We start from the raw sequence: 57,671 nt of genomic DNA, 5'->3' as shown, positions 1-57,671 counted from the left end.
CACGATCGGCCGGTCCAGCACGGCGTAGTCGAACATCACGGACGAGTAGTCGGTGACCAGCACGTCCGCCGCCAGCAGCACGTCCGCCGTCCCCGGCTCGTCGGTCGCGTCCACCACGACCCGGCGCCGGGCCAGCTCCGCCAGGCCCATGCCCCGCGCGGGACCGGTCGCCAGCGACGGGTGCAGCCGGACCACGAGCGTGTGGCCCTCGCCGAGGTCGGCCGCGAACCGGGCCAGGTCGATCCGCTCCACGTGCCCGCCCCGGCGGTAGTCCCGGCGGGTCGGCGCGTACAGCACGACCGTGTGGTCCGCCGGGATGCCGTGCCGCTCCCGGAAGTCACCGGCCGCGCCGTTCACCAGCACGTCGTTGCGCGGGCTGCCGGTGCGCACGGACGTGAAGTGACAGGGGTAGGCCCGCTCCCACACCAGCTCCGAGTGCCGGTTGGCGACCAGGCTGTAGTCCCAGCGGTCGGCCCGGCGCAGCATCTGCGGCACGTCGAAGCCGAGCCGGGCGCCCGGCTTGTCGAGCAGGTCGGCGCCCACGTACTTCAGCGGGGTGCCCTGGTGTGTGTGGATGTGCACACTGCCGGGGCGCTTGGCCAGGGAGCCGGGCCAGTTGACGTCGTTGACGAAGAACTTCGCGCGCGCGGTCACCTCCAGGTACCGCCGCGAGCCGACGATCACGTGCTCGGTACCGGGCGGCAGCCGCGCGACCGTCTCCGCGTCCCGCACCACCCAGACCCCGCGCAGCTGCGGGGCGATCTCCCGGGCCGCCGCGTGGACGGCCGCCGGGTCGCCGAGCAGGCCCCGGTGCGAGGACGCCGAGTAGACCACGAGGTGCTCGTCCAGCGGACGGTGCGCGTGCACGGCCGCCCAGCCGGCCCGCGCCCGGCCGCCGGCCGCGTGGCGCACCCGCTCCGCCCGCCGGGCCGCCTCCCGCCCGGCCCGCGCCGCCTGCCGCTTCAGCCGGTACCCGGTCCACGACCCCTCCAGCACGGCGACCTCGCCGTCCACCGGGGCGCCCGCGGGCCGGTGCCGGCGGAACATCTCCGCCGTGCGCCGGAAGAACTCGGCCTTGTCGGCGGGCGGCAGGCGGTCCGGCTTGGCGAGGATGTCCAGGCAGTGCTCGCCCATCTTGCGGTGCAGGTACGGCCGCCACTGCGCCAGCTCTGGCCGCTCGGCCACGAACGCGAAGACCCGCTCGTACTGGTCGTGGATGTCGAAGTGCTTGCGGCTCGTGGTGGACAGGATGTTGCCCTGCCGGCGCTGCCGGTAGTTCAGGCAGATGCGGTCCAGGGCGGCGATCCGGCGGGCGCTCAGCATGACCGGGAACGTCCAGGGCGTGTCCTCGTAGTAGCCCGGCGGGAACGCGAAGCCGTTCTCCGCGACGAACTCCCGCCGGTACACCTTGTTCCAGACCACCATCAGCAGGTCCAGGATCCGCGGGTACTCCGCGACGGTGAAGACGGCGGGCGCCTCGGCCAGGACGGGCGCGAGGACGTTGCGCCGGGTGCCGCCCCACCAGTAGGTGCGCGCGTAGTCGAAGACGAGCACGTCCGGGTCCTCGGCCTCGGCGAGCCGGTCGGCGACCGCCCGCAGCGCGCCCGGGGTGAGGGTGTCGTCGCTGTCCAGGAAGAACAGGTAGTCGCCCGTGGCGTGCGGGAGGCCCGCGTTGCGGGCCCGTCCGAGGCCCACGTTCTCCGGCAGGTGCAGCACCCTCACCCGCGGGTCGCGTGCGGCGTACTCGGCGAGGATCGCGCCGCAGCCGTCCGGGGAGCGGTCGTCCACGGCGATCAGCTCGAAGTCGCCGAAGGACTGCCCGAGCACCGAGTCCAGGCACTCGCGCAGAAAACCCTGCACCTTGAAGCAGGGGACGATCAGACTGAAGCGGGGCACGGCGGGGTCAGCTCCTCACGAGGGTCGCGGCGGCGGGGGCGGGGACGCGTTCCGCGAGCGGGATCACCGGCGAAGCAGCCTCCGGCGGCTCGCCGAGCAGCACCCGCCGGACCACCCGCTCGGCGGCCCGCCCGTCGTCGAACTGGCAGAACCGCTCCCGGAACGCGGCTCTGAGCGCCCGGGCCTGTGGTCCGGCGTACGAGCCGTCGCGGAAGACGGCGGCCAGTTCCTCCGGGGTGCGGGCGACCGGTCCGGGCGGCGCGGCCAACAGGTCGAAGTAGACGCCTCGCGTCTCCCGGTACACGTCCCAGTCGTCGGCGTACACCACGATCGGCCGGTCCAGGTTGGCGTAGTCGAACATGATGGACGAGTAGTCGGTCACCAGCGCGTCCGCGGCCAGGCACACGTCCTCGGAGGAGCGGTGCGCGGTGACGTCGATGATCCGGTCCGAGGTCCGGGAGCGGCCCAGGTCGTAGAAGTAGTGGGCGCGCAGCAGCACGACGACGTCCTCGCCGGCCGCCTCGCAGAACGCCTCCAGGTCCAGGCCGGGCTCGAAGCCGGTGTGGTGGTCGCGGTGGGTCGGCGCGTACAGCACGGCCGTGCTGCCCTCCGGGACGCCGAGTTCGCGGCGGATCCGGGCCACATCGCCCGCGGTCGCCGTGTAGTAGACGTCGTTGCGCGGATAGCCGTACTCCAGGTGCTCGTAGGAGCCGGGGAAGGCGCGCTCCCACATCTGGGTGGAGTGCCGGTTGGACGACAGGTTGAAGTCCCAGCGGTCGACCCGCCCGAGCAGCTTGGTGAAGCTGCCGGACTGCGCGGCCACCACCGGGTACGTCGCCTGGTCCACGCCCATCGTCTTCAGCGGCGTGCCGTGCTGGGTCTGCAGGTGCACACTGCCCGGCCGCTTGACCACGCCCTCGGCGAAGTTCGCGTTGTTGACCAGGTACTTCGCGCGGGCCAGCACCTCCCAGTAGCGCCGGGAGCCGATCACCGCGTACTCGACGTCCTCCGGTACGGCGTGTTCCTGGCCGGCCTCGACCAGGAACACCGAGCGGATGTGCGGGGCGAGTTCGCGGGCCTTGGCGTGGATCGCGGCCGGGTTGCAGGCGTACCCGCGGCCCCAGTAGGCGCAGTACACCGCGAGGCCGGGGTCGAGCGGGCGGCGCAGGTCGCGCAGGTAGCGCAGCCGGGTGCGCAGCGGTCGCGGGCGCGGCAGCCGGCCGACGGCGCCGTCGGCGGCCCGGTTGGCGCCGCGCAGGGCACGGAACGCGGTGTACGCGCCCGCCGCGAGCAGCCGGTGCTGCCCCCCCAGGCTGCCGCCCGGCACCCGGTGCCCGGCCGGCCGGTGCCGCCGGTAGAGCCGGGCCGCGCGGCGGAAGAACGCCCGGTGCCCGGCGGGCAGCCGCTCCGGCCGGGACGCCGTCTTCAGCACCACGGAGAACAGCTGGTCGAACAGTGGCCCGGTCCGCTCGGCCGGCAGCCCGCTGCCGGCCGCCCGCACCAGCACCTGCTCCACCTGGTCCAGCAGGGTGTGCTGGTGCGGTCCGGGCAGGTTGAGCCGGCTGCCCTGCCGGCGCAGCCGGTGCCGTACGACGCTTCGGCGCAGCACCGCGATCCGCCCCGCGGCGACGGTCACCAGCCCGCCCCAGCCCAGGTCGGTGAAGTGGCCCTCGGGGAAGACGAGTCCGTGCTCGGTGAGGAAGGCGCGGCGGTAGACGGCGCTCCACGCCGGCAGCTGCACCCCGGTCAGCGCGGGCCGCTCGGCGGGGGCGAAGGCGCCCTTCGGGGCCCCCGCGAGCAGCGGCGCGGCCGGGTACGCCGGCTCGCCCTCCCACCAGGGGACCCGCTCGTGGCCGGTGTACAGCACGTCCACACCGGCGGTCTCGGTGAGCCGGGCGTCCAGCGCGGCCAGCGCGCCCGGCAGCAGCAGGTCGTCGCCGTCCAGGAACAGCAGGTAGGTGCCGGTCGCCGCCCGCATCCCGGTGTTGCGCGCCCCGCTCAGCCCGGCGGACGGCGGCGAGTGGACGGGGGTCACCCGGGAGTCCCGCCCGGCGTACCCGGCGGCGACCTCGGCGGCCGGGGCGTCGGGGGCGTCGCAGACCGGGATCAGCTGGAGGTCGCCGAAGGACTGGCCGAGGACCGAGTCCAGCGCCTGGGACAGCCGGCCGGCGACCCCGTGGGACGGGACGATGATGCTGAAGCGGGGCATTCTGTTCTTTCTGTCGTCTTGCGGACGCGGCCGGGCCGTCCCGCCGGGCGCCAGGTGGACGGCCGGCTCGGGGTGGGCCGCGTCGAGCCGAGGGGCATGGGAACTCCCGGAAGGACCAACGGTGTTCAGCGGCTCTCGGTGACGGGAAGGGGACCGGAAGGTTGCGGCACGGTGGCCAGCGGCGACCGTGCGCAGGCCGCCGGCGCCGGGTTCCGGTCCGCGAGCGGCACCACCGGCGGCAGCTCCGTCTCGCCCCGCACCACCCGGCGTACGACCCGCTCGGCGGCCCGCCCGTCGTCCCACGGGCAGAACCGCTCCCGGAACGCCGCCCGCAGCTGCGCCGAGCGCGAGCCGCACCAGTGGCCGGTGGCGAAGATGTCGATCAGCTCGTCCTCGCTGCGCGCCACCGCGCCCGGCGGGAAGGCCCGCAGGTCGAGGTACAGACCGCGGACCGCCTCGTACGCCGCCCAGTCCTCGGTGTGCACCACGATCGGCCGGTCCAGGCCCGCGTAGTCGAACACCACCGGCGCGTGGTCGGTGAGCAGCGCGTCGGAGGCCAGACACAGCTCCGCCGGGTCCGGGTGGCCGGAGACGTCGATGATCCGGGTGCCCCGCACGGGGATGCCGGTGCGGGCCAGGACCACGAAGCGCGGCCCCAGCCGGCGCACGATCCGCTCCAGGTCGAGCAGCGGCTCCTGGGTGCGCCGGTGGTCGCGGTGCGCGGGCGCGTACAGGATCGCGACCGCGCCCTCCGGGACGCCCAGTGCGGCGCGCAGCCGGGCCACGTCCGCCGCGGTGGCCCGCTGCAGGACGTCGTTGCGGGGCAGCCCGTACTCCAGCGTGGTGTAGCCGCCCGGGTGGACGCGCTCCCAGGTCAGGGTGGCGTGCCGGTTGCCGGACAGGACGTAGTCCCACTGGTCGACGCCCCGCAGCAGCTCCGCGGGGTCCAGGTCCCGGGCCGCCGCCGGGCGTTCCAGCAGGTCGAGGCCCGCGTACCCGAGCGGGGTGCCCTGCCGGGTCTGCACGAAGACCTGCCCGGGCCGCTTGCGCAGCCGCCCCTCGAAGCCGGCGTCGCTGACCAGGTAGCGGGAGCGGGCCAGCGCCGTCCAGTAGGCGGCCGTGCCGGGCCGCAGCCGGCGCGGGCCCGCCGGTACGGCGTGCTCCTGGCCGGGCCGGGCGACCCACGCCGTGCTCACCCGCGGCACGTGCGTACGGAACGCCTCAGCCAGCGCGGCCGGGTCCCCGCGGCCCTCCCGGGCGGCGAACACCGCCCGGTCGGAGCGCAGCGGCAGCCGCAGCTGGCACCGGTAGTGCAGCCGCAGGGCGGCCGTGCGTGCGGCGCGGACCAGTTTCACCGCGCACCTCAGCGTCCCGCGGCGGACGGCCGCGGCCAGCCGGAGCGCCCGGAACGTGCGGTGCAGCCCGAAGCGGACCAGGGCGTGCCGCGGCCGCAGGCGCGCCCCCGGCACCCGGTAGCGGCGGTAGTGGGCGCGGGCCCGGCGCAGGAACGCGCCGTGGCTGCCGCGCGGCAGCCGGCCCGGCTTGGTGAACACCGTCATGTAGTGGTCGACCATCCGCCGGAACAACTCGGGGCGCCAGCGCTCCAGTTCGGGCCGCTCCGCGACGTACGCGAACACCCGGTCGTACTGCTCGAACAGGTCGAAGTGCTTGTCACTGGTGGTGCCGAGGATGCTGCCCTGCCGGCGCTGCCGGTAGTGCACGCACACCCGGTCCAGGGTGGCGAGCGACTGCGCGCTCAGCAGCACCGGGAAGGTCCAGGGGGTGTCCTCGTAGTAGCCCGGCGGGAAGCGGAAGCCGTGCTGCTCGACGAAGTCCCGCCGGCAGGCCTTGTTCCAGGCCACCATCAGCACCCGCAGCAGCCCCGGCCGGTCCTCCAGCCGGAACGGCGCCGGGCCCTGCTCGGTGAGCTGGGCGGCGAGCTGGTTGCGCACCTCGCGGCCGTCCCAGTAGGTGCGGGCGTAGTCGAAGACCAGCACGTCCGGGTCCCCGGTCTCCTTGAGCCGGTCGGCGACCGCCCGCAGCGCGTCCGGGGTGAGGGTGTCGTCGCTGTCCAGGAAGACCAGGTAGTCACCGGTCGCCTCGGCCATGCCCGCGTTGCGGGCCCGGCCCAGCCCCTGGTTCGCGGCCAGGTGGACGGGCTTCACCCGCGCGTCCCGGGCCGCGTACTCGTCGATGATCGTGCCGCAGGCGTCGGGCGAGCAGTCGTCCACGGCGATCAGTTCCAGATCGGGATACGACTGGGAGAGCACCGAGTCCAGGCACTCGGGGAGATACGCCTGGACCTTGTACGCGGGGACAATGACACTGAACCTGGGCAAGGGGCATCCATGGGTCGGTCGGCGCGGGCGTTCTGCCCGGCAACGGCCCGGGGAGCCACTTGGTTACGGCCCGTACGGCATTCGGGGGACGCCGGACGGACGACGAGGGGCGGGCCGCCGACGGCCCGCCCCTCGCAAACCGCCCTGCGGCGCGGCTACTTGACCGCTCCGGCCATCACCCCGGACACGAACTGCCGCTGGAACGCGAAGAACACGGCCAGCGGGATCACCATGGAGATGAACGCGCCGGGCGCCAGCACGTCGATGTTGTTGCCGAACTGCCGTACCTGCGTCTGCAGCGCGACCGTGATCGGCTGGGTGCCCGACTTGGTGAACACCAGCGCCACCAGCATGTCGTTCCACACCCACAGGAACTGGAAGATGCCGAGGCTCGCGATCGCCGGCCCGCCCAGCGGCATCACCACCCGGGCGAACAGCCGCAGTTCACCGGCGCCGTCGAGCCGGGCCGCCTCCAGCAGCTCGCGCGGGATCTCCGCGAAGAAGTTCCGCAGCAGGAACACCGCGAACGGCAGGCCGAAGCCGGTGTGGAACAGGATCACCCCGAGAATCGTCCCGAACAGCCCGATCCTGCCGAACAGTTCGGCGATCGGGATCAGCGCGACCTGCACGGGCACCACCAGCAGGCTCACCACGCCCAGGAACCACCAGTCCCGGCCCGGGAACTCCATCCACGCGAACGCGTACCCGGCCAGCGACCCGATCACCACGACCAGCACGGTCGCCGGGACCGTGATCAGCACCGTGTTCACCAGGGAGTTGGTGATGTCGGAGTTCTCCAGCAGCCGCTGGTAGCTGTCCACGGTCAGCTGGGACGGCTTGGTGAACACCGTCCACCAGCCGCTCGCACTCATGTCCTGCGGTGTGCGCAGGGAGGAGAGGAGCAGGCCGATGGTCGGCACCAGCCAGAACAGGCCCACCAGGATCAGGACCACCCGGACGAGCCCGCCGCCCAGCCGCTCCACGATCCGGGAGCCGACCGACCGCCTCGCCCGCACCGCCCCAACCGGTTCGGCCTTGCCGATGCTTCCGGCGGTCGCCGTCATCGCCGTACCTCCCGCCGCAGCCGACGCACGTTGAACAGCATCACCGGGATCACCAGCAGCAGCAGGAACACCGAGATCGCGCTCGCGATGCCGGGCTGGTCCTCCGCGAAGCCCTTGCGGTACAGCTCCAGCGCGAGCACGTTCGCGTCGTCCTGGGAGGACCCCGGCGCGATGATGAACACCAGGTCGAAGACCTTCAGCACATTGATCATCAGGGTGACGGCCACGACCGCCAGCACCGGCGCCAGCAGCGGCACCGTGACCTTGCGGAACACCTGCCACTCGGTGGCGCCGTCCACCCGCGCCGCCTCCAGCAGCTCCCGGGGCACGCCCGCGAGCCCGGCCGCGATCAGCACCATCGCGAAGCCCGCCCACATCCACACGTACGACCCGATGATCGACGGCGTCACGAGCGCCGGACCGAGCCAGTCCACCCCGTTGTACGGCTCCCTGAAGTTGCCCGCGGGCAGCCGGAGCAGCGCCCCGTCGGCCGCTGCGGGCAGGGTGAAGGTGCCGTCGCCGGACGCCTTCGTGGACGCGACCACCTTGCCGTCCTTCACCGCCTCGATCCGCATCCCGGCGTACCCCACCTCGGACGGATCCGGCGCGCCGAGCCTGCCGACGCCCTTGCCGCGGGTGAAGTCCTGCCAGGTGCTGCCGGTGACCTTCCCCGGCCGGGCCTGCGCGGCGGCGGCCTTCCCGGCGTCGTCCGGCAGCTGGTCCGGGGCGACACCGACCAGTGGCAGGGTCACCGGGTGTCCGGCGCGGACGGGCGCCTTGGTGACGAAGCCGCCCTGGTCCGGCCGCAGCGGCGAGTCACGGCCCGGGTGCGCCTTCGGGAACGCCGACGACTGCGCGAACGTGTCGTGCACGCCCACCCACACCGCGTTCGCGACGCCCTTGTCGGGGTCCTGGTCGTACACCAGCCGGAAGATGATCCCGGCGGCCAGCATCGAGATCGCCATCGGCATGAAGACGACCAGCTTGAACGCCGTCCCCCAGCGCACCCGTTCGGTCAGCACCGCGAAGACCAGGCCCAGCGCGGTGGCGATCGTCGGCGCGAACACCACCCACAGCACGTTGTTCTTCAGGGCGGTGCGGATGCCGTCGTCGGTGAAGAGCGCCGTGTAGTTGTCGAAGCCGGCGAAGCCGTCGCCGGAGGCGTTGTAGAAGCTGCGGACGAGCGAGTACCCGATCGGGTAGACCACGAGCGCGCCGAGCAGCACCAGCGCGGGCAGCAGGAACAACGCTGCCACGGTCCTGCGGGTGCCGGTCACGCTCTTGCGACCGCGGGGCGCGGCGGGGCCCGGTGGGGCCCCGGCCGCCGCTGCCGACGCCATGGCCGGATCAGCCCCCGTTCCCGTAGGCCGCGGCCGCGTCCTTCTCCAGCTTCGCCTGGGCACCCGCGACGTCCTTCGGGTTCTTCAGGAAGTCCTGGAGGTCCTTCCACTCACCCTTGCCGGGCGTCCCGCCGAAGGCCTGCGGGGCCTGGTCGGACATGTCGAAGCGGAAGTCGTCGCCGGACGCGATGAGCGCCTTGGCGATCTTCTGCTGGACCGCGTTCGGGTACGACGAGACCGGCACGTTCTTGTTCGGGGAGAGGTAACCGCCGAGCTTCGCCTGGATCGTGGCCGCGTCCGGGGAGGCGAGGAAGGTGGCCAGGGCCTGCGCGGCCTTGGAGTCCTTCAGGATCACCGCGGCGTCACCGCCGGAGACCACCGGCGCGGCCGAGCCGACCGCCGGGAAGGGGAACACCTTCGCGTCCGTGCCCACCTTCGCCTTGGTCTCCCCGATGTTGACCTGCACGAAGTCGCCCTCGTACACCATCGCGGACTTCGGCTGGTCGCCGCCGGTGAAGGTCTGGGTGACCGACTGCGGGAACTCCGTCTGGAGCGCGCCGCTCTGACCGCCGGCCAGGTAGTCCTTCCTGCCCCAGATCTGGGCGAGGGTGGTCAGCGCCTGCCTCACCGACGGATCGGTCCACTTGATCTTGTGCTGGGCCAGCTGGTCGTACTTCTCCGGGCCGGCCTGGGACAGGTACACGTTCTCGAACCAGTCGGTCAGCGGCCAGCCGTCCGCGCCGGCCACCGAGAACGGGGTGACACCCGAGTCGTACACCGCGCGCGAGGCGGTCAGCAGGTCCTGCCAGGTCTTCGGCTCCTTGGCGCCCGCGTTCTCGAAGACCTTGGCGTTGTACCAGATCAGCGACTTGTTGGCGGCCTTGTAGTAGACGCCGTACTGCTTGCCGCCGACCTTGCCGATGTCCTGCCAGCCCTGCGCGTAGTTCTCGGCCAGCTCCTTGGCGGCCTCCGGCCCGAGGGGCTTGGCCCAGCCCTTGTCGACCGCCTGCTTGATGGCGCCGGGCTGCGGGAGCAGCGCGACGTCCGGCGGCTGGCCGCCCGCGATCTTCGAACCGAGGAAGTTGATGATCGGGTCCTGCGCGGGGACGAAGGTGACCTTGGCGCCGGTCCGCTTCTCGAACTCGGCGAGCACCTTCTTGAAGTTGGCCTGTTCGGCACCGGTCCAGACGGCGGCCACCTCCAGATGGGCGCCGTTCAGCTTCGGCAGGGTCACGGTGGAGGTGGTGGCTCCGCCGCCCGTGTCCCCGCTGTCCTTCTTGTCTTTGTCGCTGCCGGAGCAGGCGGAGAGCGCGAGCGCTCCCGCGAGCAGTGCGGCGCACGTGGTGACGGCCCTGTGTGTCCGGAACGTGCTGCTCTCGCTGTGCATCACTTCCCCGTTCGTCGTTCGTCGTTGAACGCAGTTGAACGTCAGAACTCTGTCCCGTGCGGTCCGGTGTACGCCGGGCCGCTCCGGGCGGGCAAGAGCGCCTGCCGGGTCCACCGGCTCATCGTGACCGGCTCGTGACCAGGGGTGTATGCGTGCGGGTTCGCGGGGGCCGGGGCGGGGTGGTCCCGCCCCGGAGACGGCGGGTTCACCTGGAAGGGTGACGGGGACCGTCGTACCGCCCGGGTGCGGCCGCCGGAGCGCTCAGAGCAGGGACGGGACCTCCGCCGCCGCGACCTGGCGGGCGGCCCGCTCCACCGCGCTCGCCAGCAGCGCCAGGTCCGTCGGGCCGTTGCCCAGCTCCCGCACGGGCCGGCGGGCCGGCGGGTCGCCCATACGCTGCCAGTCCAGCGGGACGACCGTGGGCCGCTGGGTCGCGGTACGCGGGATACGGCCCGTCACCCGGCCGCCCTGGAAGCCCACGGTCCGCCCGTCCCCGTACGCCAGCGTGCCCCGGCCCGGCGCCGGCTGGTCCGGCCCCGGCTGCGGGGCGTCCAGCGTGATCCGCAGGGCTGCCCGGCGCGCCGGCTCGGACTCCGCCGTACGGCCGCCGGCCCCGGTCGCCGCCACCAGGTGCACGCCGAGCCGCTCGCCGTCCCGGGTCACCGCCTCCAGCGCGCGTATGACCGAGCCGGCGGCGGGCCGGCCCGGCGAGCCGAGGGCGGGGGAGACCAGCGCGTCCAGGTCGTCGACGACCACCACCAGCCGGGGCAGCGGCGGTGCGGCGGCGGCCCGCTGCCGGGCCGCCGCGCCCGGCCGCAGGCGCAGGGTGGAGCTGGGCGGCGACTCGATGTCACCGGACGCGGAGGCGGGACCGGAGGCTGGACCGGTGTGACCGGAGGCGGGGGTACGCTGGGACACCATCCGGCCGGACACCTCCTGCCCGGCGTGCCACCGGGCGAAGTCCGCCCGGCCCAGCAGCTCCGCCCGGCGCTTCAGCTCGGCGGTCAGCGACTGGGCGAACTCCCGCATGCGCACGGGGTCGTTGGCGATCAGGTGCGTGGTGACGTGCGGTATGTCGGTGCACACGCGCAGGCCCTCGCCCAGCCCGGCACCCGTGCCGACGCCGTCCCGGCCGTCGAGCAGCACCATGGCCAGCCGGTCCGGGCGCTCGGCGGCGGCCAGCGAGGCGACCACGGTCCGCAGCAGCTCGGTACGGCCGCTGCCGGCGGGGCCCTCGACCAGCAGGTGCGGGCCCTCGGCCACGAGGTCCGCGGTGACCGGCCCGTGCGGGCCGGCACCCAGCACCGCCCGTGCCCGGCCGCCCAGCGACTCGGTGTCGTCGGCCGCGTCCGCCCAGCGCGCCATCAGCGACGCCGGGGTGGCCCGGGCCAGGCCCAGCTCGTCCAGCAGCCGTGCCGACCGGGGCAGCGGCGTGGCCACGCGCGCGTGCCGTTCACCGGGCGGGCCGTCCGGGCGCAGCGGCGCCAGCGCCCGCGCGAACCGTTCCGCCCAGGCGGCGGAGACGGCGTCGACGGCGGCGAGCGTTCCGGTGCCGACGGGGCCGCCGGGCGCGACCCGGAGCAGTTGCAGCGCGGCGGCGACGTCCCCGCTCAGCATGGCCACGGCACCGCAGTGCCGGAACGTCGGCGTCACCGCGCAGGCGGCCTCGTACGTCCGGGTCACCGGGGACGCCGGCGAGGCGGTCTCGGTCTCGGCGAGGCACACCACGTGGATGCCGGCCCGCGGCCCGGCCACGGCCAGCCGCGCCAGCGCGTCCCGCAGCGCCGAGCCGCCGGGGTCACCGTCCACCACGACGATCGTGTACGGCCCCGCGAAGCCGCCGGCGCCGACGTCGTCCTTGGCCCAGGAGGGCCGCCGGGCGGCGGCCTGCCCGGGGCCGGCGGGCGTCCCGGTGAAGGTGTCGGGGGACGGTGTGGCCGGTGCCGGTGCCGGTGCCGGTGTCGGTGCGCCGGGCGGGATCGGGGCCGGGTCGTGGGCCGCCGGGGTGGCGGTGCCGCCGGACGGTGCGGGGCTCCCGGGGCGGGGCGGGGCGGGGTGGGCCGCGGTGCGGCCCGTCGCCGCGTGGTCGTCCAGGCGGCGCAGCAGCTCCTCCGTGCGGGCCGCCGCCTGTTCGCGGTCGTAGGCCAGCAGCAGCCGGCAGTCCTGGCCGTGGCCCGGCCGGACGTGCGGGAGCCAGCCCAGCCAGGCCCACTCGGCCGTACGGTCCGCCACCGGCCGCGAGCGGTCCGCGCTGATCAGCACGATCTCCAGGAGGTCGGGGGAGTGCAGCGCGGCGAGCTGGGCCAGCACCGCGCGGGCCAGCCCGGACAGCCGGGGGCGCGGACCCGCCAGGCCCAGCGCGCCCGCCTCGCGCAGCGCGGCGGTCACCGGCACCGCGGGCAGCAGGCCCGAGCCGTCCGGCGCGCTCCGGTCGGCCGTGCCGAGCCGCACGGCCAGCGCCTCCGGGTGTCCCGGCCCGCGCTCCCACAGGCGGGGTCCGGGACCCAGCGCGGTCAGCAGCAGGGCGGCCGGGTCGGGCCAGGTCTCCGGCTGCCGCGGGGCCCCGGCGGCCGGGGCCGCGCCGACGCGGGCGGCCGGCCCGCCGCCCGTGCCGGCCGGCTGCTCGTCGCGTCCGCCGGCCAGCCGGCGCGCCCAGGCCCCGAGGCCGCGCCGCCGGGCGCCCTGCGGGGTGTCGGTGCCCCCGGCCGGGGTGCCCTTGCGCCCGCCCGCCCGGGGGTCCTCGCCGGCGATCCCGAAGCGCCCCGCGTGGGTGTCCCCGCCGGCCGTCCCGCTCCGGCTCTCGGCACTCGGCGCCCCGGCCTGTCCCGGTACCGCCGCGGACGGCCCGCGCCGGTGCTCCTGGGCTCCCGCGTCCCAGCCGGCGGCGCCGTAGGCGTGCTGCGCGGCCGCACCCCCGGAAGCGGCCCCCGCCCCGCCGGGCCGGTGCCCGGCGCCGGCCGGAGGAGAGGGCCGTGTCCCGGCGCCTGCCCCGCCGTCCGCCGCGGCGGGGACGGCGCCAGGGCCCCTCGCACCCGCCGGCGGCGACGCGTCCGGCGCGGGCGCCGCGGCGGATCCGGCGCCCGGTACGACCCGCACGCAGCCCTCTCCGTCGGGCACCGTCCGCACGCGCATCCCGGGTCCCCCGGCCCGCGTGACCCGCAGTGCCGACTCGCCTATCCGCAGCAGCCCACCGGCGGGCACCCGCACCGGCCGCTCCGAGACCCGTACGCCGTCGAGGGTCGTGCCGTTCGTGGAGCCGAGGTCGGCGACCGAGACCCGGCCGTCCGCGTCGACGGTGACCGCGCAGTGCAGGCGGGACACGTCGGGGTCGTCCAGCGGGACGTCGGCGTCGGCGGAGCGGCCGACGGTGATCCGGCCGCCGTGCAGCAGGTGCACCCCGCCCGCGTCCGGGCCGGCGACCACGTGCAGCCGGGTCGGGGCCTCGTCCAGTTCGGGGTGCGGTTCGGGGGCCGCCGGAGCGCCGAGGGAGAGCACGGCGCCGTCCGTCAGCGGCGGTTCGCCGAGGGTGCTGCGCCGGGGGTCGAGCCGCTCGGTGCCCGCGTACAGCACCACGGAGGCGCCGCCGGCCTCCCGGCCGGTGCCGCCGTCACCGGTGACCGCCCCGGCCAGCGCCGACGCGACCGCGGCCAGCTCCGTGCCCGCGGGCGCCGTGACCAGTACGTCGCGGCTCACGGCGCGGCCCCGCTGCGGGGCCGGGCCGAGCGGGTCCACGACGGTCAGCCGGATCTGCATCCCCACCCCAACACGAGCACGGCGGCCAGTACTGGAAGGCATCCTTGCACCTGCCACCGACAGCGCGCCCGGAACCCGGTGACAAGTGATCTTGATTGGTCGGCTCTGCCCGCAAAAGTGCCTGACCACAAGAGCGCCGTCGATCAGTTGAGATCGGTCACGTCCGGTTTGGGCAACCAGTGGACCGGGACGTGCGTCTTTCCGTCGAGCCCCTGGGGCTCCCGAGGGCAGCACTACAGTGGGTCGGAACAAACGGAATGCAGGCAAGCAAGCAACAGCAAGCAGCAGGGAGCGCGTGACGTGCGGCCAGTCGGCAGCAAGTACCTGCTTGAGGCGCCGCTCGGACGCGGCGCCACAGGCACCGTGTGGCGTGCCCGCCAGCGCGAGACCGCGGGCGCCGAGGCGGCCGTGCCCGGCCAGCCGGGAGAGACGGTCGCGATCAAGGTCCTGAAGGAGGAGCTGGCGAGCGACCCGGACATCGTGATGCGCTTCCTGCGCGAGCGTTCGGTGCTGCTCCGGCTCACCCACCCCAACATCGTGCGGGTCCGCGACCTGGTCGTCGAGGGCGACCTGCTGGCGCTGGTCATGGACCTCGTCGAGGGCCCCGACCTGCACCGCTACCTGCGCGAGAACGGCCCCCTCACGCCCGTCGCCGCCGCCCTGCTGACCGCCCAGATCGCCGACGCGCTCGCCGCGAGCCACGCCGACGGCGTCGTCCACCGCGACCTGAAGCCCGCCAACGTGCTGCTCATGCAGCAGGGCGGCCGGATGCACCCGATGCTGACCGACTTCGGCATCGCCCGCCTCGCCGACTCCCCGGGCCTGACCCGCACCAGCGAGTTCGTCGGCACGCCCGCGTACGTCGCCCCGGAGTCCGCCGAGGGCCGCCCGCAGACCTCCGCCGTCGACATCTACGGCGCCGGCATCCTGCTGTACGAGCTGGTCACCGGCCATCCGCCGTTCTCCGGCGGCTCCGCCCTGGAGGTGCTGCACCAGCACCTGAGCGCCGAGCCGCGCCGCCCCTCCACCGTCCCGGACCCGCTGTGGACGGTCATCGAGCGCTGCCTGCGCAAGAACCCCGACGAGCGGCCGAGCGCGGAGAACCTCGCGCGCGGGCTGCGGGTCGTCGCCGAGGGCGTCGGCGTGCACGCGAACGCCGCGCAGATCGCCGCCGCCGAGGGCGTGGGCGCGCTGCTCGCCCCGGACCCGGACCCGGCCGCCGTCCCGGGCGTGCCCGGCGCCGCCGACCCCACCCAGGTCCTGCCGACGAACGCCCCGCAGGGGGCGTACGGCCAGCACGACCCGAACGCCGCGACCAGCTTCCTCCCGCACACCGGCGGCCCGGCCGGCGCCGCCGACCCCACCGCCGTCCTGCCGAACACCGGCGCGGCGGACCCCACGGCCGTCCTGCCGCCCGTCGGCCAGGGCCAGCAGGGCCAGCAGGGGCAGCCGCCCGAGCAGCCGCACCCCTGGCAGACGCAGCTGCGCGCCGCCCGCGACCGCAACGAGCAGACGCAGATCCAGTACCTGGACCCGGACGAGGACCCGCTGCGCCGCCGGCCCCAGCGGCAGGTCGCCCGGCCGCAGCAGCAGCCGCGCCAGGCCCCGCAGCCCCGCCCGCAGCAGCCGCAGCCGCGCGGCCGGCAGCGCTCGCCGCAGGCCCCCGGCTACGGCTACCCGCAACAGCAGCCCCAGCAGTACGCCCCGCCACCGCAGCCCCAGCAGCAGCCGCAGCGGTACGCGCCGCCCGCCCGGCCCGAGCCGCAGCGGCCCGCGCGGGAGCCCCGGGCCCCGCGGCAGCGCAGCGCCAACCCGATGAAGATCCCCGGTCTCGGCTGTCTGAAGGGCTGCCTGTTCACGATCGTCATCCTGATCGTGGCGAGCTGGCTGATCTGGGAGCTGACCCCGTTGCAGGACTGGATCGGCACCGGCAAGGGCTACTGGGACCAGATGAGCGACTGGATCGGCAAGGTCGGCGGCTGGATCAAGGACCTGAGCGGTTCGTCCGGCAGCGGGAACTGATCGCCGGCTCGGGCACTCGGTTCGGAGATTTGTCGACATCTGGCGGGTGATTTCCGTCTCCGCGGTGAAGGTTGGCTCGGCGGACGCGTAGTTTTGGCGACAACACGCGTCTGTAGGAGCAGTCTTGGCACGGAAGATCGGCAGCCGGTACACCGCGAACCAGATCCTGGGGCGGGGGAGCGCCGGCACGGTGTGGCTGGGCGAGGGACCGGACGGCCCCGTCGCCATCAAGCTGCTGCGCGAGGACCTCGCCTGCGACCAGGAGCTCGTCGGACGCTTCGTGCAGGAGCGCACCGCACTGCTCGGACTGGAGCATCCGCACATCGTCACCGTGCGCGACATGGTCGTCGACGGCAACGACCTGGCCCTGGTCATGGACCTCGTGCGCGGCACCGACCTGCGCACCCGGCTGGAACGGGAGCGGCGGCTCGCCCCCGAGGCGGCCGTGGCGATCGTCGCCGACGTCGCCGACGCGCTGGCCGCGGCCCACGCGGCCGGGGTCGTCCACCGGGACGTCAAGCCCGAGAACGTCCTGCTCGACATGCAGGGCCCGCTCGGGCCGGGCGGCGCCCACCCGGCGCTGCTCACCGACTTCGGCGTCGCCAAGCTGATCGACTCGCCGCGGCGGACCCGCGCCACGAAGATCATCGGTACGCCGGACTACCTGGCCCCGGAGATCGTGGAGGGCCTGCCGCCCCGGGCCGCCGTGGACATCTACGCGCTGGCGACCGTCCTGTACGAGCTGCTGGCCGGCTTCACGCCCTTCGGCGGCGGACACCCCGGCGCGGTCCTGCGGCGGCACGTCACGGAGACCGTCGTACCGCTGCCGGGCATCCCCGAGGAGCTGTGGCAGCTGCTCGTGCAGTGCCTGGCCAAGGCCCCCGCCTCCCGGCTGCGCGCCTCGGAGCTGGCCGCGCGGCTGCGCGAGCAGCTGCCCCTGCTGGCCGGGATGCCCCCGCTGGACGTGGACGAGCCGGACCTGTCCGAGGAGGCCGCCGAGGAGTCCGCGCCGTCGGCCCCGCAGGGGGAGCCGGTACGGCGGCGGGGGGCGGTGTCCCTCGTCCCCGGGGCCAAGCCCGACTCCAACCGTGACACGCACACGTCGATGCGGGTGCCGGGGCCGGACGAGCTGGCCGGCGGGGCCCACGGGACCGCCCGCGTGCCCCGGGCCCCCGGCGCGCCCCGTCCCGGCTCGGCCCGCCACCGGGCCGCGGTGCGGCGGCGCCGGGTGACCCTCGGGGTGGCCGGGGTGGTGGTGGCCGCGGTCGTGGCCGTCGGCGCGTGGCTCGCCTCCTCCGGCGAGGACTCCGACCCACCCCGGCCCGCCCACAGCACGTCGGCCCCCTGACCCACCGGGGAGCGGGGGCGAGCGGTGCCGGGGACCGGTCGGCCGAGGTCGCTTGCCACAGCCGTTACGCTGGAACCGTGGCAGTCGTCGATGTATCCGAAGAGCTGAAGTCCCTCTCCTCGACCATGGAGTCGATCGAGGCCGTCCTGGACCTCGACAAGCTGAGGGCAGACATCGCCGTGCTCGAGGAGCAGGCGGCCGCGCCGTCCCTCTGGGACAACCCGGACGAGGCGCAGAAGATCACCAGCAAGCTCTCCCACCTCCAGGCCGAGGTCAGGAAGGCGGAGGCGCTGCGCGGCCGGATCGACGACCTCGCGGTCCTCTTCGAGATGGCCGAGGAGGAGGACGACCCGGACACCCGCGCGGAGGCCGAGTCCGAGCTGACCTCGGTGAGGAAGGCACTGGACGAGATGGAGGTCCGTACCCTCCTGTCCGGCGAGTACGACTCCCGTGAGGCGCTCGTCAACATCCGCGCCGAGGCCGGCGGCGTCGACGCCGCCGACTTCGCCGAGAAGCTCCAGCGCATGTACCTGCGCTGGGCCGAGCAGCGCGGCTACAAGACGGAGCTGATCGAGACCTCGTACGCCGAAGAGGCCGGCATCAAGTCGACCACCTTCGCCGTCCAGGCGCCGTACGCCTACGGCACCCTCTCCGTCGAGCAGGGCACGCACCGCCTCGTGCGCATCTCGCCCTACGACAACCAGGGCCGCCGGCAGACCTCCTTCGCCGGTGTCGAGGTGCTCCCCGTCGTCGAGCAGTCCGACCACGTCGAGATCGACGAGTCGGAGCTGCGCATCGACGTCTACCGGTCCTCCGGTCCCGGTGGCCAGGGCGTGAACACGACCGACTCCGCGGTCCGCATCACCCACCTGCCCACCGGCATCGTGGTCTCCTGCCAGAACGAGCGGTCGCAGATCCAGAACAAGGCCACCGCGATGAACGTCCTCCAGGCCAAGCTGCTGGAGCGGCGCCGGCAGGAGGAGCAGGCCAAGATGGACGCCCTCAAGGGCGACGGCGGCAACTCCTGGGGCAACCAGATGCGTTCCTACGTGCTGCACCCGTACCAGATGGTCAAGGACCTGCGCACCGAGCACGAGGTGGGCAACCCGGAGGCCGTGTTCAACGGCGAGATCGACGGGTTCCTGGAGGCCGGGATTCGCTGGCGCAAGCAGCAGGAGAAGTAACTTTGTCGACATGACAACTGCCGTCCGTAGGGCGGCAGTTGTCTTATGTCTGGGTTTTACATCACACTCACAGGCTTCAACTCCCCGCAAACGCCACCCCACTGGACATTGCGCCCGCAACGCCCTTGACGTTGCTTTGACGAATGGGGAAGGGTGAGGCGCGGCATGCGTACTTGAGGGGCGTATGTGAACCGGGGGATCGAGTTGACGCGCTTCGTCACCAGCTGCCTCCGTCGATCACGGCACCCCATCGCGCCGCCTCATTGACGAACAGCTACTGGGGGTAGCAACCATATGACGAAGAAGACGCGGATCCGGGTCGCGCGGATAGCCGCCGGCGCCGTGATCGCGGCCGGGGCGTCACTGACCGCCGCCGGCGCGGCTTCCGCCCTGGACCTCGATGTCCAGGCGGGCCCGATCAGCCTCGGCGTGAGCGGTGTCGGCGCCGACGGCGGCAACACCGACGGCGGCGGCGACCCTTGCCCGATCGGCATCTGCACCGCCGGCGGCACCGACGGCTCGGGCGGCGCGACGGGCGAGACCGGCACCAACGGTGAGACCGGTACGAACGGCGAGACCGGCACCAACGGTGAGACCGGCACCAACGGTGAGACCGGCACCAATGGCGAGACCGGTACGAACGGTGAGACCGGTACGACGGGCACCACGGGTACCACTGGCACCACGGGTACCACTGGCACCACCGGTACGACCGGTACGACCGGTACGACCGGCACCACGGGTACCACCGGTACTACGGGTACGACCGGCACCACTGGCACCACGGGTACGACCGGCACCACGGGTACGACCGGTACCACTGGTACGACCGGTACCACGGGCACGACCGGCACCACGGGTACCACTGGCACGACCGGCACCACCGGTACGACCGGCACCAGCGGAAGCGGCTCCTCGGGCTCCACCGACGGCGGCACCGACGGTGGCTCCGGCACCACCGGCAGCGGCTCCTCGGGCTCCACCGACGGCGGCACCGGCACCACCGGTGAGACCGGCGGCAACCACACCTCCCCCGAGGGCGGCAACAACAACGTCCCGCAGAACGAGGGCTCCTCGGCGCTGACCGCGACCGGCTCCGACGACTCGGTCCAGGGCGGCGGCAAGCAGCTCGCCGAGACCGGTGCCGGCCAGACCGCGTTCCTGCTCGTCGGCGCCGCGACGATGATCGCCGGCGGCATCGGCTTCCGCGTCCTCCCGCGCCTGGTGACCGGCCGGGGCGGCGCCGCCGCCTGACCGTAGCCACCCGGTCACGCACGGCACGTACGTCGCACACGTAAGGGCCCGGAGCTTCGCGCTCCGGGCCCTTACGACGCTGTGTGCGGGCTCTTCCGTCCGGTCACGCGGTCTGGTGCGCCAGCAGCGCCACCGCGGCGATCAACACCGCCAGCAGCGCGATCAGCGCCATCGGGTTCAGCCCGTTCAGGCCTCCGAAGAAGCCCTCCTGCTGCAGTCGCTCGCGGTTGGCACGGCACACCGGGCACCGGCCCTCACTCACAGGCGACGCGCAGTTCGCGCACACCAACCGGTCGTACGTCATGCGCTCGCCCTCCTTGCACCGGCCATCACATGTACAACGTTCGCCGGAACGGGAACGTTCCCCCTCGCTCCCGTTCGCCTTCGTTTTCCTTCCACTGTGCCAGGTTCCCGCGGAGCGTGCGCGGGGCCCGGGAGAACGGGGCACGGGAAGGGGCCGGTACAAAAACGTACAAGTCTTGCCCAACCTCAACCTGCGACTGCACTTGCACACCGGGTTCGCGTATGGTCACGCTCATCTACCCCCGGCGACCCGTGGTGCATCCGTGATCCGATTCGACAACGTCTCCAAGGTCTATCCCAAGCAGACCCGCCCCGCACTCAGGGATGTCTCCCTGGAGGTGGAGAAGGGCGAGTTCGTCTTCCTCGTGGGGTCCTCCGGCTCCGGAAAGTCCACCTTCCTGCGGCTCCTCCTCCGCGAAGAGCGGTGCAGCCACGGACAGGTGCACGTGCTGGGCAAGGACCTCGCGCGGCTGTCCAACTGGAAGGTGCCGCAGATGCGCCGCCAGCTGGGCACCGTCTTCCAGGATTTCCGGCTGCTGCCGAACAAGACGGTCGCGGAGAACGTGGCCTTCGCCCAGGAGGTCATCGGCAAGTCCCGCGGCGAGATCCGCAAGTCCGTGCCGCAGGTGCTCGACCTCGTCGGGCTCGGCGGCAAGGAGGACCGCAGGCCCGGCGAGCTGTCCGGTGGTGAGCAGCAGCGCGTCGCCATCGCGCGCGCGTTCGTCAACCGCCCCAAGCTGCTCATCGCCGACGAGCCCACCGGCAACCTCGACCCGCAGACCTCCGTCGGCATCATGAAGCTGCTCGACCGCATCAACCGGACGGGCACCACCGTCATCATGGCGACGCACGACCAGAACATCGTGGACCAGATGCGCAAGCGCGTCATCGAGCTGGAGAAGGGCCGCCTCGTCCGCGACCAGGCCCGCGGCGTCTACGGCTACCAGCACTGACCGCAAGCACCCAGTTCCCGAAAGGCCTGAAGACCCCGCCATGCGCGCCCAGTTCGTCCTGTCGGAGATCGGTGTCGGTCTCCGCCGCAATCTGACGATGACCTTCGCCGTCATCGTCTCCGTCGCCCTGTCCCTGGCCCTGTTCGGCGGTTCGCTGCTGATGAGCGACCAGGTCAGCACCATGAAGGGCTACTGGTACGACAAGGTCAACGTCTCGATCTTCCTGTGCAACAAGCACGACGCGGAGAACGACGTGCACTGCGCCAAGGGCGCGGTCACCGAGGACCAGAAGAAGCAGATCCTCGCGGACCTGCACGGGATGCCGGTCGTCGAGAAGGTGACCTACGAGTCGCAGGACGAGGCCTACAAGCACTACAAGGAGCAGTTCGGCAACTCCCCGCTGGCCGGCTCGCTGACGCCGGACCAGATGCAGGAGTCGTACCGGATCAAGCTCAAGGACCCGCAGAAGTACCAGGTGATCGCGACCGCGTTCAACGGGCGCGACGGCGTGCAGTCGGTGCAGGACCAGAAGGGCATCCTGGACAACCTCTTCCAGCTGCTGAACCTGATGAACCGGGGCGCGCTCGGCGTGATGGCGATGATGCTGATCGTCGCCCTCCTGCTGATCGTCAACACCGTGCGCGTCTCGGCGTTCAGCCGACGGCGCGAAACCGGGATCATGCGCCTGGTCGGTGCCTCGGGCTTCTACATCCAGGCGCCGTTCATCGCCGAGGCCGCGGTCGCCGGACTCATCGGCGGTGGCCTCGCCTGCGTCGCCCTCGTCGTGGGCCGGTACTTCACCATCGACCACGGCATGGAGCTGTCCCACAAGCTCACGCTCATCAACTTCGTGGGCTGGGACGCCGTGTTGACCAAGCTGCCGCTGATCCTCGCCACCAGTGTGCTGATGCCCTCGCTCGCCGCTTTCTTCGCACTGCGCAAGTACCTGAAGGTGTGACGCATGCCAAGGGGGCCGTACGGGCATCCGGCCGTACGGCCCCTTCGCGTTGCCCTAGACTCGCCGCCATGTCAGGCCGTGACCTGTTCTGTCAGCCCCGCCGCATCCGCCGTGGGGCCGCCCTGACATTGGTCTTCGCCGGGGTGCTGGTCGCCGGCGTAGCGACCGGCTCCTTCCCGGAGTCCGACGGGACCGCGCGCCGTACCGCCGTCGGACCGTCGGGTACGGCCACCCGGCACGAGGCCGTCGAGAAGGCCGCCGCCGAGGCGATGGCCGACGGCAAGTCCCCCATGGAGGCCGCCGAACGGGCCGTCAGCCGCAGCGGGGACCGCTGGGCCGCGGTCTACTCCGAGGGCGAGTACCAGGAGTTCCAGGACGCGCTCGACGGCCGCTACACCGGCGTCGGCCTGTGGGCCCGGCAGGAGACGGACGGCCGGATCGTGGTGACCCGGGTGCAGCCCGGCTCGCCCGCCGCCGACGCCGGGATCCGCACCGGCGACCGGCTGCGCAGCGTCGACGGCGACGAGGCCGACGGGCGGCCGGTCACCGAGGTGGTCGCCTTACTCCGCGGTGACTCCGAGGACGCCCCCGCCGGTACGACGGTCACCCTCGGCCTGGAGCGCGGCACGCGCGTGTGGACCGAGAAACTGCACCGGGCCCGGCTGTCCACCGACTCCGTGACCGTGCGCCGGCTGCCCGACGGGGTCACCGTCCTGAAGATCGCCGCCTTCACCAAGGGCTCCGCCGACGCGGTCCGCGAGGCCCTGCGCAGCGCACCGGCCGACGGCCGGACCGTCCTGGACCTGCGCGGCAACTCCGGCGGCCTGGTCACCGAGGCGGTGGACACCGCCTCCGCGTTCCTGGACGGCGGCCTAGTCGCCACCTACGACGTCGACGGCGCCCAGCGCGCCCTGCACGCCGCCCCGGGCGGCGACACCACCCGGCCCCTGGTCGTCCTCGTCGACGGCGGCACCATGAGCGCGGCCGAACTGCTCACCGGCGCCCTCCAGGACCGGGGCCGCGCGGTGGTGATCGGCTCGCGCACCTTCGGCAAGGGCTCCGTCCAGATGCCGACGAAGCTGCCCGACGGGTCGGTGGCCGAGCTGACCGTCGGCCACTACCGCACACCTTCCGGGCACACGGTCGACGGCCGCGGCATCACCCCCGACCTGGAGGCGGGCGCGCACGCCCTGGAGCGGGCCGGGACGGTCCTCACCGGCCTGGGCGACCCGTCGTAGCCACACCGGACGGGCACGCGTAATCGGCTGTACGCACACCCCCTGTGTGGTGCGAAAATGGGCGGCACTATGAGCAAGGGAATGTACGTACCGAAGGAGTCCCAGCCCAAGCAGGGCGGCGGGGCCGCCAAGGCCAGGGACGGCGAGAAGGGCGGCAAGCGCAAGATCGTCGCCCAGAACAAGAAGGCCCGGCACGACTACGCGATCGTCGACACCTACGAGGCGGGGCTCGTGCTCATGGGCACGGAGGTCAAGTCGCTGCGCGAGGGACGGACCTCGCTGACCGACGGCTTCGTCCAGATCGACCGGGGTGAGGCGTGGCTGCACAACGCCCACATCCCCGAGTATCACCAGGGCAGCTGGACCAACCACTCCGCGCGCCGCAAGCGCAAGCTGCTCCTGCACCGCGAGGAGATCGACAAGCTGGAGTCGAAGTCCCAGGAGACGGGACACACGATCGTGCCCCTCGCCATCTACTTCAAGGACGGCCGGGCGAAGGCCGAGATCGCCCTGGCCCGGGGCAAGAAGGAGTACGACAAGCGGCAGACGCTGCGGGAGAAGCAGGACCGGCGGGAGTCGGACCGGGCGATCGCGGCGGCGAAGCGCAGGCAGCGCGCCGGCTAGCCGGCCGGCCGCCGGGAATAGGCTGGCATCGTCGGGCGTTGGTCACGTACGATGGCAGCGCACTCCACAGAGGGTGCGCACACCCTCCACCGAGGGACTTGAAAAATCAACATGGGGATGATCGGTTTCGACAGCGGCTGTCGAAGCAGGGGAAGCGTGTCGAGGAAGCGGCAATGATCTCGTAAACCATATGTCGCAAAAAATAATCGCCAACACCAAGCGCGATTCCTTCGCCCTCGCTGCCTAAGTAGCGACTTGCGAAGTGTCAGCCCGGGGCTGTTCCCGACCCGGATCCTGGCATCAGCTAGGGAACTAAACCTCTAGGCCCGGTCACGGGGTGTAGAGGGAAATCAAACAGTGACTGAGCCCGTCGGAGACTTGTCCGCGTGATCTCCGGGGCCGAGAAAATCGCAGCGGACTGCACACGGAGAAGCCCTGATTCCGCACCGTTGGACGCGGGTTCGATTCCCGCCATCTCCACGAGGCCCCTCCGGGGGCCGACCCCATGTGGGCAAGGCCCCGTCGCTTTCCGGTGACGGGGCCTTCGCCTTTGCCGGGTGCGGGTGCGGGTGCGCCGCGGCTCGTCGCGCACAGTTCCCCGCGCCGCGCCGGGCGCTCATCGCCGTCGCGGCCGGCCGGCGTGGATCAGCAGCGCCAGACCGGCCGCCGCGGGCGGCACGGCGTACCCGGTGGTGGCCGAGAGGTGTTCCGCCGCCCACCCTCCTGCCGCCGAGCCGCAGGCGACGCCCGTGAGCAGGCCCGTCACCATCAGGCTCATCCCTTCGTTGAGGCGGCCGGCCGGGGTGCGCCGCTGCACCAGGGTCATCGCCGTGACCATCGTCGGCGCGGTCGCCATACCCGCCGGCAGCAGTGCCGCCGCCAGTGCCCAGAGCGATCCGGTGAGGCCCGCGGCCAGCCACGGCAGGGCCATCAGTACGGTCATCCCCGCCAGGCACTGCCCGAGCCGCAGCCTCGCCGGCTTCAGCGCACCGTACGCCAGGCCCGCCGCGCACGACCCCGCCGCCTGGAGCGCGAGCACGGCACCCGCCGCCGCCCGATGGCCCTGCCCGTCGGCGTACGCGATCGTGACGAGCTCCATCGAGCCGAACACCGCGCCGGTCGCGACGAAGCAGGCCAGCAGCGGCGGGATGCCCGGGCTGCGCAGCGGCGAGGGCGCCGGCGAACGGGCCGCCGGCGGCGGCTCGGTCGCCCGCTGGGCGAGGAACAGCAGCATGCCGGCGAGCAGCAGCGCCGCCGCCGCGAGCGTGCCCGCCTCCGGGAAGAACGTGCCGGTCAGGAAGGACGCCAGCACCGGTCCGAGCATGAAGCACAGCTCGTCCGCGGCCTGCTCGAACGCGTTCGCGGTGTGCAGCGCGCCGGGTTCGTCGCGCAGCAGGTGGGCCCAGCGGGCGCGGGACAGACCGCCGATGTTCGGGGTGGCCGCGGTGCCGGCGTAGGCGGCGAACAGGGTCCAGTCGGGGGCGTCGTAGCGGACGCACAGCAGCAGCGCGAGGCTGCCCAGCACGGCGACGACCGTGGCCGGCAGCGCGATGCGGGCCTGCCCGTGCCGGTCCACCAGCCGGGCGAGCCAGGGCCCGGCCACCCCGGTCGCCGCGAGCCCGGTCGCCGAGACGGCACCGGCGAGGGCGTACGAGCCACGGGAACCGGCGATCATCACCACCGCGCTCACGCCGAACATGCCCATCGGCAGGCGGGCCAGCAGGTTGCCGGTGGTGAAGGCGCGGGCGCCGGGGAGGCTGAACAGGCGGCGGTACCCGGTCGGTTCCGGGGCTTCACCGGATACCGGTCCCGGTCTGTCTTCGGTGGTCTGTTGCGGCATGGCTCCACGGTCACCCGGAGCGGATCACCGGGTCCAACACCTTCCGCGTGCCGATTCACGCACCCACGTTGTAGGTTCACCGCCATGTCCGCCCCCGCCCACATAGACCCCCGGCTGCTGCGCGCCTTCGTCGCCGTCGCCGAGGAACTGCACTTCACCCGGGCCGCGGCCCGCCTGTACGTCGCCCAGCAGGCGCTCAGCCGGGACGTACGGCGGCTGGAACGGGAGCTGGGTGCCGAGCTGTTCGTCCGGACCACCCGGCAGGTCACGCTGACCGCCGACGGCGAGCGCCTGCTGCCCCACGCCCGCCGCGTCCTCGCCGCCCAGGACGACCTGCTGAGCGCGTTCGCCGCCGGCCAGGGCCGCCCGCTGCTGGTCGACCTCAACACGTCGGGCCTGGTCACCGGTCGCCGGGTGCTGCACCGGGCCCGCGAACTCGCCCCCGACTGCGAGCTGATGGCCCGCTACGAGAGCGGCCTCACCGGAGCCGCCGCCGAACTGCTCGCCGGCCGCCTCGACGTCTCCTTCGGCCGGTTCGCCGGACTCGACCCGGGGCTCCGCTCCGGCCTGGCGCAGCAGCCGGTGCGGTACGAGCCGATGGCCGTCGTCCTGCCCGAGGACCACCCGCTGGCCGGAGCGGCCCGGGTGCCGCTGTCCGCGCTCGCCGGGGAGACGGTCTACGCCGGGGCCGGCAACCCGCGCACCCGGGAGTGGACCGACCTGGCCCAGCGGCTGTTCGCGGACCACGCCGTCCGGCTCGCCCCGCCCCTCCCGCTGGCCGTCGGGGACGAGGAGTTCGGCCGCATCATGGCGAAGACCCGGACGCCGGTACTGGCCGTCGTGGACTTCCCGCCCCTGCCCGGCACGGTACGGCGTCCCCTCGTCGACCCCGTCCCGCTGTCGCCCGTCTCCCTGGTGTGGCGGAAGGGGCTGGTTCATCCCGGACTGACCGCACTGCGGACGGCGGTGGCCGAGATCGCACGGGAGGAAGGGTGGCTGCGGCGGCCTGTCGGCGGATGGATTCCGGCCACGGACGAGGAGGTGATGAACCCGGAAGGGGGCGGCGTCCACCCGTGACGACCCAGCGCGCAGCACCCCTTCGCGTGCGCTACATTCATGGCCCGGGCACAGGTGGTAATGGCGATCGTGAGTACGCCCGGACCTGTCCCGTGGGGGGATGTAAGCGCGTGAAAAAGTGGCCGAAAGGCGCCCAACCAGAAGCACGGTCAACGGCGTCGACGGGGCTCGTCGAGCCGGTGGCCGAGGGCGAAGAGCGAACGGATCCGGACGCGGTGCGCGTCCCTTCGCCCACTCCCGTCGCCGATGCGCCGGCCTCCGGCCCGGACGACACGAGGACCCAGCCGGACGACGTACGGCCCGCAGCCCCGGGCGCGTCCACGGACGAGGCCGAGGCGAAGACCCCTGCGGAATCCGAGCCCACGGAATCCGAGCCCACGGGATCCGAGCCCGGCGAGTCTGCCGCGCCCGCCCAGTCCGTCGACGCGGTGGAGTCTTCCGAGGCGCCCGTGCCCTCGGAGTCCCGCGCACCGTCGGCACCCTCCGAGGCGCCCCGGCGCTGCGAGCTCGCCGAGCCGGCCGAGTCCGCCGGGGCGGCGGAGGCTTCCGTGGCATCCGAGCCCGGCGAGGCCGCAGAGCCGTCGGAGCGGACCGAGCACCCTGAGCCGGCCGAGCACCCCGAGCCGGCCGAGCCGTACCAGTCGTCCAAGCCCTCCCAGCCCTCCGTGCCCTCCGTGCCCTCCGTGCCCGTCGGTACCGAGGAGGCTGGCGTGGTGGCTGGCGAGGGGGCGGGGACCCTCGCCGATGCGGCGGTCCTTGCCGCCGCTCCCGGTCCGGGCGGCGTGGGTGTGACCGAGTCGGTGGACGTGACCGTTCGGCTGGGTGACGTGCGGCTCGGGCTCCCGGGCACGGTGGTGGCCGTGGACGGGGCGCGCGGGTCCGACGGGCCGGTCTTCGTGGACGAGTCGGGCCGGCGCAGCCGCCGTTTCCGCCGGCTCGGGCAGGCCGTGGCGGTCGTCTGCGCGGGGTACGCCGCCGTCATCGTCGCCACCCTGCTGTCCGGGAACTCCGCCGCCCCCTGGCTTCCGGTGCCGGGCCAGAAGCAGGACAGGCCGGCGAGCAAGGTGGACACCTCCCCGCTGCCCAGCGCCTCCACGACGCCGACGCCGACGCCGCCTGGCACCGGTGTGGTGACCGGGCCGGCCGTGGGCACCGTGGTGACCGGTACCGCCATACCGGGCAACGGTTCGCCCGCCGCGGCCGACGTCTCCGCCTCGGGTGAGCCGTCGGCCGGCACCTCCTCCGCGCCCGGCAGCACGGCGTCCCCCTCCCCGGCCGTGTCCTCGGCCGCACAGACCCCGGCACCGTCCGCCTCAGGCACCGCGACCGCCGCGACGCCCACGCCGACCCCGCCGGGCCGTACCCACACCCCGCCCGGCCGCACCCGGCACCCGCACCCCAAGCTCTCCCTCTGACCAGGCGGAACACCCTCAGATGGCTTCACATCCCCGGCGCCGCCCCCGGCTGCCGCTGCGCTACCTGCTGCCCCTCCTGGTCCTGGGCGCGACCCTGGCGATGCTGATGCTGCGCGGCTACGTGCACAACGAGATCCTCGCGGACCACCGCATCCGGCCCGCCGCGGCGAACGACGAGGTGCCGCGGCGGATCCTGGACGGCGGCCCGGTCATCGACACCCGGCACGGCCGCAGCAGCAGCCTGCGCATCCCCGACCACCGCATCGTCCTCACCTTCGACGACGGCCCCGACCCGGCCTGGACCCCGAAGGTGCTCGACGTACTGAAGAAGCACCACGCGCACGCGGTCTTCTTCGTCACCGGCACCATGACCTCCCGCCACCCGGAGCTGGTCCGGCGGATGGTCGCCGAGGGCCACGAGGTCGGCCTGCACACCTTCGACCACCCCGACCTGTCGTACCACTCCACGCGGCGCATCGACTGGGAGCTGTCCCAGAACCAGCTGGCGCTCGCCGGAGCGGCCGGCATCCGCAGTTCGCTGTTCCGGCCGCCGTACTCCTCCTCCGCGGACGCCCTCGACAACCGGTCCTGGCCCGTCACCCGGTACATCGGCGGCCGCGGCTACCTCACCGTCGTCGACGACACCGACAGCGAGGACTGGCGCAAGCCGGGCGTCGCGCGGATCGTCCGCAACGCCACCCCGCACGGGGGCCGGGGCGCGGTCGTCCTCATGCACGACTCGGGCGGCGACCGGCACCAGACCGTGCAGGCGCTCGACGCGCTCCTGCCCCGGCTCCGGCAGCAGGGCTACACCTTCCCGACCCTCACCGAAGCGCTGCGGGCGCCCAGCGCGGACACCCCCGTCACGGGCCTCGACCTGTGGAAGGGGAGGGCGTGGGTCGCGCTGGTGAAGGGCGCCGACCACCTCACCGCCGTCCTCGTGGTGGGCCTGGCCGTCGTGGGCTGCCTCGTCCTCGCCCGCTTCGGCCTGATGCTGCTGCTGTCCGGCGCGCACGCCCGCCGCACCCGGCGCCCCGGCTTCCGCTGGGGCGACGGGCCGGTGACCGAGCCGGTGTCGGTGCTGGTGCCGGCGTACAACGAGGCCAAGTGCATCGAGAACACCGTCCGTTCACTGACCCGCGGCGAGCACCCCGTCGAGGTGCTGGTCATCGACGACGGCTCCGGCGACGGCACGGCCGACCTCGTCGAGGCGCTGGACCTGCCCGGGGTCCGGGTGATCCGCCAGGCCAACGCGGGCAAGCCGGCCGCCCTCAACCGAGGCCTGGCCGAGGCCCGGTACGACCTGGTCGTGATGATGGACGGCGACACCGTCTTCGAACCGGCCACCGTCCGTGAACTCGTCCAGCCCTTCGCCGACCCGCGCGTCGGCGCCGTCGCCGGCAACGCCAAGGTCGGCAACAAGAACCGGCTCATCGGCGCCTGGCAGCACATCGAGTACGTGATGGGCTTCAACCTGGACCGCCGGATGTACGACGTCCTGCGGTGCATGCCGACCATCCCCGGCGCGGTCGGGGCGTTCCGGAAGTCCGCCCTGGAGCGCGTCGGCGGCATGAGCGACGACACGCTCGCCGAGGACACCGACGTCACGATGGCCCTGCACCGCGACGGCTGGCGCGTGGTGTACGCCGAGAAGGCCCGCGCGTGGACGGAGGCGCCGGAGTCCGTCCAGCAGCTGTGGTCCCAGCGCTACCGCTGGTCGTACGGCACCATGCAGGCCATCTGGAAGCACCGCCGCGCCCTGTTCGAGCGGGGTCCCTCGGGCCGCTTCGGCCGGGTCGGCCTGCCCCTGGTCGCCCTGTTCATGGTGGTCGCCCCGCTGCTGGCCCCGCTGATCGACCTGTTCCTCGTCTACGGCCTGGTGTTCGGACCGACCGCGAAGACGATCGCCGCCTGGTTCGCCGTCCTCGCCGTGCAGGCGGCCTGCGCGGCCTACGCCTTCCACCTCGACCGCGAACCCCTCACCCCGCTGCTGTCCCTCCCGCTCCAGCAGCTCCTCTACCGCCAGCTCATGTACGTCGTCCTGCTCCAGTCCTGGATCACCGCCCTGACGGGAGGCCGGCTGCGCTGGCAGAAGCTGCGCCGCACGGGCGGGGTGGCGGCGCCGCCGGCCGCTACCGCGGGTGGGCCACCGCTTCCTTCTGCAACTGCACCGCGGCCAGCAGACTGAGCCCCGGCTCGGCCTGGCGCAACGCCTTGACGGCGGCGACGGACTCGATGTCGCCGCCGAAACCGACGTCGGCCAGCCGGCCGCGCACCCAGTCGGCCCGCAACCGCCCCTCGCTCGCACCGGCGGTGGCCCCGACGACCGCGACCGCCCGCTCCAGTCCCGCCCGCTCCTCCTGCGAGGCCCCGGCCAGCGCCTCCCGCAGCGCCGCCGCGACCACGTCGGAGTCCCGGATGACCAGCACGAGGTCTTGCTTCCTGCCGAATCCCGTGAGTCCCTTCATACGATCATGCTGACGCCCGGGCCCGGCCCGCTCCAAACGACTTGAGCAGTTCCAGAGGCTTTCCGGTGCCTCACGCGTCCGCGTACTTGGCGTCCGCCGCCGGGTCCAGTGCCAGGCGGTAGCCCCGCTTCACCACCGTCTGGATGAGCTTCGGTGCGCCGAGGGCCGTGCGGAGGCGGGCCATCGCCGTTTCGACGGCGTGTTCGTCGCGGCCCGCGCCCGGCAGGGCGCGGAGCAGGTCGGCGCGGGGCACCACCCAGCCGGGGCGGTGGGCCAGGGCGCGCAGGAGGGACATGCCGGCCGGCGGGACCGGCTTCAGCTCGCCGTCGACGACGACCGCGTGGCCGCGGATCTCCACCCGGTGGCCGGCGACGGGCAGTGAGCGGGCCCGGGACGGGAGTTCCTGGCACAGGAGCTGGACCAGGGGGCCCAGGCGGAACCGCTCCGGCTGGACGGTGTCCACTCCGCGGGCCTGGAGGGGGATCGCGGTGACGGGGCCGACGCAGGCCGGGACGACGTCGTGGGCCAGGGCCGCCAGCAGCTCGTCCAGCAGGCCGCGGTCCTCCGCGCGGGAGAGCAGCGAGGCGGCGGCGGGGGCGCTGGTGAAGGTGAGGGCGTCCAGGCCGCGGGTGACGGCCGCGTCCAGGAGGCGGTCCAGGGGGCCGAGGTCCTCGGGCGGCATCCAGCGGTAGACCGGGACGGGTACCACTTCCGCGCCGGCGGCCCGCAGCGACTCGACGAAGCCGGGGAGCGGTTCCCCGTGCAGCTGTACGGCGACGCGGTCGCCGTCGACGCCCTCCTCCAGCAGCCGGTCGAGGACCTCGGCCAGGGATTCCGAGGAGGGCGACCACTCCTCGCTGAGGCCGGCCGCGCGGATCGCGCCCTTCACCTTCGGGCCGCGCGCCAGCAGCCGTACCCCGCGCAGCCGGCCGAGGAGCTGCTCGCCGAGGCCCCAGCCGTCGGCGGCCTCGACCCAGCCGCGGAAGCCGATCGCGGTGGTGGCCACGACCACGTCCGGCACCTGGTCGATGATCTCCTTCGTGGCGGCGAGCAGTTCGCCGTCGTCCGCGAGCGGCACGATCCGCAGCGCGGGGGCGTGCAGGACGGTGGCGCCGCGCCGCTGGAGCAGGGCGCCCAGTTCCTCGGCCCGGCGCGCGGCGGTGACGCCCACGGTGAACCCGGCGAGGGGGCCGTGCTCGGGTTGCTGCTCTTCGTCGTACATGGGGCTCTCCTAGCTGACCGGCACGCCGAACGAGCCTGTCAACGAAGCGTGACAGGCTCGGTTCGGCATGATGTCACCGGTGTTACGTCACACCTCGGCATAGCTGAGCTGGGTCTTCTCCTGTGAAGCGGCCGCTGCCGCGGTGACCCGGCCGGCCGGGCGGCGAAGGTATACGGCCCACGTCACCGCGAAGCAGACACCGTAGTAGGCGAGGAAGGCGACGAACGCGCCCGTCCCGGAGCCGTAGGAGAGGAAGGACTGGCGGAAGGCGAGGTTGATGCCGACTCCGCCGAGCGCGCCGACCGCGCCGATCAGGCCCATGGACGCGCCGGACAGCCGCCGGCCGTGGGCGACGGCGGCCTCGCCCTCCAGGCCCTTGGCCAGCGCCTTGGCCTGGAAGATGCCGGGGATCATCTTGAACGTCGACCCGTTGCCGAGCCCGCTCAGCACGAAGAGGACGACGAACACGGACACGAACAGCGCCAGCGACTTCTGCATGCCGGCCACGATGAGCACGGCGGTGGCGGCGGCCATGCCGACGTAGTTCCACAGGGTGATGCGGGCGCCGCCGTAGCGGTCGGCGAGCCGGCCGCCGAGGGGGCGGACGAGGGAGCCTAGCAGCGGGCCGATGAAGGTGAGGTACGCGGCCTGCAGCGGGGTCCGGCCGAACCCGTTCGTCAGCACCTGGCCGAAGGCGAAGCTGTAGCCGATGAAGGAGCCGAAGGTGCCGATGTACAGGAAGGCCATGATCCAGGTGTGGGCGTCCCGGGCGGCGTCCTTGGCCGCGCCGGTGTCGTTCTTCACCGAGGCCAGGTTGTCCATGAACAGCGCGGCCATGACGGCGGCGACGACGATCAGCGGGATGTAGATCCCGAGCAGCACGCGCGGGCCGCCGCCCGCGCCGATGACGGCGAGCGCGATGAGCTGGATGACGGGCACGCCGATGTTGCCGCCGCCCGCGTTGAGGCCGAGCGCCCAGCCCTTCTTCCGCAGCGGGAAGAAGGCGTTGATGTTGGTCATGGAGGAGGCGAAGTTGCCGCCGCCGATGCCGGCCAGCAGGCCCACCAGGAGGAAGGTGGAGTACGACGTCCCGGGCTCCATGACCGTGAACGCGGCCACGGTCGGGATCAGCAGCAGACTGGCGGAGACGACCGTCCAGTTGCGGCCGCCGAAGACGGCCACGGCGAAGGTGTACGGCACCCGGGCCACCGCGCCGACCAGGGTCACCACCGAGGTCAGCAGGAACTTGTCGGCCGGGGTGAGGCCGTACTCCGGGCCCATGAACAGCACCAGCACGGACCACAGCGTCCAGACGGAGAAGCCGATGTGCTCGGAGAGCACGGAGAACCACAGGTTCCGGCGGGCGGTCCGTTCCCCGGTCGCCTGCCAGAATCCCTCGTCCTCCGGGTCCCAGCGCTCGATCCAGCGGCCACTGCGACGGGTTGGGGCTGGGGGTGTCATCACGCCTCCACGGTGCTCCGGCTGCTCGGTCTGCTCGGTCTGCCGACCACTGACTGAGCCCGAAGGTAGGGAGGCCGGGTTTCCGTCCTGTGGCCGCCGGTGACCGGAAGGGAACGTTGCTCTCACTCGGCCGGGGACCCGCCGGTGAGGCGTGCCGCCCGCCCCGGTGACCGGCGGGGCGGGGGCCGGTGCGGCACGGGGGGTTCCGGTGTCCGCTCCGCGCGGGCACTGTGGGGGAGACCCCGCACGGTTCCTGCCTAGGCGGTGACTGGCACATGGCACTCGGGAGCGCCCCCTCCGCGCACGAGCCGCGGTTCGACGCCGGGCGGGTGTGCCTGGATCTCCTCGCCACCTCGTATCCGGGCGAACGGCTGGACGGTGTCGGCGCGTTGTGCGCGTGGATCGGCGGCGCCGGGCTCGTGCCCGGCGGTACGGCGCTCGGCCCCGCCGACGACTCCTGGCTGACCGGCTTCCGGGAACTGCGGGGCCACGTGGGGCTGTTGGTGCGGGGGACGCGGGACGGGCCGGGAGCGCAGACGCCGGCGTACGGGCGGGCGCTGGCCCGGGTGAACGAGGCCGCGCGGGCCGCGACCCCGGTGCCCCGCGCCGTACGCGGGGAGGACGGCCGTCTCGTACGGGAGTTGGCGGGGCCGCCCGGCTGTGCCGCGCTGCTCGCCGTCGTCGCCCGGGACGCCGTGGAGCTGCTCACCGATCCCGTCGCGCGGGCCGCCCTGCGCGAGTGCGAGGGGGACGACTGCCCGCTGGTGTACCTCGACACCTCCCGCGGCCGGCGCCGGCGCTGGTGCTCCAGCGAGGTGTGCGGGAACCGGGAGCGGGTGGCCCGGCACCGGCGGCGGGCCGCACTGGCGCGCGCCTGAGACGGAAGTGATTTCCGTAACACCGGGTTTTAGGTGGCCCGTACACGAGCCTCGCGGGCCGCCCTCGGCGATGTGCCGGAAATGTAAAGATCATGCGGTGGGAATGTGCGCCCATGTCCCGCTCGTCACGCCACTCCAGAGAAATCTGTCACTCCGGTTTGAACGCTCGCGCACCGGGGTCCGTACAGGTGGGCGAGCGACCGACTGGGGGGACCCCCGGACACCGGAGGTGGGCGTGCGCAAGGATGCGGCCGTGGCCAATGAACGTGGAGCGAGGGCCCGACATCGCATGTCCTCATCGCAGCCCTCCGAACCCGACGAGGAGTTGATGCGTGCCCTGTACCGGGAGCACGCGGGGCCCCTGCTCGCGTATGTCCTGCGGCTGGTCGCCGGAGACCGGCAGCGCGCCGAGGACGTCGTGCAGGAAACGCTCATCCGTGCCTGGAAGAACGCCGGTCAGCTCAATCGGGCGACCGGTTCGGTACGCCCCTGGCTGGTGACGGTCGCGCGCCGCATCGTCATCGACGGCCACCGCAGCCGGCAGGCCCGGCCGCAGGAGGTCGATCCGTCGCCGCTGGAGGTCATCCCCGCGGAGGACGAGATCGACAAGGCGCTGTGGCTGATGACGCTGTCTGACGCGCTCGACGACCTGACCCCGGCCCACCGGGAGGTGCTCGTCGAGACGTACTTCAAGGGGCGTACCGTCAACGAGGCGGCCGAGACGCTGGGCATACCGAGCGGCACGGTCCGCTCCCGGGTGTTCTACGCCCTGCGGTCGATGAAGCTGGCACTGGAGGAGCGGGGGGTGACGGCGTGATGAGCAACGGGTACGGGGGAATGCAGGGATTCGGACCGGGTGGTCCGGGTATGTCTGGGCCCATGAACCCCAGTCAGGGATCTTCGGTGCCGAGCGAGCACGAGACCGTCGGCGCCTACGCCCTCGGGATTCTCGACGACGCCGAGGCAACCGCTTTCGAAGCGCACCTCGCCGGCTGCGAGTGGTGCGCCCAGCAGCTGGACGAGCTGGCCGGGATGGAGCCGATGCTCGCCGCGCTCGCCGACCTGCCCGGCTCCGGCAGCACGCCCGCGATCGGCGAGTCGCTGTCCGCCAAGCCCAGCCCGCGGCTGGTGGAGAAGCTGGTCGACGAGGTCGCCGAGAAGCGCGCCCAGAAGCGCCGGCGCAGCTTCTACATGATCGCCGCGGCGGCCGCGCTGATCATCGCCGGACCGCTGGCCGCGGTCGCGGTGAACGGCGGCTCGGACACCGGCGGGCAGGTCACCGCCACCCCGGCCCAGGCGACCTTCAGGACCATGGCCGACAAGAAGTCCGCCACGGACGCGTCGACCCACGTCAGCGCGACCGTCGCCATGGCGCAGAAGGAGTGGGGCACGCAGGCGGTCCTGGAGCTGAAGAACGTCAAGGGCCCGCTGAAGTGCTCCCTGGTACTCGTCGCCAAGAACGGGCAGCGCGTCACCATGTCGTCGTGGTCGGTGCCGAACTGGGGGTACGGCATCCCGGACGCCCAGACCGAGCAGTCGAAGCAACCGCTGTACATCGGCGGGGCCGCGGCCTTCCAGCCCAACGAGATCGACCACTTCGAGGTGGTCACGTTCGAGGGCAAGAAGCTGGTCCAGGTGGACGCGTAGCCGGCGTAGCTTCGACGGGCCCCCTTCGCGTACGGTTGACGGCTGCCCAGCACGTCAGAAGGGGGCCCGGTGGCCGCTCAGGTTCAGCAGTCCGCGGTCGGCTCGGTACAGGACGCACCCGATTCCGTCCGTGACCGGGAGATCAGCGTCGAACAGGAACACCTGGACCGGGTGTACCGGCGGCTGGAGGAGAAGATCCACGAGGCCGAGTTCCTGATGCACGACGCGGCCAAGCGCGGCCAGGTCGGCACCCCGGGGGCACTCGCCGAGCGGGACGCGCAGGTCTTCCGGGCCGGCGTCCACCTCAACCGGCTGAACAACGAGTTCGAGGACTTCCTCTTCGGACGGATCGACCTGCTCCTCGGCAAGGACGGCAAGAAGGGGCCCGACGGGGCCTACACGGCGGTGGAGGCGGCCGAGGGCGCGGTACGGCCCGACAACACCGCCGACATCGCCGAGACCCTGCACATCGGCCGGATCGGTGTCCTCGACGCGGACTACTCCCCGCTGGTCATCGACTGGCGTGCCCCCGCCGCCGCCCCCTTCTACCGGGCCACGCCCGTGGACCCGGGCCGGGTGGTGCGGCGCCGGGTCATCCGCTCCAAGGGCCGCCGGGTGCTCGGCGTCGAGGACGACCTGATGCGGCCGGAGCTGACGGCCTTCCTCGACGGCCGGAAGCTGCCCGTCATCGGCGACGGCGCCCTGATGGCCGCCCTCGGCCAGGCCCGCAGCCACACCATGCGGGACATCGTCTCGTCCATCCAGGCCGAGCAGGACCTGGTCATCCGGGCCCCCGCCGCCTCCATCACCTACGTGGAGGGCGGCCCGGGCACCGGCAAGACCGCCGTCGCCCTGCACCGCGCGGCCTACCTGCTCTACCAGGACCGCAGACGCTACGCGGGCGGCATCCTGATCGTCTCGCCGACCCCGCTGCTCGTCGCCTACACCGAGGGCGTGCTGCCCTCGCTGGGCGAGGAGGGCCAGGTCGCGATCCGAGCCATCGGCTCGCTGGTCGACGGGACGGAGGCCACCCTGTACGACTCCCCGGCCGTGGCCCGCGCCAAGGGCTCGTACCGGATGCTGAAGGTGCTGCGCAAGGCCGCCCGGGGAGCCCTGGAGCTGGGCCCGGCCGCACCGGAGGGGGAGACGGTCACCGGCCCGCCCGCCCGGCTCCGGGTCGTCGCCTTCGGGCGCCGGCTGGAGCTGGAGGCCGACGAGCTGGAACGTATCCGCCGTACCGCCCTCGGCGGCACCGCGCCCGTCAACCTGCTCCGCCCGCGCGCCCGCAGGCTGCTGCTGGACGCCCTGTGGGCCAGGTCCGGCGGCGCCGCCCGGCACACCGACCCGGAGCTGGCCGCCGAGCTGCGCTCGTCCTTCGACGAGGACGTCACCGGCGAGGACTCCTTCATCGCTTTCCTGGACGCCTGGTGGCCCGAGCTGACCCCCGCGGCCGTGCTCGCCGCGATGGCCGACGAGAAGCGGCTGGGCCGCTGGGCCCGGCGGATCCTCAACCCCGGCGAGGTCCGCAAGGTGGCCCGCTCGCTGAGGCGGGCCGGCCACTCCGTGCACGACGTCGCCATGCTCGACGAACTCCAGGCGATCCTCGGCGCCCCGGCCCGCCCCCGCAAGAAGCGCGAACTCGATCCGCTGGACCAGCTCACCGGCCTGGAGGAGCTGATGCCGGTGCGCGAGGAGACCCAGCGCGAGCGGGCCGAGCGGCTGGCGCAGGAGCGCACCGAGTACGCGCACGTCATCGTGGACGAGGCGCAGGACCTCACGCCGATGCAGTGGCGCATGATCGGCCGCCGCGGCCGGCACGCCACCTGGACGGTCGTCGGCGACCCGGCGCAGTCCTCCTGGTCCGACCCGGACGAGGCGGCCGAGGCCCGCGACGAGGCCCTCGGCACCCGGCCCCGGCGCCGCTTCCAGCTCACCGTCAACTACCGCAACCCGGCCGAGATCGCCGAGCTGGCCGCCCGGGTGCTCGCGCTCGCCATGCCCGGCTCCGAGGCGCCGTCCGCCGTACGGTCCACCGGGGTCGAGCCGCGTTTCGCGGTCGTCCAGGGCTCCCTGGAGCGGACCGTGCGCGCGGAGGCGGAGCGGCTGCTGGACCTGGTGGACGGCACGGTCGGTGTGGTCGTCGCGATGAACCGGCGCGAGGAGGCCCGGCGCTGGCTGGCCGGGCTCGGCGACCGCGTGGTGGCCCTGGGCAGCCTGGAGGCCAAGGGCCTGGAGTACGACGCGACGGTCGTCGTCTCGCCCGCGGAGATCGCCGACGAGTCGCCGGCCGGCCTGCGCGTGCTGTACGTGGCGCTGACCCGGGCCACCCAGCAGCTCACGGTGGTGTCGGGGGACCGGGACGAGCCGGACGCGGCGGGGGTTGCGGACCTGCTCCGGGACTGAGTCCCGGGCACGGGAATGGCCTTGCCGGATCCGTTTGTTAGCCTGGGTGTGGCACCGGCCCGATCCAAGCCCCCGGGCCCAACCTTCGTCCCTCAGAGGGACCACTTGCCGCGAGGCGAGCATGGCGGGTCGGTGTCATGAACGGAAGAGAGACCCACGTCACGAATCGTGACGTGGGTCTCTTTCTTTGCCTGATCGTTTCTCGTATGGTGGAAGTGGTTTTCCGAAATCGGCCACCGCTCATGAACACAACGTCCGCAATCCGGGGCGACTACCGCGTACTCCGCGGTAGGTGCGACGATCGGACGGCACAACACGCGACACGGTGAAAGCAGAGGAAGTCGGCCATGGCAACGGCGCCCAGCGTCTCCTACTCGATGACGATCCGGCTGGAGGTGCTGGCGAGCGGAACCGCCGTCTCGCAGCTCACCAACGCCGTGGAGTCCTCCGGAGGCTCGGTGACCGGCCTCGACGTCACCGCGTCCGGTCACGAGAAGCTCCGTATCGACGTCACCATCGCGGCCACCTCCACGGCCCACGCCGAGGAGATCGTCGAGAAGCTCCGCGGCATCGAGGGCGTCACGCTGGGCAAGGTCTCCGACCGTACGTTCCTGATGCACCTCGGCGGCAAGATCGAGATGGCGTCGAAGCACCCCATCCGCAACCGTGACGACCTCTCCATGGTCTACACGCCCGGTGTGGCCCGCGTCTGCATGGCCATCGCCGAGAACCCCGAGGACGCCCGCCGCCTCACCATCAAGCGCAACTCCGTTGCGGTCGTGACGGACGGCTCCGCCGTGCTCGGCCTCGGCAACATCGGCCCCAAGGCCGCGCTGCCCGTCATGGAGGGCAAGGCGGCCCTCTTCAAGCGCTTCGCCGGCATCGACGCCTGGCCGATCTGCCTGGACACCCAGGACACCGACGCCATCGTGGAGATCGTCAAGGCGATCGCCCCCGGCTTCGCCGGCATCAACCTGGAGGACATCTCCGCGCCGCGCTGCTTCGAGATCGAGGCCCGGCTGCGCGAGGCCCTCGACATCCCCGTCTTCCACGACGACCAGCACGGCACCGCCATCGTCGTGCTCGCCTCCCTGACCAACGCCCTGCGCGTCACGAACAAGGCCATCGAGAACATCCGGGTCGTCATGTCCGGCGCCGGCGCGGCCGGCACGGCTATCCTCAAGCTGCTCATCGCCGCCGGGGTGAAGAACGCCGTCGTCGCCGACATCCACGGTGTCGTCCACGCCGGCCGCGAGGACCTGGTGAACGCCCCGGCCGACTCGCCGCTGCGCTGGATCGCCGACAACACCAACCCCGAGGGCCTCACCGGCACCCTGAAGGAGGCCGTGCGCGACGCCGACGTCTTCATCGGTGTCTCCGCCCCGAACGTCCTGGACGGGACCGACGTGGCCGCCATGGCCGAGGGAGCCATCGTGTTCGCGCTCGCGAACCCGGACCCCGAGGTCGACCCGGCGATCGCCCGGCAGACGGCGGCCGTCGTGGCCACCGGCCGCTCGGACTTCCCGAACCAGATCAACAACGTGCTGGTCTTCCCGGGTGTCTTCCGCGGCCTGCTGGACGCGCAGTCCCGCACGGTGAACACCGAGATGATGCTCGCCGCCGCGAAGGCCCTCGCCGACGTGGTCACCGAGGACGAGCTCAACGCGAACTACATCATCCCCAGCGTCTTCAACGACAAGGTCGCGGGCGCGGTCGCCGGAGCGGTCCGCGAGGCCGCCAAGGCGGCCGGCGCGACCGTCTGAGCACGGCGTGTCGTAATGTGCAGGGGGCTGTGAGCATCACCACGGCAGCCCCCCGTACCGGCGCGTCGTGGAACGGCCAGGTGCCGGACGCGCTCTAGGGTGACGGCCGAGCGGGCGCTTTTCGTGTGACTCCCCAGGGTGTTCTCACGACTCCTACGGGTGCCGGATTGGCTTTCCCGCCGCAGGTAGGGGCAGGATGCTCCTCCAGGGACACAGTCCCCGGGGGCACCCCCAAGGGCGCGAGCGCATCGGCATCGCAGTGCTTCGGGCGGCTCCGCCGCGTGGCACACCCCAACGGCAAGAAATACACGGGAGTAACAACATGAACCGCAGTGAGCTGGTGGCCGCGCTGGCCGACCGCGCCGAGGTGACCCGCAAGGACGCCGACGCCGTGCTGGCCGCGTTCGCCGAGACCGTCGGCGAGATCGTCGCCAAGGGCGACGAGAAGGTCACCATCCCCGGCTTCCTGACCTTCGAGCGCACCCACCGTGCCGCTCGCACCGCGCGCAACCCGCAGACCGGCGAGCCCATCAACATCCCGGCCGGCTACAGCGTGAAGGTCACCGCGGGCTCCAAGCTCAAGGAAGCCGCCAAGGGCAAGTAAGCGGAAGCGCTCCGCCGTCGGCGCCGGTCCACTGGAGCGCCGTTCGACGCGAAGCGCCGTGGGCGGTGCCGTCAACCGGCTGGTCGCGCCCGCGCGGCGGAGCCGCAGATCGGCACGGCCCCGCGCCCCTTCGGGCGCGGACCGGCTGAAGACGTCGAAAGGGCGGCCCCCGTCGAGGGGGGCCGCCCTTTCGCGTTCGTGATGCCTAGCCGAGCGCCTTGCCCGGCAGCTCGACCTTCGCGCCCAGTTCCACGAGCTTCTCCATGAAGTTCTCGTAGCCGCGGTTGATCAGGTCGATGCCGTGGACGCGGGACGTGCCCTCGGCGGCCAGCGCCGCGATGAGGTACGAGAAGCCGCCGCGCAGGTCCGGGATGACCAGGTCGGAGCCCTGGAGCTTGGTGGGGCCCGAGACGACCGCGGAGTGCAGGAAGTTGCGCGCGCCGAAACGGCAGGCGGAGCCGCCCAGGCACTCGCGGTAGAGCTGGATGTGCGCGCCCATCTGGTTCAGCGCGGAGGTGAAGCCCAGCCGGGACTCGTACACCGTCTCGTGGATGATGGACAGCCCCGTGGCCTGGGTGAGGGCCACCACCAGCGGCTGCTGCCAGTCGGTCTGGAAACCGGGGTGCACGTCCGTCTCCAGCGCGATGGACTTCAACTGCCCGCCGGGGTGCCAGAAGCGGATGCCCTCGTCGTCGATCTCGAAGGCACCGCCCACCTTCCGGTAGGTGTTCAGGAACGTCATCATCGAACGCTGCTGGGCGCCGCGGACGTAGATGTTGCCGCGGGTCGCGAGGGCGGCGGAGGCCCAGGAGGCGGCCTCCAGGCGGTCGGGGAGGGCCTGGTGGTTGTAACCGCCGAGCTTGTCCACACCCGTGATGCGGATCGTGCGGTCGGTGTCCATCGCGATGATCGCGCCCATCTTCTGCAGCACGCAGATGAGGTCCTCGATCTCCGGCTCGACGGCCGCGTTGGCCAACTCCGTGACGCCCTCGGCCAGTACGGCCGTCAGCAGCACCTGCTCGGTCGCGCCGACGGACGGGTACGGCAGCCGGATCTTCGTGCCGCGCAGCCGCTGCGGGGCCTCCAGGTACTGACCGTCCGCCCGCTTCTCGATGACGGCGCCGAACTGCCGCAGCACGTCGAAGTGGAAGTCGATGGGCCGGCCGCCGATGTCGCAGCCGCCCAGGCCCGGGATGAACGCGTGGCCGAGGCGGTGCAGCAGCGGGCCGCAGAAGAGGATCGGGATCCGGCTGGAACCCGCGTGGGCATCGATGTCGGCCACGTTGGCGCTCTCGACCCGCGTCGGGTCCAGCACCAGCTCGCCGGGCTCCTCGCCCGGACGGACCGTCACCCCGTGCAGCTGGAGCAGGCCGCGGACGACCCGCACGTCACGGATGTCCGGAACATTGCGCAGTCGGCTCGGCTCGCCGCCCAGCAGGGCGGCGACCATGGCCTTCGGTACGAGGTTCTTCGCACCGCGGACACGGATCTCGCCCTCCAGCGGGGTTCCGCCGTGGACAAGCAGGACATCGTCGTTGACGGTCATGAATCTCGCGTTCCGATGAGTTGGTCAGGGGCCGGCCGATCACTGTGCGCAGGGGCCGGGAAGACAGGGTAATCGCCGATCACCCCCCGCCCGTAAGCCCGAGGACCACCCAGTCGCGTCATAGGTGTGTCACAACACGAACCGTTCCCTATCGGGCACATGGGGTCACCGGCGTCCGGGTGTGCGCCCCCCGGCTTCGATGCGCCCTGAGCAGCCTTCACTCCGGGGCGCCCGATTGGGTCCCCACACCGGGGGAAGATGCGGGATCATGTCTGGCATGACCGAGGTGTCCTCGCTCACAGGGCGGCTGCTCGTGGCCACGCCCGCCCTGGCGGACCCGAACTTCGACCGTGCGGTGGTGCTCCTTCTCGACCACGACGAGGAGGGTTCCCTCGGTGTCGTCCTCAACCGCCCCACTCCGGTGGTCGTCGGCGACATCCTGGAGGACTGGGCCGGACTCGCCGGCGAGCCCGGGGTGGTCTTCCAGGGCGGCCCGGTGTCGCTGGACTCGGCACTGGGCGTGGCGGTCATCCCGGGCGGCGCCGACGGTGACCGGGCCCCCCTCGGCTGGCGGCGGGTGTACGGCGCGATCGGCCTGGTCGACCTGGAGGCACCGCCGGAGCTGCTCGCCTCGGCCGTGGGCAGCCTGCGGATCTTCGCCGGGTACGCCGGCTGGGGCCCGGGTCAGCTGGAGGACGAGCTGGTGGAGGGCGCCTGGTACGTCGTGGAGTCCGAACCGGGTGACGTGTCCTCGCCGGCCCCGGAGAGGCTCTGGCGCGAGGTGCTGCGGCGCCAGCGCAACGAACTGGCGATGGTGGCCACGTATCCGGACGACCCTTCGCTCAACTGATGCGTGTGAGCTTCAGTACCCTGGCTGTTATGAGCACTCTTGAGCCCGAGCGCGGGACTGGTACGGGGACCCTCGTAGAGCCGACGCCGCAGGTGTCCCACGGCGACGGCGACCACGAGCGCTTCGCCCACTACGTCCAGAAGGACAAGATCATGGCGAGCGCCCTCGACGGGACCCCCGTCGTGGCGCTGTGCGGCAAGGTCTGGGTGCCGGGCCGCGACCCGAAGAAGTACCCCGTCTGCCCCATGTGCAAGGAGATCTACGAGTCCATGGGCAGCGGCGGCGACGAGGGCAAGGGCAAGGGCGGCGACAAGAAGTAGGCCACCGGCCCGCCCGCCGGCGGTCGGATCCCCGGGACGTGCGTCCGGCACGTCCCGGGGATCTTCGCGTTTTCCGGCCGTCAAGTGGTCCAGACCTCTTGTGGGGCGTCGGCCCGGTCCCTAGCCTGTCGTCGGATGCGGTGGTGCACAGGGTGACGGAGGCGTTGCACACGGTGCAATGCGGTGAGGGGCTGATGTCGTGGAACTGATTCCGGCGCCGCGCGCCGTCGACGGGCCCGCGGGGCCCGGTGTGCCGCTCGGCGAAGCCACCACGCTGTGGGCCGGCCCCGGCACGGAACGCACCGAGCGCTGGCTGCGCGCCACCCTCGGCGCCGCCCTGGGCCTGCCGCTGCGCCCCGGGCCGCGGGACGCCCGGGGCGGCATACGGCTGCTGCTGGACGACACCCTCGCGCCCGAGGCGTACCGGCTGGACGCGGCCGCCGGGCAGGGCGTGGAGATCCGCGGCGGCGGACCGGCGGGCGTGTTCTGGGGCGCGCAGACGCTGCGCCAGCTGCTCGGCCCCGACGCCTTCCGGCGCGCCCCCGTCCGTCCGGACACCGCCCCCGGCGTCCCGCAGCAGGCCGTCGAGGACGCGCCCCGGTTCCGCTGGCGGGGCCTCCTGCTCGACGTGGCCCGGCACTTCATGCCCAAGGAGGGCGTGCTGCGCTATCTGGACCTGATGGCCGCGCACAAACTCAACGTCCTGCACCTGCACCTGACGGACGACCAGGGCTGGCGCATCGAGATCGAGCGCTATCCGAAACTGACCGAGATCGCCTCCTGGCGGGCGCGGACGAAATTCGGCCACCGGGCCTCACCGCTGTGGGACGACAAACCGCACGGCGGGTACTACACCCACGACGACATCCGCGAGATCGTCGCCTACGCCGCCGAGCGGCACATCAGTGTCGTCCCCGAGATCGACGTACCCGGCCACTCGCAGGCCGCCATCGCCGCCTACCCCGAACTCGGCAACACCGACGTCGTCGACACCGCCGCCCTCTCCGTCTGGGACACCTGGGGCATCTCGTCCAACGTGCTGGCCCCCACCGACGCCACCCTGCGGTTCTACGAGGGGGTGTTCGAGGAGGTCCTGGAGCTGTTCCCCGCGGACGCCGCCGAGTTCTCGGCGTTCGTGCACGTCGGCGGCGACGAGTGCCGCAAGGAGCAGTGGGCTCGGTCCCTGACCGCCAAGACCCGCATCGCCGACCTCGGCCTCGCCGACGAGGACGCGCTGCAGTCCTGGTTCATCGGGCACTTCGACGCCTGGCTCTCCGCGCGCGGGCGCCGCCTCATCGGCTGGGACGAGATCCTGGAGGGCGGGCTCGCGCCGGGCGCGGCCGTCTCCTCCTGGCGCGGCTACGCGGGCGGGATCGCCGCCGCGCGGGCCGGCCACGACGTGGTCATGTGCCCGGAGCAGTACGTGTACCTGGACCACCGTCAGGCCCCGGGCGAGGACGAGCCCGTACCGATCGGCTTCGTGCGCACCCTGGAGGACGTCTACCGGTTCGAGCCCGTCCCGGAAGGGCTCGACGAGGCGGAGGCCCGGCACGTGCTGGGCACCCAGGCCAACGTGTGGACCGAGGTGCTGGAAGACGCCGCGCGCGTGGACTACCAGGCCTTCCCCCGCCTCGCGGCCTTCGCCGAGGTCGCCTGGAGCGCGCTGCCCGCCCCGGCCGAGCGCGACTACGCGGACTTCGAACGCCGGATGACCGCCCACTACCGGCGACTTGACGCCCTCGGCGTCGCCTACCGGCCGGCCGCCGGTCCCCGCCCCTGGCAGCGCCGCCCCGGCGTGCCGGGCCGCCCGATCGAGGGGCCGCCCCCGAACCGGTGACCGCCCCGGACGGTCACCGCCCCCGACCGCCGCCGCCCCGAACAGGTAACGGAAAAACCCGGCAGCGTCACCGAAGAGTGGCAATCCGTGCGCACTGGTGATGCCGTACGAAAACGGACCATCTCCCCGGTGAGATGGGCGAATGTCTCCTAGCGGACCCCCGCGTTCGAGCGTTGCGAAGATGTGCCAGAGTTGCGTCGTCCGCCCTGTCAGCACGTACCGTACGGCAGCACAGGCGGGACCAGGTGGGGCAGCGGGAAGGGGCAGCCGGTTTGACCACGCACGCACCGCAGGCGGCGCAGGCCGTCACCTTGCCCACGACACTGGACGAGGCCGTGGCGGCCCTCACCGCCATGCCCACCGCCGTCCCCGTGGCGGGCGGCACCGATCTGATGGCCGCCGTCAACTCCGGGCAGCTCCGGCCCGCCGCACTGGTCGGCCTCGGCCGGATCAGCGAGATCCGCGGCTGGCAGTACCAGGACGGCCACGCGCTGCTCGGCGCCGGCCTCACCCACGCGCGCATGGGCCGCCCCGACTTCGCGGCCCTGATCCCGGCGCTCGCCGCCGCCGCGCGCGCCGCGGGCCCGCCGCACATCCGCAACGCCGGCACCCTGGGCGGCAACATCGCCTCGGCCGCCCCCACCGGGGACGCGCTGCCGGTGCTGGCCGCCCTGGAAGCGACGCTGATCATCGCGGGCCCGGGCGGGGCCCGCCGGGAGATCCCGGTGTCGCACCTGCTGGCCGGCGTGGAGATGCTGCGCGGCGGCGAACTCATCGGCTACGTGCGCGTGCCGCTGCTGCACGCCCCGCAGGTCTTCCTGAAGGCGACCGGCCGCACCGGACCGGGCCGCGCGCTGGCCTCCGTGGCGCTCGTCCTCGACCCGGCCCGGCGCGGCGTGCGCTGCGCCGTGGGAGCCATAGCGCCGATGCCGCTCAGGCCGCTGGAGGCCGAGCAGTGGGTCGCCCAGCTGATCGACTGGGACAACGACCGCGCCCTCGTCCCGGAGGCCCTGCACGCCTTCGGGGAGTACGTCGCCGCGGCCTGCATCCCCGACCCGGCCCCCGAGCCGGACGGCTCGGTGACCCCGCTCCCGCCCGCCGTACTGCACCTGCGGCGCACCGTCGCCGCGCTGGCCCGACGAGCACTGGGGAGGGCGCTGTCGTGACCGACGACCAGCACGGAGAGGGCACGCCCCAGGGCGGCGGACGCTGGAACCCGCTGCCCCAGGGCGACTACGACGACGGAGCCACGGCCTTCGTCGAACTCCCCGAGGGCGGCATCGACGCCCTGCTGTCCGGTGACAGCCCGCTGGCCGCGCCCGGCCACGGCTACGTGCCGCCGCGGATAACGGCCACGCACACCGACGGCACCCCCGGTGCGTGGCCCGCGCCCGACGACGGCGCCCGGTGGCCCGACCCGAACGCCGTACCGGCCCCGCCGCAGGCCGCGGACGACCGGTTCACGTACCGGCCCGGTGCCACCCAGCACTGGACCTTCGAGGAGCCCGCGGCGCCGGGCGCGCCGGGACACGACGTCACCGGAGAGTGGTCCATCCCGGTCGCCGGGGGCGAGCTGCCGGACGAGTCCGGCGAGTACACCGCGTCCTCGCTGGTCGAGCAGTGGGGCACCCCGCCGGCCACGCTGCCCGGCGGCGCGCCGGCGCCCTGGGCTACGGACGGCGCGGGCCACGCGTGGGACAGGCCGGCCGCCCCCGCCCCCGCCCCCGCGCCGGACCCGGACGACGCCGCCGGCCACCAACCGCGGGGCGGTGCGCCGGACGCGTACGGTCCGCGGGAGGGGTACGGCCCGGCGGACGGGTACGGCGACTACGCCGATACCGAGGACACCGGGGACACCGGGGACGCCAGGAACGCCAGGGACACCGGGGAGACCGACACGCCCGGCGGTACGGGACTGTCCGCCGAGACCGCCGAACTCGCCGAACCGGTCGCGTCCGCCGAGTCGGGTACGGCGCCGGAAGCAGAGGCCCACAGCCTCGCCGAAGCCCCTGAGCGGCCCGCTGACGGCCCCGCGGGCCACGACCGGCCGGCCGGCCCCGCCGACGCCTCCGAGCCCGCCGCGACGGCGCCCACGGCCGAGCGCATCGCCTCCCCCGAGGCCCCCGGCAGCGACCCGGAGGACCCCGAGGCCGCGGCCGGCTCCGCCGTACCCGACGGCCACTCCGACGGCGCGGGCACCGAAGAGGACGCCCCGCGCGGGCAGGATGACGCCTCCGTCGACGCCGGGGAGGAGACGCCCGAACCGCCGGCGCACGACGACCACCCCCTCGCCTCCTACGTGCTGCGCGTCAACGGCGCCGACCGCCCCGTCACCGACGCCTGGATCGGCGAGTCCCTGCTGTACGTGCTGCGCGAACGGCTCGGCCTCGCGGGCGCCAAGGACGGCTGCTCCCAGGGCGAGTGCGGGGCCTGCAACGTGCAGGTCGACGGCCGCCTGGTGGCCTCCTGCCTGGTCCCGGCGGTCACCGCGGCCGGCAGCGAGGTCCGTACGGTCGAGGGTCTCGCCGCCGACGGGCAGCCCTCCGACGTGCAGCGCGCGCTCGCCCGGTGCGGTGCCGTGCAGTGCGGTTTCTGCGTGCCCGGCATGGCGATGACCGTGCACGACCTGCTGGAGGGCAACCCGGCGCCGACCGAGCTGGAGACCCGGCAGGCCCTGTGCGGCAACCTGTGCCGGTGCTCGGGCTACCGGGGCGTGCTGGAGGCCGTCCAGGAGGTCGTCGCCGAGCGCGAGGCGTCCCACGCGGGCGGCGAGCCCGAGACGGACGAGGCCCGCATCCCGCACCAGGCGGGCCCCGGCTCCGGCGGCGTCCACCCGTCGGCGTTCGAGGCACCGGGCGCCTTCGACACCCCGCGGACACCCAACCCGTACGACCCGCCGGAACCGTACGACCCGACGCATTCTTACGACCCGTCGGACCCGTACGGCACGCCCGACGCGTACGGCACGCCGCCGGGACCGCAGGACCAGCACTACGGCCAGGACGGAGGCCAGGCGTGAGCAACGAAGCCGGCACCGCGACCACCGCCGCGGAACCCGCACCCGCGGCCGAGCCGCCGCCGCACGGCATCGGCGCCTCCCTGCCGCACGCCGACGCCCGCGCCAAGACCGAGGGCACCTTCCCGTACGCGGCCGACCTGTGGGCCGAGGGCCTGCTGTGGGCGGCCGTGCTGCGCTCCCCGCACGCGCACGCGCGCATCGTCTCCATCGACACCACCCACGCGCGCGAGATGCCCGGCGTCCGCGCCGTCATCACTCACGAGGACGTGCCCGGCACGCCCCGCCACGGCCGCGGCACGCCCGACCGGCCGGTGTTCGCCTCCGAGGTCGTACGCCACCACGGCGAGCCCATCGCCGCCGTCGCCGCCGACCACCCGGACACCGCGCGGATGGCCGCCGCCGCCGTCATCGTCGAGTACGAGGTGCTCGACCCGGTCATCGACCCCGAGCGGGCCTTCGAGGCCGAGCCGCTGCACCCCGACGGCAACCTGATCCGGCACATCCCGCTGCACCACGGCGACCCGGGCGCCGTCGGCGAGGTCGTCGTCGAGGGCCAGTACCGCATCGGCCGCGCGGACCCGGCCCCCATCGGCGCCGAGGCCGGCCTCGCCGTGCCCCGCCCCGACGGCGGGGTGGAGCTGTACCTGGCCTCCACCGACCCGCACACCGACCGCAACACCGCCGCAGCCTGCTACGGCCTGCCCCCCGATCGAGTGAAGATCGTCGTCACCGGGGTGCCCGGCGCCACCGCCGACCGCGAGGACCAGGGCTTCCAGCTCCCGCTCGGCCTGCTCGCCCTGAAGACCGGCTGCCCGGTGAAGCTGACGGCGACCCGCGAGGAGTCCTTCCTCGGCCACGCCCACCGCCACCCCACCCTGCTGCGTTACCGCCACCACGCCGACGCCGAGGGCAAGCTGGTGAAGGTCGAGGCGCAGATCCTGCTGGACGCGGGCGCGTACGCCGACACCTCCGCCGAGGTGCTCGCCGCCGCCGTCTCCTTCGCGTGCGGCCCGTACGTCGTCCCCAACGCCTTCATCGAGGGCTGGGCCGTCCGCACCAACAACCCGCCCTCCGGCCACGTCCGCGGCGAGGGCGCCATGCAGGTGTGTGCCGCCTACGAGGCGCAGATGGACAAGCTGGCGAAGAAGCTGGGCCTGGACCCGGCCGAACTGCGCGTGCGCAACGTCCTCGCCACCGGTGACGTCCTGCCGATCGGCCAGACCGTGACCTGCCCGGCCCCGGTCGCCGAACTCCTCCAGGCGGTACGGGACTTCCCGCTCCCGGCGCTGCCCAAGGACACCCCCGAGGAGGAGTGGCTGCTGCCCGGCGGCCCCGAGGGCGCGGGCGAACCGGGCGCGGTGCGCCGGGGCGTCGGCTACGGCCTGGGCATGGTGCACATGCTCGGCGCGGAGGGCGCCGACGAGGTGTCGACGGCCACGGTCAAGGTCCACGACGGCATCGCGACCGTGCTGTGCGCGGCCGTCGAGACCGGCCAGGGCTTCACCACGCTGGCCCGGCAGATCGTCCAGGAGACCCTCGGCGTCGAGGAGGTCCACGTCGCCCCGGTCGACACCGACCAGCCGCCGGCCGGCGGGGGCTGCCGGGGCCGGCACACCTGGGTGTCCGGCGGCGCGGTGGAACGGGCCGCCAAGATGGTCCGCACGCAACTGCTCCAGCCGCTCGCGCACAAGTTCGGCATGTCCACCGAGCTGCTCCAGATCACCGACGGCAAGATCACCTCGTACGACGGCGTCCTGTCGACCACCGTCACCGAGGCGTTGGAGGGCAAGGAGCTGTGGGCCACCGCCCAGTGCCGCCCGCACCCCACCGAGCCGCTGGACGCCGCCGGCCAGGGCGACGCCTTCGTGGGCCTCGCCTTCTGCGCGATCCGCGCGGTGGTGGACGTCGACGTCGAGCTGGGCTCGGTCCGGGTGGTGGAGCTGGCGGTCGCCCAGGACGTGGGCCGGGTGCTGAACCCGGCGCAGCTGGCGGCGCGCATCGAGGCGGGCGTCACGCAGGGCGTGGGCATCGCCCTCACCGAGAACCTCCGCACGCCCCGCGGCCTGATCCGCCACCCCGACCTCACCGGCTACGCCCTGCCGACCGCCCTGGACGCCCCCGACATCCGGATCGTGAAACTGGTCGAGGAACGGGACGTGGTGGCCCCCTTCGGCGCCAAGTCGGTCAGCGCGGTCCCGGTCGTGACGGCACCGGCGGCGATCGCCTCCGCCGTCCGCGCCGCCACCGGCCGCCCGGTCAACCGCCTGCCGATCCGCCCGCAGGCGGCCGTGGTGACCGACCGATGAGCACACCGCCGCCCGACGAGCACCGCTACGAACCACCGCCCGGAGTGGGCAAGCTGGCCCTGTGGATCCTGGTGTTCGCGGTGGCGGCGCTGGCCGTCGTGCTGGGCGGGATCTACTTCACCTAGCGATCCCCACGGACGGGCAACGGGCCGGCGTCGCTCGGCGTCTTCCCTCGTGAGGGCCGTTGTCAGTGGGGCGGCGTAGTGTGCTGAGCGGTGGGGGCACCTGCCCGGGGACCGCGTACGACGGTGTGCGCCGGCCCGTCACGCACGGGGAAGATCGCGGGGGAGCGATGAGCACGACCGACGCCGGAGTACCGGTGATCACGCTGACCGAGGCGGAGCTGGACCGGCTCGTCACGCACACGCCGACCCGCGGCCTGCTCACGGGCACCGGCCTGCCCGCCGAGACCGACCTGCTCACCTTCTCCCCGCTGCGCACCCACGGCCTGCGCACGCTCGCCGACGCGGCCGAGGGCCCCTTCGGCCTGGCCGAGGAACTGCGCGGCCGCCTGGTGATAGGTGAACTCCTCACCCCCGCCGGCATGGAGCGCGAGTCGATCCTGCTCGACGGCGCCACCGGCGAGCTGACCACGGCCTACCTCTTCGACCCGTCCGGCGCCCGCCCCTTCGCACCCTCCCTGACCACGCTGCTGCGCTTCGCCGCGGTCACCGAGGAACTGGCGGGCCTGCGCGGCCGTTTCGCCTCCCTGGCGGGCCAGTACGGCCCCAGGACGGCGGCCGAGGCCTCCCGCCGTCTCCTCACCCTCTTCGCGGAGGGCACGGACGGCCGGGTCCCGCCGTACTGGAAGGCGGCCGCCCTGATCCGCCCGCTCTCCCTCGTCGCCGGCCCCGGCACGGCCTCGGGCCTCACCCTCGACGTCCCCGCGCGCCTCCTGGAGCAGGAGTTCGGGCAGGGCCGGGTGGCCCGCTTCGAGGAGGTCGACTTCCCGGCGACGCTCACCCACGAGCCGACCCGCCGCTTCCTGCGCGAGACGGGACTGCCGGAGGAGACGGTCTTCTTCCGAGCCGACACGGACGTCCCGCTGCCGACGCTGCGCGAGTACTTCACCGAGGAACGCCCCGAGTACCCCCTCGGCCGGCTCCCGGCCCACTGCGACCACCTGATCCGCCTGGGCCACCTCCTGGAGGAGACCAGCCTGGTGGTCGACGGCCGGACGGGCGCGGTCCTCACCTTCGACGAGCCCGAGGCGTCCCTCCACCCCCTCAACACCGACGTCTCCACCCTGGCCTTCACCCTCTGGCTCATCCACCACGAGCGCACGATCGACACCCACCTGGGCCGTGAACTGGCCACCCACGCCTACGACCACCTGGTCGCCGCCATGATCCACACCCTGAACACCCTCGACCCCACGGGCACTTTCCCGGACACCACCTGGCACTACTGGACGGATCTGTTCCAGGACGAGGCGGGCGGGCTGTTCTGAGGCACCTCGTCCCGGTGCATTTCCGGGTTCCGGTCACTCAGCGTGGCCGCACCGCCCTACCGTGAGGCGTGACGGTGTCGGCACGCACGGTGACGGAGGGGCGCGAATGACGGTCGGCGTGGAGGCGGAGCCGCTCAAGGACGAGGTGAGCGAGCGGGGCTGGGAGGTGGACCCGGACGACGAGTGGGGCGTCGCCGTCATCACCACGGTCGGACGGCAGCTGAAACTGCGCCGGGAAGCCGTGGGCATGCGGGCCGGCGACTTCGCCAAGGCCGTCGGCTACGGCGAGGACATGATCTACAAGATCGAGAGCGGACAGCGGATCCCCAGGCCCGAGTACCTGGACAAGGCCGACGACGTCCTGCGGGCCGGCGGCCTGCTCTCGGCGATGAAGGAGGACGTACAGAAGGTCCGCTACCCGAAGAAGGTGCGGGCCTTGGCGGAGCTGGAGGCCAAGGCCGTCGAGATCGGCGTCTACGAGTGCAACAGCGTCCACGGGCTCTTGCAGACACCGCAGCACGCCCGGGCCCTGATCGAGGCGGCGCAGCCGCCGTACTCGCCGGACGACGTGGACCGCATGGTGGCCGCTCGACTGGCCCGGCGGTCGGTCTTCGAACGCACACCGGCCCCGTCCATCCACTTCGTCCTGGAAGAAGCATCGCTGCGCCGCCGGGTCGGAGGCACAATGGTGTGGCAACGGCAGCTCGAACACCTGTTGGGAGTGGGGCAGTTGAACAACGTCTCGCTCCAGGTCATGCCGACGGACACGGACGCCCACCCGGGACTCGACGGAAAGATCGAGCTGCTGAAGTTCTCGGACGGCAAGGTGGTGGGCCGCTCCGACGGCCTGTTCAACGGCCGGCCCGTCTCCGACGCGAAGCAGCTCCGCATCCTGGAGTTGCAGTACGGCACGATCAGGGCGCAAGCTCTCCCACCGCGGGAGTCGCTCGCCTTCATCCAGAAACTGCTGGGAGAGACATGACGCGCGAGGCCTCCGCCGGGCACCCCTCCGAACTGGCGTGGTTCAAGAGCAGCTACAGCAGCGGCACCAACGGCGAGTCCTGCGTCGAGGTGGCCACCACTCCCCGCACGGTGCACATCCGCGACTCGAAGTCCCTCGCCGGCCCGCAGCTCGCGGTTGCATCGCGCGCCTGGACGGACTTCGTCTCGTACGCCTCCCGCAGCTGAAGCGACGAACGGAAGGGTCGGCATCCCGCACGGGGTGCCACCCGACGGAGGGCTGATGCCGGCGAGTGCAGATCTCGCCGCGTGGGCCGGCGCCGTGGGGACATGGGCAGCACTGGCAGCCGCGACGCCCGGACCTCCTGGTGACCAGCGTGGCTTACAGACGCGAGGACTTCTTTCCCGACATTCACTTGGTCAACAGCTCACGTCTACCCGTTTACGAGGTCAGGATCTTCGTCTGGGTCGACTTCAGCGATCGCCCGATTCACTGGCAGGATCGTGTCATCCTCCCGCCCACGCCCGAACCCGTGATCGCCAGCGCGTACGTGGACGCGGTCCCCTATGCCGCGCAGGTCATGGAGCACGTCGTCGGCGTCAGCGTTGCCTTCCGTGACGCCGAGGGGAAGTACTGGCAGCGCACCAGAAACGGGTCCCTCCGTGAGGTCGACACCGGGGATGTGGCGCAGCGGACGGGAGTTGCCGACGGCGACGGTTTCGTGCAGCCCCAGGATCTGGACGACGTGGACCCTCGGAACCTGAACCGATTGCCGGGTACCCGCTGACTCGGACGAGCGAAAGGGCGGCACCCCTGGGTGCCGCCCTTTCGTATCGCCCTGGTTCGGGCTTCGGAGGCCGTGGCGGGAATCGAACCCACGTAACTCGCTTTGCAGGCGAGTCCCTAAACCACTCGGGCACACGGCCGTGTTCGGTTGTTGCTCTCGGCCGTGGTGGGGATCGGACCCACGTGACTCCCCGCGAGCGGAGCTCGCTGTTGGATGCAGCGCGGGCGAGTCCCTGAACCACTCGGGCACACGGCCGTGTTCGTGAGAAGAACGTACGGGCCGGGCTCCGAGGGGCTCAAGGGGGGCGGGGGTGCTGCAACGGGACTGCCATACGCCGTTCATGAAGCGGGGTGTGTGTACGACCGTGTGTACGACCAAGGGCGTAGTCCGGGGTCGGACTTCCGACAGGGGTCAAAGAGGGGAACGCGGCTTACTCTGACGGGCATGAGTGCCCTTGGATCCCGTGAGCCCGCTGTCCTCGATCCGTCCGTCGAGCAGGACGGCGGTGTGCTGAGCAGGGCGTACCGGGCGCTGAGTGTCGGGATCGTGTCCGTCGTGGTGCTCATCGCCTTCGAGGCGACCGCCGTGGGGACGGCGATGCCGGTGGCCGCGCGAGAGCTGGACGGACTGGCGCTGTACGCGTTCGCGTTCTCCGGGTACTTCACGACCAGCCTGTTCGGGATGGTGCTCGCCGGGCAGTGGTCCGACCGGCGAGGTCCCCTGGGCGCTCTCACCACGGGTATCGGCGCCTTCGCGGCGGGGCTCGTCGTCGCCGGGACCGCGCAGGTCATGTGGGTGTTCATCCTCGGACGGGCCGTGCAGGGGCTGGGCGGCGGACTGGTCATCGTGGCGCTGTACGTCGTCGTCGGCCGCGCCTACCCCGATCGGCTACGCCCCGCGATCATGGCGTCCTTCGCGGCCGGCTGGGTCGTACCGTCCATCGTCGGCCCCCTCGCCGCCGGCACCGTCACCGAGCACCTCGGCTGGCGCTGGGTGTTCCTCGGCATCCCGGTCCTCGTCGTGTTCCCGCTCGCCCTCGCCCTGCCCCAGATACGGCGCAGGGCGTCGGGCCCGGTGGACGAGGAGGCCGGCGCCGGCTCCTTCGACCGGCGGCGGATCCGGCTCGCGCTCGGCATCTCGCTGGGCGCCGGGCTCCTCCAGTACGCCGCCCAGGACCTGCGCCCCCTCTCCCTGGTGCCGGGGCTGGCCGGTGCCGCCTTCCTCGTGCCCGCCGTGCTCGGACTGCTGCCCCGCGGCACCTACCGGGCCGCCCGCGGCCTGCCCTCCGTCGTGCTGCTGCGCGGCCTGGCCGCCGGTTCCTTCGTCGCCGCCGAATCGTTCGTGCCGCTGATGCTGGTCACCCAGCGCGGCCTGTCGCCGACCCTCGCCGGCTTGTCGCTGGCGGCCGGCGGCGTGACCTGGGCGCTGGGCTCGTTCGCACAGTCCCGGGCGCGCATGGCGCCGTACCGGGAGCGGCTGATGACCATCGGGATGGTGCTGGTCGCCATCGCGATCGTCACCGCGCCGAGTGTGCTCGTGCACGCCGTGCCGGTGTGGACCGTGGCCGTCGCCTGGGGTGTCGGCTGCTTCGGCATGGGACTGGTGATCTCCTCCACCAGCGTGCTGCTGCTCCAGCTGTCCGCCCCCGAGGAGGCCGGCTCGAACTCGGCCGCGCTCCAGATCTCCGACGCCCTCGCCAACGTCGTCCTGCTGGCGGCGACCGGCGCGGCCTTCGCGGCCCTGGGCGGCGGCAGTACGGCGGCCCCCACGGCCTCGGCGGCCGGCAGCGGGCACCCCGCCGCCTTCGCCGCCGTCTTCCTGCCGATGGCGGCGGTCGCGCTGGTGGGGGCCTGGGTGACGCGGCGCCTGCGCGAGCGTGCGCCTGCGCGCTGAGTCACGGTCGGTGACGGCGGGGTCCGTGCGGCTGCTGTGACGTGCCTCCCACCCGAGGGCGACCCGGCCTCGTTCGCGCGTTGACGGCACGGCGGCGCCGGTAGGGTGGCCCGGTTGTCATACGTAGCCGCCCTACCCCGCACGGAGACCGTGACTACCGCCCGCCCGTCACCCGCCACCACCTCCAACGGAGGGCCCTTCGGGCCCACACACATGTCTACTTCAGCAGCCTCCACCGCTCACTCGCACCACCTCTCGCCCGCCTTCCCGGGCCGGGCCCCGTGGGGTACCGCCAGCAAGCTGCGTGCCTGGCAGCAGGGCGCGATGGAGAAGTACATCCAGGAGCAGCCGCGTGACTTCCTCGCCGTCGCCACGCCCGGCGCCGGCAAGACGACCTTCGCGCTGACGCTCGCCTCCTGGCTGCTGCACCACCACGTGGTGCAGCAGGTGACCGTGGTCGCGCCCACCGAGCACCTGAAGAAGCAGTGGGCGGAGGCGGCCGCCCGGATAGGGATCAAGCTCGACCCCGAGTACAGCGCGGGGCCGCTCGGCCGGGAGTACGACGGGGTCGCCGTGACGTACGCCGGTGTGGGCGTGCGCCCGATGCTGCACCGCAACCGGGTCGAGCAGCGCAAGACCCTCGTCATCCTGGACGAGATCCACCACGCCGGTGACTCCAAGTCCTGGGGCGAGGCGTGTCTGGAGGCCTTCGAACCGGCCACGCGGCGGCTCGCGCTGACCGGTACGCCGTTCCGGTCCGACACCAACCCCATCCCCTTCGTGACGTACGAGGAGGACAACGCCGGGATCCGGCGGTCCGCCGCCGACTACACCTACGGCTACGGGTCCGCCCTGGCGGACGGGGTCGTCCGCCCCGTCATCTTCCTCTCCTACAGCGGCAACATGCGCTGGCGGACCAAGGCCGGTGACGAGGTCGCCGCGCGGCTCGGCGAGCCGATGACCAAGGACGCGATCAGCCAGGCCTGGCGTACGGCCCTCGACCCGCGCGGCGACTGGATGCCGAGCGTGCTGCGCGCCGCCGACCAGCGGCTGACCGAGGTCCGCAAGGCCATCCCCGACGCCGGTGCGCTCGTCATCGCCTCCGACCAGGACTCCGCGCGGGCGTACGCCAAGCTGATCCGGGAGATCACCGGTACGAAGGCGACGCTCGTCCTCTCCGACGACACCGGGGCCTCGAAGCGGATCGACGACTTCAGCGCGAGTGACGACCGGTGGATGGTCGCGGTGCGGATGGTGTCCGAGGGCGTCGACGTACCGCGGCTGGCGGTCGGCGTGTACGCCACCACCATCTCGACGCCCCTGTTCTTCGCGCAGGCCGTCGGGCGCTTCGTACGGTCCCGGCGGCGGGGCGAGACCGCGTCCGTGTTCCTGCCGACCGTGCCCGACCTGCTGACCTTCGCCAACGAGATGGAGAAGGAGCGGGACCACGCCCTCGACAAGCCGAAGAAAGAGGGCGAGGAGGACCCGTACGCCGAATCCGAGAAGGAGATGGAGGAGGCGAACAAGGAGCAGGACGAGGACACCGGCGAACAGGACATGCTGCCGTTCGAGGCGCTGGAGTCCGACGCCGTGTTCGACCGGGTGCTGTACGACGGTGCCGAGTTCGGCATGCAGGCGCACCCGGGCAGCGAGGAGGAGCAGGACTACCTCGGGATCCCGGGGCTGCTGGAGCCGGACCAGGTGCAGCTGCTGCTGCAGAAGCGGCAGGCACGGCAGATCGCGCACAGCCGGAAGAAGCCGGACAGTGAGGCGGACCTGCTGGAGCTGCCGGCCGAGCGGCGGCCGGTGGTCAGCCACAAGGAGATGATGGAGCTGCGGAAGCGGCTCAACACGCTGGTCAGCGCGTACGTCCACCAGAGCGGCAAGCCGCACGGGGTGATCCACACCGAGCTGCGGCGGGTGTGCGGGGGGCCGCCGAGCGCGGAGGCGACGGCGGGGCAGTTGCGGCAGCGGATCGCCAAGGTGCAGGAGTGGGCCACCCGCATGCGGTGACGCTCCGCCGGGTCGGCGGTTCCTTCCCACCCGCCCACC

General features: G+C 73.0%; 43 protein-coding genes, 2 tRNA genes and 1 other RNA gene (1 of these 46 running past the window's edge). 31 read left to right on the top strand and 15 right to left on the bottom strand.

The window, feature by feature from the left end:
• The 7 genes from IG05_RS0137125 to IG05_RS0137095 all read right to left on the bottom strand — a co-directional run.
• Nucleotides 1–1,896, bottom strand: partial view of a bifunctional glycosyltransferase/CDP-glycerol:glycerophosphate glycerophosphotransferase gene (locus tag IG05_RS0137125; protein ID WP_030348519.1) — the 5' portion only. It extends 309 nt beyond the left edge of the window; the window shows 1,896 of its 2,205 coding nt (coding positions 1–1,896); it begins with the start codon at nucleotides 1,894–1,896; its stop codon lies off the left edge, out of view.
• 7 nt (nucleotides 1,897–1,903) lie between these two features.
• Nucleotides 1,904–4,105 carry a bifunctional glycosyltransferase/CDP-glycerol:glycerophosphate glycerophosphotransferase gene (locus tag IG05_RS0137120; RefSeq protein WP_030348518.1) on the bottom strand — a complete coding sequence of 734 codons (2,202 nt, stop codon included), beginning with the start codon at nucleotides 4,103–4,105 and terminating at the stop codon, nucleotides 1,904–1,906.
• Nucleotides 4,106–4,230: 125 nt separating this feature from the next.
• A complete protein-coding gene (locus tag IG05_RS0137115) occupies nucleotides 4,231–6,444 on the bottom strand; it encodes a bifunctional glycosyltransferase/CDP-glycerol:glycerophosphate glycerophosphotransferase (protein ID WP_030348517.1) in 2,214 nt (737 codons plus the stop codon).
• 155 nt (nucleotides 6,445–6,599) lie between these two features.
• Nucleotides 6,600–7,508, bottom strand: coding sequence for a carbohydrate ABC transporter permease (locus IG05_RS0137110; RefSeq protein WP_030348516.1), 909 nt, complete (start codon nucleotides 7,506–7,508; stop codon nucleotides 6,600–6,602).
• Nucleotides 7,505–8,785 (bottom strand): carbohydrate ABC transporter permease, encoded by a 1,281-nt coding sequence (locus IG05_RS0137105; RefSeq protein ID WP_030348515.1) that lies wholly within the window; start codon nucleotides 8,783–8,785, stop codon nucleotides 7,505–7,507. Before IG05_RS0137105 ends, IG05_RS0137110 begins: the two co-directional genes overlap by 4 nt.
• 70 nt (nucleotides 8,786–8,855) lie before the next feature.
• Complete coding sequence (locus IG05_RS0137100) at nucleotides 8,856–10,235, bottom strand: ABC transporter substrate-binding protein (protein WP_030348514.1); 1,380 nt, start codon at nucleotides 10,233–10,235, stop codon at nucleotides 8,856–8,858.
• Between the two features lie 261 nt (nucleotides 10,236–10,496).
• Entirely contained in the window at nucleotides 10,497–13,988 is a 3,492-nt protein-coding gene (locus IG05_RS0137095) for an FtsK/SpoIIIE domain-containing protein (protein WP_030348513.1), read from the bottom strand.
• A gap of 300 nt (nucleotides 13,989–14,288) precedes the next feature.
• Here IG05_RS0137095 and IG05_RS0137090 point away from each other — a divergent pair, with 300 nt between their 5' ends.
• From IG05_RS0137090 to IG05_RS0137075, 4 genes are all read left to right on the top strand, one after another.
• Entirely contained in the window at nucleotides 14,289–16,010 is a 1,722-nt protein-coding gene (locus tag IG05_RS0137090) for a serine/threonine-protein kinase (protein WP_030348512.1), read from the top strand.
• Nucleotides 16,011–16,134: 124 nt separating this feature from the next.
• Nucleotides 16,135–17,358: a serine/threonine-protein kinase gene (locus tag IG05_RS0137085; RefSeq protein ID WP_030348511.1), complete on the top strand. Its 1,224-nt coding sequence runs from the start codon at nucleotides 16,135–16,137 to the stop codon at nucleotides 17,356–17,358.
• Between the two features lie 77 nt (nucleotides 17,359–17,435).
• The gene (gene prfB, locus IG05_RS0137080) at nucleotides 17,436–18,542 is read left to right on the top strand and encodes a peptide chain release factor 2 (protein WP_030348510.1); all 1,107 of its coding nucleotides are present in this window, start codon (nucleotides 17,436–17,438) and stop codon (nucleotides 18,540–18,542) included.
• A 294-nt stretch (nucleotides 18,543–18,836) separates the two neighbouring features.
• A complete protein-coding gene (locus IG05_RS0137075; RefSeq protein WP_030348509.1) occupies nucleotides 18,837–19,796 on the top strand; it encodes a hypothetical protein in 960 nt (319 codons plus the stop codon).
• 103 nt (nucleotides 19,797–19,899) lie between these two features.
• Here the strand turns inward: IG05_RS0137075 and IG05_RS0137070 are convergent, their stop codons facing one another.
• A complete protein-coding gene (locus tag IG05_RS0137070; protein ID WP_030348508.1) occupies nucleotides 19,900–20,100 on the bottom strand; it encodes a hypothetical protein in 201 nt (66 codons plus the stop codon).
• A gap of 262 nt (nucleotides 20,101–20,362) precedes the next feature.
• On the opposite strand from IG05_RS0137070, the gene ftsE reads away from it, so the two are divergent.
• The 5 genes from ftsE (at nucleotide 20,363) to ssrA (ending at nucleotide 24,355) form a co-directional block, all read left to right on the top strand.
• A complete protein-coding gene (gene ftsE, locus IG05_RS0137065) occupies nucleotides 20,363–21,052 on the top strand; it encodes a cell division ATP-binding protein FtsE (protein WP_030348507.1) in 690 nt (229 codons plus the stop codon).
• 40 nt (nucleotides 21,053–21,092) lie between these two features.
• Nucleotides 21,093–22,010, top strand: a complete 918-nt coding sequence (ftsX, locus tag IG05_RS0137060; protein ID WP_030348506.1) for a permease-like cell division protein FtsX — start codon at nucleotides 21,093–21,095, stop codon at nucleotides 22,008–22,010.
• A gap of 68 nt (nucleotides 22,011–22,078) precedes the next feature.
• Nucleotides 22,079–23,248: a S41 family peptidase gene (locus IG05_RS0137055; protein ID WP_199808447.1), complete on the top strand. Its 1,170-nt coding sequence runs from the start codon at nucleotides 22,079–22,081 to the stop codon at nucleotides 23,246–23,248.
• Between the two features lie 81 nt (nucleotides 23,249–23,329).
• A complete protein-coding gene (gene smpB / locus IG05_RS0137050; RefSeq protein ID WP_030348504.1) occupies nucleotides 23,330–23,872 on the top strand; it encodes an SsrA-binding protein SmpB in 543 nt (180 codons plus the stop codon).
• A gap of 113 nt (nucleotides 23,873–23,985) precedes the next feature.
• Nucleotides 23,986–24,355, top strand: a transfer-messenger RNA (tmRNA) gene (ssrA, locus tag IG05_RS44170).
• Nucleotides 24,356–24,488: 133 nt separating this feature from the next.
• On the opposite strand, the gene IG05_RS0137045 is transcribed toward ssrA, so the two are convergent.
• Entirely contained in the window at nucleotides 24,489–25,712 is a 1,224-nt protein-coding gene (locus IG05_RS0137045) for an MFS transporter (protein ID WP_199808446.1), read from the bottom strand.
• A gap of 84 nt (nucleotides 25,713–25,796) precedes the next feature.
• Here IG05_RS0137045 and IG05_RS0137040 point away from each other — a divergent pair, with 84 nt between their 5' ends.
• The 3 genes from IG05_RS0137040 to IG05_RS0137030 all read left to right on the top strand — a co-directional run bounded on the left by IG05_RS0137040 (nucleotide 25,797) and on the right by IG05_RS0137030 (nucleotide 30,392).
• Nucleotides 25,797–26,789 carry a LysR family transcriptional regulator gene (locus tag IG05_RS0137040; protein ID WP_030348502.1) on the top strand — a complete coding sequence of 331 codons (993 nt, stop codon included), beginning with the start codon at nucleotides 25,797–25,799 and terminating at the stop codon, nucleotides 26,787–26,789.
• A 215-nt stretch (nucleotides 26,790–27,004) separates the two neighbouring features.
• A complete protein-coding gene (locus IG05_RS49650) occupies nucleotides 27,005–28,204 on the top strand; it encodes a hypothetical protein (protein WP_234336178.1) in 1,200 nt (399 codons plus the stop codon).
• Nucleotides 28,205–28,223: 19 nt separating this feature from the next.
• Complete coding sequence (locus IG05_RS0137030) at nucleotides 28,224–30,392, top strand: bifunctional polysaccharide deacetylase/glycosyltransferase family 2 protein (protein ID WP_030348500.1); 2,169 nt, start codon at nucleotides 28,224–28,226, stop codon at nucleotides 30,390–30,392.
• Here IG05_RS0137030 and IG05_RS0137025 read toward each other — a convergent pair.
• From IG05_RS0137025 to IG05_RS0137015, 3 genes are all read right to left on the bottom strand, one after another.
• Entirely contained in the window at nucleotides 30,337–30,672 is a 336-nt protein-coding gene (locus IG05_RS0137025; protein WP_030348499.1) for a hypothetical protein, read from the bottom strand. The genes IG05_RS0137030 and IG05_RS0137025 overlap by 56 nt on opposite strands.
• A 70-nt stretch (nucleotides 30,673–30,742) precedes the next feature.
• A complete protein-coding gene (locus IG05_RS0137020) occupies nucleotides 30,743–31,894 on the bottom strand; it encodes a uroporphyrinogen-III synthase (RefSeq protein WP_030348498.1) in 1,152 nt (383 codons plus the stop codon).
• A gap of 87 nt (nucleotides 31,895–31,981) precedes the next feature.
• Nucleotides 31,982–33,355, bottom strand: a complete 1,374-nt coding sequence (locus tag IG05_RS0137015; RefSeq protein WP_030348497.1) for a nitrate/nitrite transporter — start codon at nucleotides 33,353–33,355, stop codon at nucleotides 31,982–31,984.
• Between the two features lie 275 nt (nucleotides 33,356–33,630).
• On the opposite strand from IG05_RS0137015, the gene IG05_RS0137010 reads away from it, so the two are divergent.
• The 6 genes from IG05_RS0137010 to IG05_RS0136985 all read left to right on the top strand — a co-directional run bounded on the left by IG05_RS0137010 (nucleotide 33,631) and on the right by IG05_RS0136985 (nucleotide 40,650).
• Nucleotides 33,631–34,233 carry a CGNR zinc finger domain-containing protein gene (locus IG05_RS0137010; RefSeq protein WP_030348496.1) on the top strand — a complete coding sequence of 201 codons (603 nt, stop codon included), beginning with the start codon at nucleotides 33,631–33,633 and terminating at the stop codon, nucleotides 34,231–34,233.
• Nucleotides 34,234–34,462: 229 nt separating this feature from the next.
• Entirely contained in the window at nucleotides 34,463–35,050 is a 588-nt protein-coding gene (locus tag IG05_RS0137005) for a sigma-70 family RNA polymerase sigma factor (protein ID WP_030348495.1), read from the top strand.
• 50 nt (nucleotides 35,051–35,100) lie between these two features.
• The gene (locus IG05_RS0137000; protein WP_324605046.1) at nucleotides 35,101–35,880 is read left to right on the top strand and encodes a zf-HC2 domain-containing protein; all 780 of its coding nucleotides are present in this window, start codon (nucleotides 35,101–35,103) and stop codon (nucleotides 35,878–35,880) included.
• A 69-nt stretch (nucleotides 35,881–35,949) separates the two neighbouring features.
• Nucleotides 35,950–38,283 (top strand): HelD family protein, encoded by a 2,334-nt coding sequence (locus IG05_RS0136995; protein WP_030348493.1) that lies wholly within the window; start codon nucleotides 35,950–35,952, stop codon nucleotides 38,281–38,283.
• Nucleotides 38,284–38,630: 347 nt separating this feature from the next.
• Nucleotides 38,631–40,046, top strand: a complete 1,416-nt coding sequence (locus IG05_RS0136990; RefSeq protein WP_030348492.1) for an NAD-dependent malic enzyme — start codon at nucleotides 38,631–38,633, stop codon at nucleotides 40,044–40,046.
• Nucleotides 40,047–40,368: 322 nt separating this feature from the next.
• The gene (locus IG05_RS0136985) at nucleotides 40,369–40,650 is read left to right on the top strand and encodes an HU family DNA-binding protein (protein ID WP_023550134.1); all 282 of its coding nucleotides are present in this window, start codon (nucleotides 40,369–40,371) and stop codon (nucleotides 40,648–40,650) included.
• Nucleotides 40,651–40,855: 205 nt separating this feature from the next.
• Here the strand turns inward: IG05_RS0136985 and murA are convergent, their stop codons facing one another.
• Nucleotides 40,856–42,196, bottom strand: a complete 1,341-nt coding sequence (gene murA / locus IG05_RS0136980; RefSeq protein ID WP_030348491.1) for a UDP-N-acetylglucosamine 1-carboxyvinyltransferase — start codon at nucleotides 42,194–42,196, stop codon at nucleotides 40,856–40,858.
• 277 nt (nucleotides 42,197–42,473) lie between these two features.
• Here murA and IG05_RS0136975 point away from each other — a divergent pair, with 277 nt between their 5' ends.
• The 11 genes from IG05_RS0136975 to IG05_RS0136925 all read left to right on the top strand — a co-directional run bounded on the left by IG05_RS0136975 (nucleotide 42,474) and on the right by IG05_RS0136925 (nucleotide 53,726).
• On the top strand, nucleotides 42,474–43,046 hold the full coding sequence (locus IG05_RS0136975) for a YqgE/AlgH family protein (protein WP_030348490.1): 573 nt from the start codon (nucleotides 42,474–42,476) through the stop codon (nucleotides 43,044–43,046).
• 29 nt (nucleotides 43,047–43,075) lie between these two features.
• Nucleotides 43,076–43,366, top strand: coding sequence for a DUF3039 domain-containing protein (locus IG05_RS0136970; protein WP_030348489.1), 291 nt, complete (start codon nucleotides 43,076–43,078; stop codon nucleotides 43,364–43,366).
• Nucleotides 43,367–43,565: 199 nt separating this feature from the next.
• Nucleotides 43,566–45,203 (top strand): beta-N-acetylhexosaminidase, encoded by a 1,638-nt coding sequence (locus IG05_RS0136965; RefSeq protein WP_030348488.1) that lies wholly within the window; start codon nucleotides 43,566–43,568, stop codon nucleotides 45,201–45,203.
• A gap of 272 nt (nucleotides 45,204–45,475) precedes the next feature.
• Nucleotides 45,476–46,369 carry an FAD binding domain-containing protein gene (locus tag IG05_RS0136960; protein WP_030348487.1) on the top strand — a complete coding sequence of 298 codons (894 nt, stop codon included), beginning with the start codon at nucleotides 45,476–45,478 and terminating at the stop codon, nucleotides 46,367–46,369.
• Complete coding sequence (locus tag IG05_RS0136955; protein ID WP_030348486.1) at nucleotides 46,366–48,222, top strand: 2Fe-2S iron-sulfur cluster-binding protein; 1,857 nt, start codon at nucleotides 46,366–46,368, stop codon at nucleotides 48,220–48,222. The genes IG05_RS0136960 and IG05_RS0136955 overlap by 4 nt, the downstream gene beginning before the upstream one ends.
• Nucleotides 48,219–50,528, top strand: coding sequence for a xanthine dehydrogenase family protein molybdopterin-binding subunit (locus tag IG05_RS0136950; protein ID WP_030348485.1), 2,310 nt, complete (start codon nucleotides 48,219–48,221; stop codon nucleotides 50,526–50,528). Before IG05_RS0136955 ends, IG05_RS0136950 begins: the two co-directional genes overlap by 4 nt.
• Nucleotides 50,525–50,653 (top strand): hypothetical protein, encoded by a 129-nt coding sequence (locus tag IG05_RS50110; protein ID WP_267883337.1) that lies wholly within the window; start codon nucleotides 50,525–50,527, stop codon nucleotides 50,651–50,653. Before IG05_RS0136950 ends, IG05_RS50110 begins: the two co-directional genes overlap by 4 nt.
• Nucleotides 50,654–50,820: 167 nt before the next feature.
• Complete coding sequence (locus tag IG05_RS0136940; protein WP_030348484.1) at nucleotides 50,821–51,978, top strand: SUKH-4 family immunity protein; 1,158 nt, start codon at nucleotides 50,821–50,823, stop codon at nucleotides 51,976–51,978.
• Nucleotides 51,979–52,084: 106 nt separating this feature from the next.
• On the top strand, nucleotides 52,085–52,960 hold the full coding sequence (locus IG05_RS0136935) for a helix-turn-helix domain-containing protein (RefSeq protein WP_030348483.1): 876 nt from the start codon (nucleotides 52,085–52,087) through the stop codon (nucleotides 52,958–52,960).
• Complete coding sequence (locus tag IG05_RS0136930) at nucleotides 52,957–53,166, top strand: DUF397 domain-containing protein (RefSeq protein ID WP_030348482.1); 210 nt, start codon at nucleotides 52,957–52,959, stop codon at nucleotides 53,164–53,166. The genes IG05_RS0136935 and IG05_RS0136930 overlap by 4 nt, the downstream gene beginning before the upstream one ends.
• A 140-nt stretch (nucleotides 53,167–53,306) precedes the next feature.
• On the top strand, nucleotides 53,307–53,726 hold the full coding sequence (locus IG05_RS0136925; RefSeq protein ID WP_030348481.1) for a hypothetical protein: 420 nt from the start codon (nucleotides 53,307–53,309) through the stop codon (nucleotides 53,724–53,726).
• Between the two features lie 67 nt (nucleotides 53,727–53,793).
• Here IG05_RS0136925 and IG05_RS0136920 read toward each other — a convergent pair.
• Together IG05_RS0136920 and IG05_RS48090 are read right to left on the bottom strand one after the other, a co-directional pair.
• A tRNA-Cys gene (locus IG05_RS0136920) sits at nucleotides 53,794–53,865 on the bottom strand.
• Between the two features lie 18 nt (nucleotides 53,866–53,883).
• A tRNA-OTHER gene (locus IG05_RS48090) sits at nucleotides 53,884–53,981 on the bottom strand.
• Between the two features lie 189 nt (nucleotides 53,982–54,170).
• On the opposite strand from IG05_RS48090, the gene IG05_RS0136915 reads away from it, so the two are divergent.
• The gene (locus IG05_RS0136915) at nucleotides 54,171–55,619 is read left to right on the top strand and encodes an MFS transporter (protein ID WP_030348480.1); all 1,449 of its coding nucleotides are present in this window, start codon (nucleotides 54,171–54,173) and stop codon (nucleotides 55,617–55,619) included.
• A gap of 213 nt (nucleotides 55,620–55,832) precedes the next feature.
• A complete protein-coding gene (locus tag IG05_RS0136910) occupies nucleotides 55,833–57,632 on the top strand; it encodes a DEAD/DEAH box helicase (RefSeq protein ID WP_030348479.1) in 1,800 nt (599 codons plus the stop codon).
• Nucleotides 57,633–57,671 lie beyond the last annotated feature (39 nt).

The organism is Streptomyces sp. NRRL S-1022 (assembly GCF_000720135.1).
In the GTDB taxonomy this organism is placed as follows: Bacteria; Actinomycetota; Actinomycetes; order Streptomycetales; family Streptomycetaceae; genus Streptomyces.
Note: the sequence above shows the minus strand (reverse complement) of the source record. Positions and strands in the feature narration are given on the sequence as shown.

Coding starts and splice junctions, on each gene's coding strand:
- IG05_RS0137120 (WP_030348518.1), bottom strand. CDS start 4,105: ATGCCCCGCTTCAGCATCATCGTCCCGTCCCACGGGGTCGCCGGCCGG.
- IG05_RS0137110 (WP_030348516.1), bottom strand. CDS start 7,508: ATGACGGCGACCGCCGGAAGCATCGGCAAGGCCGAACCGGTTGGGGCG.
- IG05_RS0137100 (WP_030348514.1), bottom strand. CDS start 10,235: ATGCACAGCGAGAGCAGCACGTTCCGGACACACAGGGCCGTCACCACG.
- IG05_RS0137095 (WP_030348513.1), bottom strand. CDS start 13,988: ATGCAGATCCGGCTGACCGTCGTGGACCCGCTCGGCCCGGCCCCGCAG.
- IG05_RS0137075 (WP_030348509.1), top strand. CDS start 18,837: ATGACGAAGAAGACGCGGATCCGGGTCGCGCGGATAGCCGCCGGCGCC.
- IG05_RS0137070 (WP_030348508.1), bottom strand. CDS start 20,100: ATGACGTACGACCGGTTGGTGTGCGCGAACTGCGCGTCGCCTGTGAGT.
- ftsX (WP_030348506.1), top strand. CDS start 21,093: ATGCGCGCCCAGTTCGTCCTGTCGGAGATCGGTGTCGGTCTCCGCCGC.
- IG05_RS0137055 (WP_199808447.1), top strand. CDS start 22,079: ATGTCAGGCCGTGACCTGTTCTGTCAGCCCCGCCGCATCCGCCGTGGG.
- smpB (WP_030348504.1), top strand. CDS start 23,330: ATGTACGTACCGAAGGAGTCCCAGCCCAAGCAGGGCGGCGGGGCCGCC.
- IG05_RS0137045 (WP_199808446.1), bottom strand. CDS start 25,712: ATGCCGCAACAGACCACCGAAGACAGACCGGGACCGGTATCCGGTGAA.
- IG05_RS0137040 (WP_030348502.1), top strand. CDS start 25,797: ATGTCCGCCCCCGCCCACATAGACCCCCGGCTGCTGCGCGCCTTCGTC.
- IG05_RS0137030 (WP_030348500.1), top strand. CDS start 28,224: ATGGCTTCACATCCCCGGCGCCGCCCCCGGCTGCCGCTGCGCTACCTG.
- IG05_RS0137025 (WP_030348499.1), bottom strand. CDS start 30,672: ATGAAGGGACTCACGGGATTCGGCAGGAAGCAAGACCTCGTGCTGGTC.
- IG05_RS0137020 (WP_030348498.1), bottom strand. CDS start 31,894: ATGTACGACGAAGAGCAGCAACCCGAGCACGGCCCCCTCGCCGGGTTC.
- IG05_RS0137015 (WP_030348497.1), bottom strand. CDS start 33,355: ATGACACCCCCAGCCCCAACCCGTCGCAGTGGCCGCTGGATCGAGCGC.
- IG05_RS0137010 (WP_030348496.1), top strand. CDS start 33,631: ATGGCACTCGGGAGCGCCCCCTCCGCGCACGAGCCGCGGTTCGACGCC.
- IG05_RS0137000 (WP_324605046.1), top strand. CDS start 35,101: ATGTCTGGGCCCATGAACCCCAGTCAGGGATCTTCGGTGCCGAGCGAG.
- IG05_RS0136990 (WP_030348492.1), top strand. CDS start 38,631: ATGGCAACGGCGCCCAGCGTCTCCTACTCGATGACGATCCGGCTGGAG.
- IG05_RS0136985 (WP_023550134.1), top strand. CDS start 40,369: ATGAACCGCAGTGAGCTGGTGGCCGCGCTGGCCGACCGCGCCGAGGTG.
- murA (WP_030348491.1), bottom strand. CDS start 42,196: ATGACCGTCAACGACGATGTCCTGCTTGTCCACGGCGGAACCCCGCTG.
- IG05_RS0136975 (WP_030348490.1), top strand. CDS start 42,474: ATGACCGAGGTGTCCTCGCTCACAGGGCGGCTGCTCGTGGCCACGCCC.
- IG05_RS0136970 (WP_030348489.1), top strand. CDS start 43,076: ATGAGCACTCTTGAGCCCGAGCGCGGGACTGGTACGGGGACCCTCGTA.
- IG05_RS50110 (WP_267883337.1), top strand. CDS start 50,525: ATGAGCACACCGCCGCCCGACGAGCACCGCTACGAACCACCGCCCGGA.
- IG05_RS0136940 (WP_030348484.1), top strand. CDS start 50,821: ATGAGCACGACCGACGCCGGAGTACCGGTGATCACGCTGACCGAGGCG.
- IG05_RS0136935 (WP_030348483.1), top strand. CDS start 52,085: ATGACGGTCGGCGTGGAGGCGGAGCCGCTCAAGGACGAGGTGAGCGAG.
- IG05_RS0136930 (WP_030348482.1), top strand. CDS start 52,957: ATGACGCGCGAGGCCTCCGCCGGGCACCCCTCCGAACTGGCGTGGTTC.
- IG05_RS0136915 (WP_030348480.1), top strand. CDS start 54,171: ATGAGTGCCCTTGGATCCCGTGAGCCCGCTGTCCTCGATCCGTCCGTC.
- IG05_RS0136910 (WP_030348479.1), top strand. CDS start 55,833: ATGTCTACTTCAGCAGCCTCCACCGCTCACTCGCACCACCTCTCGCCC.